A 57,671-nucleotide genomic window follows, 5' to 3' on the forward strand; every position below is an offset into this window, starting at 1 on the left:
GTTTAAGAGTTGAGTTTAAGAGTTGAGTTTAAGAGTTGAGTTTAAGAGTTGAGTTTAAGAGTTGAGTTTAAGAGTTGAGTTTAAGAGTTGAGTTTAACTTCTATTCAATCTCTTAGTAAACTCAAATTACATAAAGGCTAGTAGTACTCAGAAGTAGAAATCAGAAGTAGAAATCAGAAGTAGAAATCAGAAGTAGAAATCAGAAGTAGAAATCAGAAGGTAAGAGCGTATAATTTGAACTGATAGTTAATTTAACATAACGCAATTTTTGTGTGAGACAAATCCCTAAACCTTAATTTGGTTCTATTTTTATAAAAGCAGTTTAAATTATTAATTTAACAATATTTACAACAAAATTTCCTATACCTTCATCGAATTTAGAACAGATACCTGGCTATCTTTAACAAGTGAAGTTCAAAAGTTCATTTTTTTTTCTTTATGGAGACTTTATTTCATTACATTTTAATTGCTGACTTTGCATTGAATATTAAAAAGTATGATGTGTTCTTTAATTAATTGGATATTTAACTAATTTGTGCTTGAAGGAAAACGTCCTATACGTTAAGTTGCATTTTGAGGTAACTAATGAGGAATGAGATATGAAACCTTGGAGTCCAGACAGTTGGAGAGACTTTCCAATTGTTCAACAACCAGAATACCCGGATAAAGTTAAATTAAATAACATTGAGTCAGAATTAAACGCAGCTCCACCACTTGTTTTTGCTGAAGAGACTAGGAGCCTGTATAAAAGCCTTTCTGATGTTTGTGAAGGTAAAGCATTTCTCCTCCAAGGAGGTGACTGTGCAGAGTCTTTTTCTGATTTCAGCGCGACGAATATTAGAGACACATTCAAAACTTTGCTTCAAATGGCAGTTGTTTTAACGTATGGCGGGAAGTGTCCTGTTGTTAAGATTGCGCGAATGGCCGGCCAGTATGCAAAGCCGAGATCATCAGATTATGAAACCATCAACGGTGTATCATTACCTTCTTACCGTGGCGATATTATCAATAGCTTCGAGTTTACTGAAGACGCTCGAATACCAGATCCTGCACGTTTGATGAAAGCATATCATCATAGTGCATCTACGCTAAACTTATTGCGCGCGTTTGCCCAAGGTGGCTTGGCTGATTTACACCAGGTGAGCCGTTGGAACATGAGTTTCGTTGCAGCGAACCCACTCAGAGATAAGTTCCAACAAATGGCAAATCGTATTCAAGATGCCCTGGAGTTTATGGAAGTTTGTGGCATTGATGCTACAGTGGCACCTAGCTTAAAAGAGACTCATCTATATACTTCTCACGAAGCACTGCTTCTGGGTTATGAGCAAGCATTAACGAGAAGAGACCATTTAACAGGTGACTGGTATGATTGTTCAGCTCATTTTGTTTGGATAGGTGAAAGGACAAGACAGTTAGATCATGCTCATATTGAGTTTTTTAGAGGTATTAAAAACCCAATTGGAGTTAAAGTAGGTCCAGGCATGCAACCTGACGACTTAATTAGACTCATTGATGCGCTTAACCCAGATAATATCCCTGGTCGTTTGACTTTAATTACAAGAATGGGTGCGGATGTATTACCTGAGAAACTGCCTGCGCTAGTTCAGAAAGTGAAAAGCGAAGGCCGCAATGTGGTTTGGACATCTGACCCAATGCACGGCAATACCGAAAAAGCGAGTACTGGATACAAGACCCGTAGCTTCAATAATATATTGCGTGAGATTAGTCAGTTCTTTGCCGTACACAAAGCTGAAGGTTCATACCCTGGTGGTGTACATCTTGAAATGACTGGTCAACACGTAACAGAATGTATTGGCGGTGCTTACGGCCTCTCAGACGAAGACTTAGCGCAGCGATACAGAACACAGTGTGATCCAAGGCTTAACGCTGACCAAGTACTTGAGCTTGGTTTCTTAGTTGCTGATTTGTTGAAAGATGCACGAGATAGAGTGTAACAAAACATAGAGGCCGCTTTCGCGGCCTTTTTAATATTTATGCCTAGATAATCCAGCTTCTGCGATTATTTTCGCAGAAATCTCTTCTACAGAAAACTTTGTTGAGTTCAGATAAGGTGTACGATGTTTTTTAAATAACATCTCGACTTCTCTGACTTCAATACGACATTGCCTGATAGATGCATATTTTGAGTTTGCCATTCGCTCTTGCCTAATAGATGCAAGCCTTTCAGGGTCAATGGTCAACCCAAAAAGCTTACTTTTGTGTTCTATTAGAAATTTGGGTAAATTTCCTTTTTCTAAATCATCTTCTGTAATGGGGTAGTTTGCAGCCTTGATACCATACTGCAACGCTAAGTATAAGCTTGTAGGGGTTTTGCCACTACGACTAACGCCAACCAAAATGATGTCAGCTTCATCATAGTCTTTAATATTCGCTCCATCATCGTTTGCGAGTGCGTAGTTAACTGCTGATATCCTAAAGTCATAAGTCTTCTCATGAATGCTATGCGTTCTGTGAACCTTAGGTACAGGTTTAACTTTTAATTCTCGCTTTACTATCTCGCTGGCGTATGACAAAAAGTCGTAACATACGCCTTTCGAAGATGAAATAATATCGGACAATTCTGGATTAACAAAAGTAAAGAACACAAGAGGTGGCTCTCCACTTTTTTCTGCAAGTTTATCAATCGTCGATTTTACAGCGTTTGCTTTCTCGACTGTTTCTATGAATGGCAATGTCTTATGGTCGAACTCTACAGGGAACATAGAGAGAGTAGCGTGGCCAAAAACCTCTGCTGTAATAGCGGTGCCATCTGAAATATAAAATGCTGTTCTCATTTTAACCTTTTCATTACTTTTTTAGTATTTTTTCAAGTCTTGGTTTACGCGGCTATACTTACCGTTGTAGAATGCCTTCGACCTAAAGGAAGGTCAAACAATCTCTCACATTTATTACAATTTGTTTTTGGAGACAGTTCCGTGCAAGACTACGTTCTCTGGTATCAAGAATTGGGTATGCATGACGTACCTCGAGTTGGTGGTAAAAACGCTTCTCTTGGTGAAATGATATCTAACCTTGCTAACGCTGGTGTACAAGTGCCAGGTGGATTCGCAACTACCGCTGACGCGTTCAATGAGTTTCTTGAGCAATCAGGACTTAATGAAAAAATCCACACCATTTTAGACACCCTAGATGTTGACGACGTCAACGAGCTGGCAAAAGTAGGAAGCCAGATCAGACAGTGGGTAATCGACACTCCTTTCCAACCAGAATTAGATAAAGCCATTCGTGAAGCGTACCAATCCCTCCACGGCGAAGATAGCAACGACGTTTCATTCGCAGTACGCTCGTCTGCAACAGCAGAAGACATGCCAGATGCATCATTTGCAGGCCAGCAAGAAACTTTCCTGAATGTTCGTGGTGTCGATGCCGTAATGGTTGCGATAAAACATGTGTTTGCATCCCTGTTCAATGACCGTGCAATTTCATATCGTGTACACCAAGGTTATGATCATCGCGGCGTGGCACTTTCTGCCGGTATTCAAAGAATGGTTCGTTCAGATAAAGCGTCTTCTGGTGTTATGTTCTCTATCGATACAGAATCAGGATTTGAAGATGTTGTGTTCGTAACTTCAAGTTACGGACTTGGTGAAATGGTTGTTCAAGGTGCCGTGAATCCTGATGAGTTTTACGTGCATAAGCCTACGCTAGCGAAAGGCAACCCTGCCGTAGTTAGAAGAAATATTGGCTCAAAAGCAATTCAAATGATTTATTCAAGTGATGAATCACATGGCAAGCAAGTTGAAATTGTTGACATGGATCCAGCACTATCAAATAAATTCTCAATTTCAGATGAAGAAGTTCAAGAGTTAGCAAAACAAGCTGTCATTATTGAAAAACACTACGGACGTCCAATGGACATCGAGTGGGCAAAAGATGGTAATGACGGAAAGCTCTATATTGTACAGGCCAGACCTGAGACAGTGAGATCGAATGAAGATGCTAATGTCATGGAGCGCTTCCAACTGCAAGAAAAATCAAACGTGGTTTGTGAAGGCAGAGCGATTGGCCATAAGATTGGCACTGGCGTAGTCCGTGTTCTAACTTCGATTGATGAAATGGACAAAGTACAACAAGGCGATGTACTTGTTACTGATATGACAGACCCAGATTGGGAGCCTATTATGAAAAGGGCTTCTGCTATCGTTACTAACCGTGGTGGAAGAACTTGTCACGCTGCCATTATTGCACGTGAACTGGGTATTCCTGCAGTAGTTGGGTGTGGTAATGCAACAGACACTATCAAGCATGGTGATGCAGTGACTGTATCTTGTGCTGAAGGTGACACGGGTTATATATATAGTGGAGAACTTAAGTTCGAAGTGATTTCTTCACGTATTGATTCTATGCCAGACTTACCATTAAAAATCATGATGAACGTTGGTAACCCTGATAGAGCTTTTGACTTTGCAAAACTACCACATGCAGGTATTGGACTAGCGAGACTGGAATTTATCATCAATAGAATGATTGGTGTACATCCAAAAGCGCTTATCAATTTTGATACGCAATCTGAAGATCTTAAAGCTGAAATAAACGACATTATAGCTGGGTATGACTCACCGGTTGAGTTTTATATCGCTAAATTAGTTGAAGGAATTTCGACTCTAGGCGCAGCTTTCGCCCCTGAAAAGGTAATTGTTCGTATGTCTGACTTCAAGTCAAATGAATACGCAAACTTGATAGGCGGTCAGCAGTACGAACCGGAAGAAGAAAATCCAATGATTGGTTTCCGTGGTGCGTCTCGCTATATTTCTGAAGACTTCAGAGAATGCTTCGCTCTTGAATGTGAGGCAATTAAGCGCGTCAGAAATGAAATGGGTCTTACTAACGTAGAAATTATGATTCCGTTTGTAAGAACATTGGAAGAAGCAGCTAAAGTAATTGAACTGCTTGAAGAACACGGATTAAAGCGTGGTGAAAATGGGCTACGTGTCATTATGATGTGTGAGCTTCCATCAAATGCATTGTTAGCAGATGAGTTCTTAGAATACTTTGACGGCTTTTCAATCGGTTCAAATGATTTAACTCAACTTACACTTGGCTTGGATCGTGACTCTGGTCTCATTGCCCATTTGTTCGATGAAAGAAACCCTGCAATCAAGAAGTTATTATCGATGGCAATTAAAACGGCCAAAGAAAAAGGTAAGTATGTTGGTATTTGTGGTCAAGGCCCATCAGATCATGAAGACTTTGCAGCTTGGCTTGTAGAGCAGGGGATTGACACTGTTTCATTGAACCCTGACACAGTACTTGAAACGTGGCTATACTTGGCTGAGAAATTCAAGCACTAATTTAAAGTTAGCTAGCGTCAGGTTTTGCTTGACGCTACTATTTAATTTAGCAGTTTCACTTAGCAGTTTCACTTAGCAGTTTCACTTAGCAGTTTCACTTAGCAGTTTCACTTAGCAGTTTCACTTAGCAGTTTCACTTAGCAGTCCTGTTAAACACGCATTAAAACCCTTTTTAACATAATTAGACTATTCATAAAATCCAAACAGTATGATGTGTTCTTTCATCTAGAAAGGAGAGTCATGCGTAGTGATAACTCTAAGCGTTGTATTTTAATTATCTACAATCATAATTCTAAAAGGGTTAGGGCGCTGGGATTCCAATTGCTGAAGTTTTGATATAGAACTTTCAGACAATACATGTCCCTTTGGTAGCAACATTATACCCTGGGCACTATGCATTGCTAGACCAAGCTCCATACCTGGCTTAAGTTGTTGTGCAGTAAGAATACTCATGCTGCCAACTTTATCTGTTTCAACTTGCTCTTTAGACAAAACAGATAACAAAGCTTCGACTATTTTGGGATGATAAAAGCTTCCACCGTACATTTTTATAATTTCGAGTGCATTCTCTTTGCGTTCAGACATCGGCCTTTGGCTTTGATACAGATGGTCAATATAGTCTCGAGCAACTGCCAAAATTTGGGCACCAATTGGTATATCTTTGCCTTTAAGGCCCTTAGGTACACCTTGTCCATTGTATTTTTCAAACTGACTATAAATGGCTTCTGCCACATCGCTCAAATGCTGCGCTGGCATTAGCATCAACTGTGCAGTTGATGGGTGAGTTAAAAATACTTTTTTCTTTTCAGGGTCTAATTCATGAAATGGTTTAGAATACAAAGTTGGGTCCATCGCTAGTAACCCAACTTGAGAGAGGTAGCCAGCCATTCTCGTCATGTCAGCAACCTCAGAACTAAGGGATAAGGCCTTTGCTAGTTGAAAACACACCTTAGCAATATTTTTTGCTTTATCAGCATCAAGATACGGATTTGCATTAATAAAGTTATAAAGAAGTTCAACTGTACTTTTGTGCTCTTTTTTCTCATTTTCATTTGCTGCTTCTAACTGTTTTAGCACTTGTCTAATTTGAGTTGTACGCTTTTCAACAAGTGATTCAAGGTTAGTATTAAGCTCTTTAAGTTCTGTATTTTGAGCTTGTACTTTTTTCTGTAATTCATCATTCTGTTTTTTTAGTTTACTAAGTTCTGCAGCTTTGTTTACTTCCGTGATTAAGTGCTCATTCTTCCATGGTTTTTGAATGTAACCATGGATTCCACCGCCATTGATCGCGCTAATTGTATCTTCGATATCTGAGTAACCGGTTAAAAGAATTCTCCGAGAATCAGGTGAAATAGCCTTCACGCTTGTAAGAAACTCTGCGCCATCCATATTTGGCATTCTCATGTCAGAAATAATGACGTCAAAAGGAATTTCTCGAACTCGTTCTAGCGCTTCAACTCCTGATTCGAACAACTCCGCTTTGATGCCGTTTTGCCTGAGTAATCGACCAAGCGATTTCAACACACTTTGCTCATCATCAAGGCACAGAACTAATATCGGATCTTCACTCATAAACTTTTACAGCTCCGTCTAAAAATAGTTTTGTTTATAGTCTTAAAATTAGACTAAACTTTAATAAGAAACAACAAAATAGGTTCAATATAGATGATTGAGAAGGAAGTTAAGATTTTAATTATTGATGACGACAAACTCATGTTACGTGCATTGTCGAAAGCAGTAACGAGGGTTCTGTCTGTGTCTGAAATTGTAACCCTTAATGATCCTCTCCTTGTAGAAACTTATCTCTCTGAAGACAACGCAAATTTCGACTTAATAATAAGTGATTATCAAATGCCCAACTTGAATGGTAAAGAAGTGTTGACCATAGCGAGGCATCTCAGCCCAAAGTCTGTCCGAATTCTAATGTCAGGTGATGTCGGCGACATATCTTTCTCTGGGCAAGACATACCGACAAACCACTTAATGGAAAAACCTTTTAACAAAGACGAACTCGTTTTATTAAAAGAACTTATGAAAAGAGGGCAAAAGGTCGTTTTGAGTGAAGAGGAATCTGTTAACTTTGGATTGCTTCCATACTTCCCAACACCGAGTTACGAAATCTATTCAGCTCTCAACGACATAACTAACGCCAACGACCCACAACTTAAACTCCAACTCGACAAAGCTCGTGATATATTAACCAATGAAAACCAGTCTTATCATGCGAATCTATCATGCGACATGATGCATTGCGTTGCCATAGCATACTACTTGTCTTTGGAGTTAATCCACATAGTCGGTATTACACGTCAAAACGATGCGTTAACAAGCTATTTAACTTGGTCCAGTCAAGCGTATAGCGTGGCGAGTAGCAAAGGGCTCTCAAAAGAAATATGTGAGAACATATTTATGACTGTGTTTATCGGCTATATTCATTTTTTAATTAAGGAATATTTTTTAGTTAAGTCAGCGAATGACAAAGTTTTTGAACTTAATCTAAGTGACAAGTTTTTATTAATGTGGGGCATAAGTGAGCACTTAATTAACGAGCGAAACCGTATTCAAACTCAGTCAAGCAGTTGTATACAGGATACAATAACTCAGCTATTTTTAGCCCTAAGCCCAAACGTTAAAACACTTACATTAAGCTCACTGATCCGCGCCCAATCAAAAACGCCGCATTTAAATGTGATCGTAAAAGAAATGAAGGCAAAAAACCTAGTCTTGGAGGAGGTACAATGAAAGGCATAATCTTTAGATGTCTTGAGGAATTGGTTATCAATACAAAAGGCATGGATATTTGGGAGCAGTTATTAGAAGCACATTGCCCAGAAGACAGAGTGTATGTGAGTGCTCGATCATATCCTGATGAAGAGCTTGTCGGGTTAGCGACTAGTGTAGCTGAAGTATTGAACCTCTCCATGCCAGACACTTTAAAAGCTTTTGGCACATATTTATTTGGTTTTCTAGCCAAACGACACACCTCTATTGTCGAGGAGTTCAGTAGTTTTGAGCAATTGATCGTTTCAATAGACGACGTGATTCATAGCGAAGTAAAAAAATTATATGATGAACCAAATTTACCAACCATTGAAGCAGCGACGTATGATGAACACACTATCCATTTAACTTATCGTTCACCCCGAATGCTATGCTTTTGTGCTGAGGGGCTGATATATGGTTGTGCTGAACATTTCAATAAGAACATAAACATAGCGCACCCGAAATGTATGCACCATGGTGATAACGAGTGCCTTTTAATAATAACACATTCATAATATGCAAAATTACTACAAAGCTTATCTAAGAGAAAAAGCGGCAAGGGATGAAGTTGAGCTTCTTTTAGAAGAAAAGACCAGTAAACTTTATGCGCTTAACGTAGAGTTGGAAAAAAAACTTAACATCTTACAGCAACAACAGTTAGCCGTCGTTCAATCAGAAAAAATGGCAACATTGGGCACATTGTCGGCAGGAGTAGCACATGAAATAAATAACCCTCTGGCATATCTCACCTGCAATTTAGAAACACTCGCTCATTATAAAGACGATATCAACAGTTATTTGAGCCTTATGGTTAACTTCAGTGAGGGCGAAGTTACAGAACAACAACTTATAGCACAGCTTACTTCATTAAATGAAAAAGTGGATACACAAGAGCTCATTGAGGATTTGGCTGACATAGCAAACGACTGCCAGGAAGGTTGCGGAAGAATATCCGAGATTATCAAAAATCTATTAGATTTTGCTAAGCCAAAGCAAAGTGATGAAGCCATATTCGAAATAGGCGAAGTGCTACAGCACACGACAAAACTTTTAGAAAATAAACTGAAGCAAGTAACTATCAACATTTTATGTGCTGACGAGCTCATGATCAATGGCAGTAAATCAAGCATTACTCAAGCTTTCATAAATATTTTTGTCAACGCTGTACATGCATGTGACGAAGCGAAAGAGAAAGGTATCATCGATCACAGCAAATTAACGGTGACCGTTGAAGATTCAGGTCATGAATACGCCATCCTTTTCAAGGACAATGGAGTAGGCATACCAGAAAACGCGATTGAACATGTTTTTGAACCTTTTTATTCGACCAAACCCCTAGGAGAAGGGACGGGCATGGGGCTTGCGGTGGTGTATGGAATTTTGACCAATCATCATGGCAGCATTTCTCTTTCGAATAATGCTGACGGGGGTGTTACTACCCAAGTAATTCTGCCAAAAGCCAAGCTTTAACTTACCACCAAGAAGGCCTGGCGTATCCTTACGTTATACTTTAGTCTAAGCTCTGTACCCCTCAAATTTATATTCAAATTAGTTCCTTACTGATTCAAGTCAATGTTAGAAAAAATTTATTGATTAAATTATATAGCCATTAATTATATCTTATAACCACAATAAGTTTACGTGCGCGTCAACTTTCGGATAAGTTTAATTTATGTGAAAGTTTACATTTAGAACTAACTCAGGTACGAACTAGCACTAACCAACTGTTATATATGCAATAGTACGTTAATTTACCTATCAAAGAGATGAATTCGATTCATATATAGCCCGTAGGGTTAAATATAAATTTATTTCATTTCCACCTTGCAAAAGCACAACTTTAGTATTGGAAAGCACCAATCTATGTTTAAATTTTAAACAGAGACACATTGACGTGTTTAATTTCTATGTTAGGTTTATTTAACAAATGTTAATCACAATTAATGTAAAGGTTGGTGATAAGATGAAAATGAGAAATCATATTAAAAATGTGCTCAAGTTAAGTACGCTTGCAATTGCAATTAGCACAACGTATTCACACGCATATGACTGTACTGGATTGCCAGAATGGCAAGCGGGCAGTACCTATGTAGGTGGTAATAAAGTACAACAAACAAACGTTGCGTATGAAGCAAAGTGGTGGAACCGCTCAGAACCTGCAACGAATTCAGGTCCAAACCAGGAGTGGAAGAAGCTAGGTGATTGCGCCGGTGTAGGAACAAACAACCCACCAAGTATCAGTCAGTTAACACCACTTGAAGGTTCTCAATTTGACGAAAATGACAGCGTTGCCATTAGTGCAAAAGCGGTTGACGTTGACGGAAACGTAAGCAAAGTGGAATTCTTTGTTGACAATACATTAATCGCAACTGATACGACTGGCGTGGCAGATATGTTTGACGCCGTTTGGACTGCTGGTCAGCCTGGTGTCTATCAGTTAAGTGCAAAAGCATATGATGACAAAAATGAAGCTTCTCAAACAATTTCAAGTTCAATTACTGTTAGAACAGGAACACCCGTAAACGAAGCACCGACAGCCACGTTAAACATAAAATCGAAGCCTGTTGAGCTGATTATTGGTAGCAGTGTTGTGTTCTCATTATCCGGAAGTGATACTGATGGCTCGGTCTCTAAGCTAAGTTTTGCCGTAAACGGCGTTGAGGTTGTATCTACCAACGGCACAGCAACAGAGCATACTTGGGTCGCAGAGGCAGATGGCAATTACACATTTACGCTAACAGCGACAGACGATAAGAATGCGAGTACAAGCGTCAGCACGCAACTTACAGTAGGCGCACAAGTTCCTGGTGATAGAGATGCATGTAAACCTGCGGGGCTTTACCAAACACCGGGGGTCAACACACCTTATTGCACAATATACGATGCAAATGGTCGCGAAGAAATGGGCGCAGATCATCCAAGACGAGTGATTGGTTACTTTACAAGTTGGAGAAATGGTGCCAATGGCCAGCCGTCATACTTAGTTAATGACATTCCTTGGGATAAAATCACCCACATCAATTACGCTTTTGCACATGTTGACGCTGGAAATAAAGTATCTATTGGCGATCCAAACGCAGTTGGTAACCCAGCGACAAATATGGAGTGGCCTGGTGTTGCTGGTGCTGAACTTGACCCGACCTTACCGTACAAAGGGCACTTCAACTTACTCAACAAGTATAAAAAGCAATATCCTGATGTTAAAACATTAATCAGTGTTGGAGGCTGGGCTGAGACTGGTGGATTCTTCGGACCTGATGGTTCACGAGTCAACAGCGGTGGTTTCTACACAATGACCACAAACGCAGATGGGTCGATCAATAACGCTGGTATCGAAACGTTTGTCGCCAGCTCGGTTGACTTCATCAGAAAATATGGGTTCGACGGCGTTGACATTGACTATGAATACCCATCTTCGATGAAAGATTCTGGTCACCCAGATGACTTCCCTATCTCGAATGCGAGAAGAGCTGGACTTAACGCTTCTTACCAAGTGTTAATGAAACGATTACGTGAAGAATTGGACAAAGCAGGTGAGCTAGATGGGCAACATTATATGCTCACAATCGCGTCTCCTTCGTCAGGCTATCTACTGCGCGGTATGGAAACATTCCAAGTCACTGAATATCTTGATTACGTAAATATCATGTCTTACGACTTACATGGTGCATGGAACTCGCACGTTGGTCACAATGCCGCACTGTATGACACAGGAGAAGATTCAGAATTAAAAGCATGGAACGTTTATGGCACCAAAGAGTTTGAGGGCATCGGTTACCTTAACACAGACTGGGCGGTTAAATATTTCCAAGGTGGACTGTCTGCTGGGCGAATCAATATTGGTATTCCTTACTACACCCGAGGATTTAGAGATGTACAAGGCGGTACAAACGGCCTTTGGGGACAAGCACCACTGCCAAACCAAGCTGACTGCCCACCGGGAACTGGTTCTGGTGAGAAAAACAAATGTGGGAATGGCGCTGTAGGTATCGATAACCTTTGGCACGACAAAAATGATGTCGGATTAGAAGTACCTGCTGGTTCAAACCCATTATGGCATGCTAAAAACTTACAAAATGGTGTGTTACCGAGCTACCTTGCAGATTACGGACTGACACCAGATACAGATCCAGCTGATCAGCTAACAGGCATATATGCACGAAACTATGACTCGGTCGCTGTTGCACCTTGGTTATGGAACGCGCAAAAAAATGTGTTCATCTCAATTGAAGATGAAGAGTCCATGGGCACTAAAGTTGATTACGTAATCAACAAAGGACTTGGCGGGATCATGTTCTGGGAACTAGCAGGTGACTTCGATTACGATGCAGCCAAAGGTGAGTACTTTATGGGCTCCAGTATGACAACGCTGGCATACAACAAGTTCAAGCAATCTGGCGCACAATATGACGTACATCGTGGTGATGTTTCTTTCCAAGTACCAACGGAACAAGTGGATGTAACTTTCGCAGCGAAGAGCTTCCCGGTAGGAGATGATAACTACCCAATAGCACCAACGTTTGCATTTACAAATAATTCGAACATTGATTTATCTGGCGCAAAAATTTCATTTGATGTACCAGTGTCAACATCAGCAATATTTAAGTCTAATTGGAATGCACAAGAAAAGCTTGGCATGGCTGTAGATGTCAACAATTCTAACGCAGCAGGCAATAACATTGGTGGCTTTGACAATGATTTCCACAGATTCTCCATTACATTAAAAAATGAATGGGGTAACACACCAAAATCATTCGCACCAGGCGAAACAGTCAATGCACAAGTAATGTACTACATGCCTGTAACAGGTCCAGTTAACTTTACAGCCGAGAAAGATGGCAAACGCTACGCGTTTAAGTTCGAGTACCCTACGCTACCTGCAGCAACGCCGGGAGATGGTAATGGTGGTCCAGTTACACACTGTGAAGGCACACCGATTGCCGATATCTCAGTTTACCCGACATTCCCACGTGGCACTCATGCGGGTGCTGGTGACTTAATCATTGATGGTCAAGGTGTATACAAAGCCAAATGGTGGAGTAACAAACAGCCTTCAACCAGCGCTGATTACCAGAAAGTCTGTAGTTTATAAAACCCAACTAAGCGGGGATTAACCCCCGCTTGTATCTGACAAGCAGAAGTAGTCACTAAATAACGCAAAAAAGCACAAGAGGCGAACGCGATGAACGTTCTACAAGGAAAATATTTAACTGCTCTATCAATTGCATGTACTGCATTCGTATCAACATATGCACCTTACTCTAACGCTCATGGATTCATGGAGTTTCCAAAAGCTAGACAATCAATCTGTGAGGCACAGGGTGGCTATTGGTGGCCAGACGATGGTTCTAATATTCCAAATTTGGCATGTAGAGCAGCATTCTTAGAATCTGGGTATGTTCAGTTTGTTCAAGAACACGAATTCGCATCACTGATTGCTGACTACAATAATCAAGCCGCAGTGGAAGCTGCGATACCCAATGGAACTCTTTGTGCAGCTGGGTCGAATGAAAAGCGAGGAATGAACCTGCCACATTCTGAATGGCAAACCACAGATGTTAAGCCGAGTGCAAATGGAGATTTAGCAATTAGATTTAGGGCAACAACACCACATAATCCAAGCTTTTGGAAGTTCTATTTAACAAAACCGACATTTAATGCAACGACTGACGTTTTAAGTTGGGCGGATTTAGATTTAATTACGGAAGTTGGCAATGTTAACTTTGTAACCGACCCTGATGGCAAAAAGTTTTACGAAATGACTTTGAACATACCTTCAGATAGAAGCGGAAGAGCCGTTCTATATACTCGCTGGCAAAGAAATGACGTCGCAGGTGAAGGCTTTTACAACTGTTCAGACATTAATATTGTTACGGACTCGACGCCAACTGATTGGCACTCAACTGGGTACTACTTAAAACAAGGTCAAGATGCCAAAGTTACAGATACTGTTTGGGCTCGCGTGTTTGACGCAAATGGACAAGAAATTATTAAGCAGTCGCTTAAAATTACGGATGTTAACTTGAGCAATTGGCAAGTAGAACTCGCCACCATATTGAACACGAATTATGCCGCAGACGTTAAAGTCGGAGTGAAAGACGCTGCAGGAAACATTGTGTTTGACGAGCTAAACCTGTTGAGTAATGAAGTTTTTGTGCCTAATCCTGCTAATACATATAACCTGACGATTCAAGTTCAGCAACCAAATACACCTCCAACAGTACACAAGCCAGACCCAATCGTCATGAATGAGGTTTCAGAGGCTCAACTTCATGTTCATGCTTTTGACGATTATACGATGGACCTCGTTTACACCTGGAGCGTCCCAACAGGTTTAACCTATACCGGTACTGGCGCAACGATCACTTTGAAAGCGGGAACGGTAGACAAAGATACCAATCACACTGTAACGGTGTCTGTCTCTGATGGTGAATTATCTAGCAGTACTAATGTACAAGTTACCGTAAAAAACTTGGCAAATACACCAGCACCTTGGAAAGCAAACGCAACCTATGTAGCTGGTGACACCGTCTCTCACAATAGCAAAATATACGAAGCTAAGTGGTGGAATAGGGGTGAAGAGCCCGGCACTACTCAAGTTTGGAAAGAAGTTAAATAAGATGTAAAGGTCACTCCAATTCTTTGGGGTTTGGATATAACATGTAAAATAAGGTTGAGATAGTAATGAAAATTAATAATTTAACTGCTGCTATAGGACTAGCACTGATATCAGCGGGTGCAATCGCAGCACCTTCAGCTCCGCAAATTAGCTGGGAGCCACAGACTTATTCTTTTGTTGATGTGAATCTAGAAGGCAATGGGTCATACAAGCAAATCGTGCAAGCGAAAGATGTCGTAACAGTTAATATAAAATGGAACTCATGGAGCGGTACTGGCGGTGACAGTTATAAAGTGTACTTTGATAACCAAGTTGTAAATCAAGGTCCTTTGGCAGCTGGCACAAAAGGCGGCACTGTTAGCTTCCCTTACACGAAATCAGGCAGACATACACTTTACCTAGAAATTTGTGACTCAACTGGTTGTGCAAAAAGTGCCGGCAAGCCAATCGTCATCGCCGATACTGACGGTGGTCACTTACAGCCATTGACTATGGATGTTGACCCTCGTAACAAGAACAATGGCACGATCCCGGGTATGGTAACTGGTGCCTATTTTGTCGAGTGGGGCATCTACGGTCGAGATTTTGACGTATCAAACATTCCAGCTCAAAACTTAACACACCTGCTTTATGGCTTTATACCAATTTGTGGTGCCAACGAATCGCTCAAAGAAATTGAAAATGGAAACAGTTGGAGAGCGCTACAAAAAGCCTGTGCTGATTCTCAAGATTATGAAGTTGTAATACATGATCCATGGGCAGCAGTTCAAAAGACACTACCAGGTACTGATAACAACGATCCAATACGAGGCACATATGCGCAATTAATGGCGCTTAAACAACGTTACCCAGACCTTAAAATCTTACCTTCAGTGGGTGGCTGGACGCTATCAGACCCGTTCCACGGTTTCACTACTAAAGCGAATCGTGACACATTTGTGGCTTCAATGAAGCAGTTCTTGAAAACTTGGAAGTTTTACGATGGTGTCGACATTGACTGGGAATTCCCAGGAGGCGATGGTCCTAACCCAGGCCTTGGCGACCCAATTAATGATGGCCCAGCATACATCGCATTAATGAAAGAACTTCGTGTCATGTTGGACGAGCTAGAACTTGAAACAGGACGTAAGTATGAGCTGACTTCAGCCATTGGCTCTGGTTACGACAAGATCGAAGATGTAGATTACCAAGTTGCTCAGCAATATATGGATTACATCTTTGCCATGACTTATGATTTCTATGGCGGCTGGAACAATGTAACTGGTCACCAAACTGGTATTTACTGTGGTTCACACTTGAGTCAAGGTGAATGTGATGGAACTGGTCTAGACGACAATGGCGAACCACGTAAAGGTCCTGCTTATACATTGGACAACGCGGTTAAAGCGCTACTTGCTCAAGGTGTTAATCCTAAAAAGCTTGTTGTAGGTGCAGCTATGTATGGTCGTGGCTGGGAAGGCGTATTTGATTCAAATACGACTATTCCAGGTAACCCAATGACGGCGCCTGGTAATGGTAAGTATGCGGGTTCAACAAGCGAAGGGGTTTGGGAACCTGGTATCATGGATTACAAAGCCATCGCAAAGAATCTAGTTGGCTCAAATGGAAGTGGCATCAACGGATTCACCGCTGGCTATGACGATCAGGCTGAGGCTGCTTGGGTATGGAACCCGACAAGCGGTAAACTACTGACTTACGATAGCCCTCGTTCAGTCTATGCCAAAGGTCAATACGTAAACCTTCACGATTTGGGGGGGCTTTTTGCTTGGGAAATCGATGCAGATAATGGCGATATCTTAAATGCAATGTACGACGGTTTAACAGGTGGTGTACCGACAAACAGAGCACCAATTGTGTCTGTAGATTCAAGCTTAACGTTAGAATCTGGTAAAGCCGGTGCGCTTACAGTGACTGCGAGCGATCCTGAAGGTGCTGCTGTTACCTATGCATGGACATCACAAGGTTTAACTTTGACAAATGCAAATACTGCGACTGTTGGCATCACTGCACCTAACGTCACAGTAGATACAACGTTCTCGTTAAAAATTGCAGTTACTGACGATAAAAATGCAACGACGGAAAAAACAGTGTCTGTCCTTGTTAAAGCAGAAGTTCCGGCTGGTGCACCGGTTGTTCAACCAATTGCAAATGTGTCTGTAGAAGAGAACAAATCTGTGAACGTATCTGTCGTCGCAACTGATCCAAACAACGACCCATTAACGTACACATGGAATGTACCAACGGGGCTGACTGCCTCAGGTTCAGGTGCGAACGTAACTTTATCAGCAGGTGAGGTTGCTCAAGACACAACATATACTGTGACCGTTGACGTTTCTGATGGCAGCGCAACAACATCGGCATCCTTTGATGTAACGGTAACAGATGCAGCATCAAGTGTCGCACCGTGGGATGCAAGTAAAGTCTATGTTGGTGGTGATTTAGCTTCACACAATGGTAAAGTGTATCGCGCAAAATGGTGGACTAGAGGTGAAGAACCAGGTAAAGCGATGGTTTGGCAAGCTCTATAAGTAATTTTGGGTTGATATTCAGAAACCTTTCTGAATTGACAGAAGGATAGGCCAACCCGCTCTATAAAACAAAGGTGCTCTGCACCTTTGTTTTTTTTTATAAATATTTCATACTTAGTAGATGCCTTATAAACGTATAGTAATGTGAAATTCCTTTTACTGATTATTTTTTTAATCCCTTTTTACACACACTCAAACGAACGATGCTCATCTGAAAAAAAGATCGGTATTGGCAGTAGCTGGCCGCCGTACGTTATGTACAAAGGCGATACACCTTATGGTTTAGATATCGAAATAACAAAGCTTATATTTAACAAAGCAAATGTGTGTTTTAAGTTTATACGACTACCAACTTCAGCCAGAGGACTCGCCGAGCTCTATAAAGGGTTTGTCGATGTACTTCCTTCGGCAAGTTTTAATATTGATAGAGCCAATAATGCACACTTTAGCAACCCATACAGGCGAGAACGGATGCGGCTGTTTACCCGCTTAGAATTACCACCCGTAAAAAGCCTAACCGAACTATTTGCTGACGAATACACCTTTGTAACCAACCCAGGTGCTTATTATGGTGAAGAGTTACGGCAGATTTTGCAGATCAGTTGGTATCAGCAAAGGCTTGTCGAAGTTGCCAGTGTTTCCAGACGAATAGAGTTGGTCAATAAAAAACGCATAGACTTTCTTATTGAAGATGAACACACTGGTTTCTTCTATATAAATCAATTAGGATATAAACGATTAAGGCTACACTCATATATTGTAAACGATAATGCAATCCACTTTATGCTGAGCCGAATGACTTTTAAAGCGTCTGAAATTGACGCGATAAATAACGCAATCGAACAATCTCAGCCAGAAATTGAAGCCATTTTGAGCCGAAGAGCGGGTCTAGCCGCGAAGTAAATTGTGGAGTAAACATTGAAAACACTATTCGTGCCAGTGCTGTTACTGTCTAGCATCGCAAATGCAACCATTGAAAAGCCATTTACCATAGATAATACACAAATCTACACTGACTATTCGCTATTTTATAATGAAAAAGACATGCGACCGGTGGTCAGTGACTTCAAGATTACCAGCGCAATAACGATGTCAAACGAGCATGGACAAAGGGCAGCGCTTTTAAATATTAAAAACCTTTCATCTGGCAGTAGAACACTTGAGCCCCACCATTTAATGGTAACCTATGCTGACGGAAGCTCAAAAGTGCTTACGAGTTTACCTAACAAGTTGAGGTTTAAAGGAGATGAAACGATCAATCTCACCGTCAATTTAGGTAAAAATTTATACCCTGTCATCTCGGTGCTAACCAGTAATAACATGTAATCTGAACTATGAATCCATACATACACGCTCTTCATTCTATCGCAAAAAAGCCAACACGTATTATTCTTGGGCTAATGAGTGGCACATCATTAGATGGTCTAGACTTAGCCTTGTGCAAAATTTCTGGTAGTGGTAAAAACACTCGTTGTGAAGTACTTAAATTTAATACCATTGCATATCAACAGGATTGTAAAGATAAGATCATGAGTGTGTTCGCAAAGGACACCGTAAACTTGCAGTATCTAACTCTGCTCAACCCTTGGATTGGAGAATTGCACGCAAGTATGATTAATCAGCAATTGGTAGAGTGGGGCGTGGATAAAACGGCTGTTGATCTCATTGCAAGTCACGGCCAAACGATTTATCACTCTCCTAAACACTTTCACAATTATCCAGAATTCAATAATGCAACTTTACAATTGGGAGATGGTGATCACATCGCTGTTAATACTGGCATTATTACGATATCGGACTTTAGACAAAAGCATATTGCAGCGGGGTTTGAAGGTGCGCCCTTGGCACAGTACGGTGATTTCTTTCTGTTCTCTAGTAAATCCAGAAACACTGTATTACTAAATATTGGGGGGATTGCCAATTTCACTTATATGAAAAAGGGGGCGACGATCAATGAGATAGTATGTTCAGATATAGGACCAGGCAATACTATGATGGATCAGTATGTCAAAAAGTACTTTGACAAAAACTTTGATCAAGATGGCAATATCGCAGCAAAGGGTAAAGTCGTTAAGCCCTTACTTGACACTTTATTAGGGAATGACTTTATCGCTCAACCACTTCCTAAGACTACGGGTCCCGAGTTATTCAATTTAGCGCTATTAGAACACTGCATTGACTCTTGCTCAGAATTGGTCGCTATAAATCATTCAGATATAATGGCAACTCTGAATCAGTTTACAGCAGAAGTCATAGCTCAGCACATAAAGCAACTTAAAGTAGAAGATAATTTACATATTTTTGTGAGTGGCGGAGGTGCGCACAACACAACCTTATTAAATAATCTTTCTAATCTGCTTTATGACACTGTAGAAATAGAGACATTAGATATGAATGGTATCAACGCAGATTCAAAGGAAGCAGTATTATTTGCGGTGCTGGCCAACGAGTGCATCGCTGCGGACAAACCAAAACACAATGAAAGTGGATTAACACTAGGAAAACTAAGTTTGCCTTTATAAAGATCACCACAAATTGGTCATAACTCGACCAATGTATATGACTAGACTAATAACAGCTTCCCTTGAACCTTGAAAATTTCCCAAACGGGGAGCAGGCACATATATCAGCGATTACATTCATTAGCTTGACAACTAATGTCATGTGCCCAAATGCAAGATTAAATTGTCAGGCTTTGTTATCTAAACCTTTTTATTCTATTTCTTTTTTAGTTCCCGGAGTTTCATTGAAGATGCAATACAAAACAGCACTTCTATCTTTTTCATGGCCACAATCAATAAATGGGAGTTAAACAATGTGAACGTAAAGCGTTTTAAAGTAATAGAAAATCAGAAAGTTAATTAGAGAAAACAGCTAAAAGAAGTTACTTTTTTTGAGTTGCCAACGTATATAAATACGATAGCAGTGTAAAAGTGAAGGCTTAGGATTTAAAAACTAGTTCGGCGCAAGATATCTCCAAGGCTGGAAAACACCCTCTTGGCATAAAGAGGATACGTTTGTTTTTTTAGCAAGAAGTGTTTGATATCAGATTTAATCAGACAATGGTAATTTATTCAGACCGTTTAAATACGGAACACACTACGCCATGAGCAAATCTGACTTCCAAGCTTTAAGTTTAGACATGATCAAATTGAATGAGCTTTGTTTTTTATAATACGTGTTTTCATTTAATTCAGAATTAAAGATCGCGTGTTCTAGCTCTACCTGAGCATCTACAAGGTTCTTAACGCCACCAGTAAGTCCAGTTAAACTCAGTTGTGTCATATACATGCCCGCTTGGCCATAACCAGTTAATATAAGTTCAATTACACCTTTGTTTAAGTCATGCTCGGTTAAAATATAACTTCCGCTGAAACTTACATCTCTTTCAAGCTCATGCGTTGCAGTCACTTGAATAACGTTACCTACTGCCGCGTCGTGCGGTAATAAACAATCAAGTACCAACTCAGCGCCTTGCGTTTCAAATCGTATTTCGTCAATTGCAGAAACACGCCCAGTAGAAAACATAGGATCACTGTGAGTATAAAGTTCAAATTGAATTGTTCGTGTGTTTGCCATGTTTAAGAACTAAATTAATAATTAACAGTATTATAGTGCACAAAATTTATTGCATATATATGAACAAACCCCAGAAAACTTTATTAAGCTCTCTGGGGCTTATCAGAAAGAATGATGATTAGCGAACTGCTAGCATTATTAATCCTGGTACGACAAAGAATGAGCCAAGTACGTATCCGAATGCGGCTGTTTTATTTCTAGCACCAACTTCCGCAAGTTTCTCAGCACACTTGATTGGAATTTCGCGTAGAAGTGGTAACCCATAAATAAGACCCACAGCAAATACATTGAACATGACGTGTACTAGTGCAACTGTTAGCGCTACTTCACCGGCAGGACCTGTGATTGAAGTGGCAGCCAAAAGCGCTGTGATAGTCGTACCAATGTTTGCGCCTAATGTGAATGGATAAATCTGGCGAGTTGTGAATACACCGCTCCCTGCTAGAGGAATCATTAAGCTTGTTGTAGTTGAAGATGACTGAACCATCACAGTCACAACCGCACCTGAGCTGATACCTGCAACTGGGCCACGACCGATTGCACCATGAAGAAGATCTTTCGCTTTACCAACCAGAGCTTGTTTAAGCAACTTACCAAGCGTCGTCACTGCAAATAGAATCATTGCAATACCGATTACTACCATTGCAACGCCTGCTGCCGTGCCTTCTAAGAAGCTTACACCATCTTTTACAATACCTACTGCCGGCTTAACAAGTGGTTTAACGAAGTTGTAACTCTTAAGAGAGAGATCTGCATCACCCACGAATAGATGCGCTAAGCTTGCTGAGAATTTTTCTAACAAACCAAACATGATTTCTAGTGGAAGGAAGATAGCAACGGCAAATAAATTAAAGAAGTCATGTACCGTAGAAGCGGCAAATGCACGCTGGAATTCTTCTTTCGAACGAATATGGCCAATTGATACAAGCGTATTTGTAATTGTAGTACCAATGTTTGCACCCATAATCATTGGAATTGCGATTTGTAGTGGAAGACCACCAGCCACAAGGCCAACAATAACAGAGGTCACTGTTGAAGAAGATTGTACAAGTGCAGTCGCAAGTGCACCTAATAGAAGCGCTACAAATGGATTAGTAGCAAAAGCGAAGATTTCTTTGGCTCCCTCGGAACCACCTGAAGCAAGTTTAAAACCACCGCTCACTGTACCTACGGCTACAAGAACCAAATAAACTAGAAATGCAATTGCACCCCAGGTTAGTAATTTAGATGGAAATGACTTTTCGCTATATTCACTCATTGATTTATCTCGTTGTGTCTATGCCTAAACTATATGGCATTTTGATGACGTTTTTATTTCAGGGCGCATTTAACCAAAGAAATATGACAGAAATATTTCAATTAGAAGATTACCGTATTTCTATATCAACATTAGCAAAGAGCGTTGTTAATTAATGAACATTTTTCTGCTCAATAAAACATCACACCACTGTTTTTATTGATATTTTTATACAAATTTGATTATTACAATCCTTTACAAAACATACCCAAGTAAACAACAATCATTCTCAACCTCCATATTCTCTACATGATTCAAGGTTAAAATTTGAAAAAAATAAATAAGAGAGCGGGTAATGCGTAGTTTGTTACTGATACTGATTGGTTTTTTTCTGTTTCCAGCTTATGCTGATATGTCTCCAAATATCCAACCAGCAAGTGTCAATAAAGATACGCAATTTGTGTCAATCAATAAGTCGGCACTGTTCTACTTTGATTACAATGATGAGTTTCGCAGCGTATTTAACTTTCCTGACTTCTCACAACAATTTAGGCCACTTAACGACCTACACAAAAAACCAAAGAAAGAGATCTATTCTAAATGGGCTTATTTCAAAGTGAATAGAAACACAGAAGTAAGTGACTGGATTTTATCCTTTGGATTTCCTAGATTGGCAAAGCTGTCTGTATATCAAAAGACCCATTATGGCTGGCTAGACGTTATAAATCTTACAGAAGCAGATCCATTCAGTAAAAGACCGATACAAGACCCTCAATTTTATATCCCGTTAAAACTCAATGCTGGTGAAAATATCTTTTTAGTGGAGTACCAAACATTTGCCAACGCACCGGCAAACCTAAGACTGCATTCGCAAGATAATTTCTTAGCTGAGTCACATAAAAGTTTAATCACCAATGCAAGTTTGGCGGGTGTCATTGCTGCGATATTGCTGATTGTTTTGGTAAACTTATTCTTCAATAGAAACAGTACCAATGTCTATTATGCGACTTGGACATTCTTATTCTTCTTAATCGTGATCGACACTGCTGGATTTACGTTTCAGTACTTTTGGCCTGAACACAATCGCTTTTCAGGGCAGTTTTCTATATTCCTAATGGCGACGGTGCCGCTTTTTCACTTACTCTTTGTTCGAGGGTTCTTACAATTAAAGCATTACCATCCTTTACTCAATAAAGTTTACTGTACGTTCATAGCTATTTATGCGTCATTAGTCCCTATCGCACTTCTTGTAGATAGCGTGTACTTCAATTTACTTTTAAGTACGCTTGTTATACCTGTATTCATCTACACCTGCTCTTGGAGTATCAAACAAAAAGGGCCGGGAATGAGAACATTTACTTTTAGCTTGATAAACCATCTCGTATTTTTGAATATCTTTACAATAGTTGGTGCAAGTTACGGCAACTTAATTGATGTTTTTGATATTACCTCATTTATTAAGATCGGTTATCTTATTGAAGTACTGCTTTTCACCGTAGCATTGGCGCTACAGCACAAATCTCTACAGTCTAGATTATTGCATCAACTTCAACATCAAGTTCATGCACTCAATCAAACTGTGAATTCTAAGCATCAGGAAGTGAACGATAAAGAAGTGCTATTGAAAGCAAAAGAAGACAAGTTGTTTACCGACTTGTCCCATGAATTGCGCACACCGCTTACCGTTATGAAAATCCAAGTAGAGTCGTTGCAATATAATATCGTCGATAACGTACAGGACTCGTATAACAAGCTAATGAGTAAAATTGACGAATTGAATGCATTTATAGACCAGTTAATGCTCGTAACTGATGACAAAGACATCGCAGCGCTGTTGAATAAAGAAACATTAGGCGCGAAGGTATACCTAAACGAAGTTTTTCAAACATGCATTCAAGAGGGTGACCCTAAGCATTCAAAGTTTAGCATTGCTAATACATTAGACGAGCAGCTAAATATCAACATCGATAGGCAAACGATGCAAAATGCCATTCTTGAAGTTGTGAAAAATGCGTTAAGATTTGGAGGAGACAAGGTTGAAATCTCTCTAACAGCCCTTCAAGACAATCAGAATTTAATCATTAAGATTGAAGACTCTGGCATGCCACTTTCCTATGAAGCACATCAACAGCTATTTCAACCGCTATTTAGAGACGAAGTATCAAGAAGCGCAATGCTTGGCGGGAAAGGAATGGGGCTCGCAGTGTGTAAGAAAATAATTGAGTCTCACGAGGGCAGAATTGACTCCCACAATAGTTTGTTAGGTGGACTTTGCATTGAAATATCGTTGCCAATAGAAAATGAAATCGTCGATAGACAATATGAAGCAATAGGCTAACTATAAGCTTTGCGCTATAACTATTGTTACAGTAAAATCCGTCGTTCGATATTTTGGGCGTTAGATATGAGTAGTGTAGAGTTTTGGGAATCCAAGTCATTAGCAGAAATGACAAACGCAGAGTGGGAATCAATATGTGATGGCTGCGGAAAATGTTGCTTACATTCATTTATCGATTCTGAAGACGAACATTTCGAGAGTACGGATGTTTTAAGGGACGGCGAAGAGCTGCTATACACTGATGTAATTTGCCAATATAGTGAAGTGACAACGGGCGGCTGCACAAGATATAGCGAAAGGCGAAAATTAGTACCAAGTTGTGTGCAACTTACAAAAGAAAACCTAAAAGACATCTTTTTTATGCCTCAATCCTGTAGCTACCGTCGACTACATGAGGGCAGGGGACTGGCTGCTTGGCACCCTTTAAAGCATGAGGGTTCAAAAGAAGCAATGCATCAAGCCGGGATAAGCATAAAAGATAAAGTGGTCTTAGAAACAAAAGTAGATTTAGAAGAAGACTTCGAAGAGCATATCGTAATCTGGCCTGAGTACGATATCGACTAAACCATGTAACCAATGTAAAAAGGTAGCCCTAAGGCTACCTTTTTACATTTACTTGCTCTCATCATCAGGCAATGTGACATTTAGCTCTAAAACTGCTAAATCATCTTCATTCTGTTCAAACTGCACATTTACTGCGTTTGAATCAACTTTCACATATTTACTGATCACTTCAAGAATATCTTGTTTTAGCTGAGGTAAGTAATCTGGCGTTCCTCTTTTAGAACGCTCATGAGCAACAATTATCTGTAACCTTTCTTTAGCTAAAGAGGCACTGCTTTTTTTCTCTGAACGGAAATAATCTAATAAAGACAAATTAGCCTCCGAATATTCTTTTTAGTAAACCTTTCTTCTCGACATTTAAAAACCTAAAGTCGATAATCTCGCCTAGCAAACGCTCAATGGCGTCGCTGTATGCTTGCCCAGCATCTGAATCAGAGTCGAGGATGACAGGCTGACCAGAGTTAGACGCGTTCAAAACGGCCGTTGACTCAGGAATAACACCAAGTAGGTCAATTGCCAGTATCTCTTGCACGTCCTCTACCGACAACATTTCTCCTGTTGCCACACGCTCTGGATTATAACGAGTTAATAACAAGTGCTCTTTAACTGGCGACAAACCTTCTTCAGCTCTTTTAGACTTACTCTGTAGAATACCCAGAATTCTGTCCGAATCACGAACTGATGAAACTTCAGGGTTAGTCGTCACAATCGCTTCGTCCGCAAAGTAAAGCGCCATCATTGCGCCAGCTTCAATACCCGCTGGAGAGTCACAAATGATAAAATCAAAGTCTTCTTTTAATTCATTGAGCACTTTTTCGACGCCCTCACGTGTAAGCGCGTCTTTATCTCTTGTCTGCGAAGCTGGAAGAATAAAAAGTTTTTCTACTCGTTTATCTTTAATCAGTGCTTGATTGAGATTCGCTTCACCATTGATGACATTCACAAAATCATATACTACGCGTCGTTCACAACCCATAATAAGATCAAGATTTCGAAGGCCAATATCAAAATCGATAATGGCTGTTTTATACCCTTTAAGTGCAAGCCCAGTACCGAGCGCTGCACTTGATGTAGTTTTACCTACTCCACCTTTACCGGAAGTTACGACAATAATTTTTGCCATTAGATTTATCCTTTGACCAAAGCTGTTAATTCTAAAGATTCGTTCGATTGGGTAATTTGACAAGGATTACCCCAAAACTCTCCTTGCAGAGAGTCGCTGATCCAGTAACTGCCGTTAACAGATACTAGCTCAGCTTCTAATTTTTGACAGAAAATACTCGCACTTTCATTGCCCTGAGCACCTGCAATAGCTCTGCCGCGCAAAGTACCGTAAATATGAATATTGCCGTCTGCGATGACTTCTGCACCGTGGCTAACCGCACCAATCACAATCAAGTCTCGATCTTTTGCATAGATTTGCTGACCAGAACGAACTGTGCCATTAACAACCTGAGCTGGAACATAAACTTGTTTTTCAATTATTTCTGTTGTGGTTTGAGTCTTTACAACGGGTGCGACGTCTTTCGTGTAGTTTAGTACCGACATTCCAAGCGTTTTTGCCGTGTCGTTATGCGCTTCGCTGCCATTACAAATACCAACAGGGTTTAAAGATAAATCACTGAGGATTGACTTAAGATCAGATAAACCTAAAGGTTCATCTTTGATTTCTGCAAGGTTTATTACGATGGGTGCGCCTTTGAAAAACTTAGGCGCTTGAGATATTTTCTCACTCAATTGCTCTTTTACAACGTTTAAATCAGCGTCTAATAGTTGCAACACTGATAAAGTAAAAAGGTTACCCTTTAATTCAAAAGATTGTGTAGACATAAGCGCTCAAATATAACTGCGTACTCTTTATTAAATCTTATTTTGACCCCGTACTGTGTACGTTTGAGAGCAGCAAAACTTTCCAATTATTATATATGTCATGGTATAGTGCTGCTCTAAGATAAGCAAGAATTTATAGGGTTATAATGCTAAGTGCAGTTTATAAAAGTAGTAAAAAAGCCGATACCTACCTTTTTATTGAAAAAAGAGACGATTTCAGCAAAGTTCCAGCGCCTCTAATGAGCACTTTTGGCACCCCCATATATGTAATGTTAGTTGATCTTGCGAAAAGAGAAAGACTTGGGGTAGCAGATTTAGCTCTGGTTAAGGAAAAATTAATCGAACAGGGTTTTTACTTACAAATACCCCCTCCACAAGACAACCTTTTGGATGAATTTAAAAAACTAAATGGAGCAAAGAGTGACTAAGACTCTAAAAGTATTACTTACTTCTCTGTGTTTTTCAGCTTCAGTAAGTGCATCAACACAAGCAGAATTTGACCTTTATCTCGATAAATTGAAAGCCGAAGCATTGCAGAAAGGTTATACACAATCGCTTGTAGACTCTGCTTTTGCAACTGCAAAATTTAAGAAGAAAGTCATTAAAGCAGATAAAACACAACCGGAAATTGTCGAAACACTAGAAACCTATCTGCCTAAGCGCGTACCAGATTGGAAAATTAAACGCGCTAGAGCGTTATACAAAGAAAACAAAGTATTATTAGATAAGATCGAGGCTGAATTTGGTGTTCAAGGCCGTTTTATTATCGCACTTTGGGGCCTAGAAAGTAGTTTTGGCCGTGTCCAAGGCGGCTACCCTGTGATCAGCTCTTTGGTAACATTGGCCTTCGATGGTCGCAGAGAAGCTTTGTATAAACGTCAACTATGGGCTGCACTGGACATTTTACGTGATGGGCATGTTGAATTAGACAGTTTTAAGGGTTCATGGGCCGGTGCGATGGGGCAAACCCAGTTTATGCCCACGTCTTTCAAGTCTTATGCTGTTGATTATAACAAAGACGGTCGCAAAGATATTTGGACAACTAAAGAAGATGCATTTGCGTCCATCGCAAACTATTTAAAAAGTGTTGGATGGAATAATAACTTAACTTGGGGTCGCCAAGTTAAGTTGCCTGCAGGGTTCTCTGAAAGCCACGTACTCAAAAGAGGAACGCGCAACCATAGTCAATGGCTTGAGTTCTTTGGTAATTCGGAGCGTTCATTAGAAGATTGGCAATCCCTAGGGGTTCGTCGAGCTGATGGCACTGACTTACCAAATGTTAATATTACAGCAGCTCTTGTCATGCCTGATGATATGAATGGCCGTATGTATTTGGCATATGACAATTACAAAGCCTTAATGAACTGGAACCGCAGCTATTACTTTGTAACAAGTGTTGGTTATTTATCCGATAGAATCGGATATCCTAAAATCTAACGAGCGCCAAGCGCAACAATAAAAAAGGCAGCTTAACAACGCTGCCTTTTTGTTGGGCTAATGCGTGAAACTAGTAATAGGTAAGTGCTTGGGTTTTCCCCCAGAAAACTCGATAAGAAAATATGGTGTACCCTATGATGGCTGGTACCACCAAAACAACGCCATAAAGCATAAATGTCAGTGCGCTTGGGTCTGCCAATGACTCATAAATCGTCAATTCATTTGGTACGACGTAAGGGAAAAAGCTGTATACCAACCCTAAGAAGCACAACAAAAATACAGCGACACTTATCGCGAAAGGACGCCAACTTTCTTGCTTAGGAGCGCAACTAATAAAGTTTGCAAGTACACGGTCCTGAAAGATAAATAACGCGATACACGCAAAAGGGATAGGTAACAACAGAATAGATAGCTCTGTACCAAACCATTTTTTCGCGACAAACTCATTAATGAGGGGGTTTACCAGTGATACCGCTATTACCCCTATTAAAGACACCCAATTAAAACGACGACACCAATGCAATGCCCGAGTGTAAACATCACCATTCGTTTTCATGACCAGCCAAGCAGAACCAATTAAACCATATGCAGCCACCACACCAATGCCGCTCAAAGCTGCAAATGTATAGCTTTGCAGGCTCGTATCAAATGACATAACGTATAAACCAAGCATAAAGCCCTGTGAGAATGCCGTTATTATACTTCCCGCTTTAAAACTTATATCCCACGCATCTCTGTATTTGGTCTTCGCCTTTGCTCTAAAATCAAAAGCGACGCCACGTAAAATCAAACCTAAAAGCATGACAGCGACGGGTAAATACAGTGCTTGCAAAATCATTGAATGCGCAGCGGGGAAAGCTATAAGTGCTAATCCGACAGCTAACACGAGCCACGTTTCGTTGGCGTCCCAAAAAGGACCAATAGAGGCAATCATCGTGTCAGCTTGCTGCTTATCATCTGTTGGCAAGAGAATCCCTACACCAAGGTCATAGCCATCCAAAATTGCATATACAAGGATAGCGAGAGCCATTAGCCCACCGTAGAACTGTGCCAGAAATTCTATACTAAGCATACTGGCCACCTCTTACAGATGCATTCATTTCATATTCTTCAACTTCAACCGCCTTGTCAGCTGTATAAAACAGCGTTTTAATATAAGCTGTCAGCAATAAAGAATATAGGCATAGATATCCGATCAACGTATATAACACGTGTTCTGCGGGGACTTGGGTAACAACTTCGTCGATTCTTAGTAACCCTTGTACCATGTAGGGCTGTCTTCCAATTTCGGTAACATACCACCCCGCCAAAGTGGCAACCCAGCCAGAAAAGGTCATGGCGACCAAAACCCTTAACAGCCAAACAGGTAACCTATCTTTTTTATACAAAACGACTCGCGTTGTGAACGCAACGAGTATCATCAATAAACCTAGGCCCACCATCACTCGAAACCCAAAAAATACGGGCTTAACAGGTGGGTGTGCGTCTTTGAATTCATTTAACCCCTTAATTTCTCCATCCAATTCATGTGTAAGGATAAGGCTTGCTAAGTTAGGGATTGCAATTTCAAATTCATTTTTTCTAGTTTCTTCATTGGGTACCGCGAATAAGAGCAGTGGCGCGCCTTTCTCTGTATCCCATACACCTTCCATTGCAGCAACTTTTTGAGGTTGATACTTAAATGTATTTAACCCATGCAAATCGCCGACAAATGCTTGCATAGGCGTTAATATAACTGCAACGGTGAGCGCGACCTTTAGCGTTAATTTAGGGGCGTGCTTATGATCATCTTTTAATAACCTGTAAGCGCTAATTCCTGCAACCAAGAATGAAGCTGTGATGCCGGATGCAAGCAGCATGTGACTCAGACGATACCCAAATGAAGGGTTAAAGATAATTTCTAGCCAATTTTTTGGGTAAAAAACGCCATCAATGATTTCATGCCCAGTCGGCGTATGCATCCAACTGTTGAGTGATAAAATCCAAAAGGCCGATATGGTGGTACCGATTGCGACAATCACAGTAGAAAAGGTGTGTACCCTTGGACTAACACGCTTCATGCCAAATAACATTATTCCCAGAAAGGTCGCTTCCATAAAGAAAGCAGTCAGAACTTCATATCCAAGCAATGGGCCTGCAATATTACCTACGCGTTCCATAAAACCGGGCCAATTTGTACCAAATTGGAATGACATCGTGATGCCACTAACAACCCCTAGAGCGAAGGTCAACGCAAATATTTTGACCCAGAATCTATATGCCCGGAGCCAAACGGGCTGATTCGTTTGAACATATCTGACTTTAAAAAATACCAAAAACCATGCGAGTGCGATGGATATGGTCGGGAAAAGTATATGGAAACTTATATTGGTCGCGAATTGGATCCGCGACAGCAATAAGGTATCAAGCATGACACACCTCTGTTATTTACGACTTTTTCAATAACTTGTCCTTGAGGTCGATAACCTTACTAACTGATGAGCCAAGCTTCATCAATGATTGCAATTGTTCAGGTGTCAACCTTTGCAATTCAGCTGACCATTTAGTCACAGTTTCTAACAGGTCATGAATGGATTGCATCTGCTCCTGAGCGTACTTTTCTTCTGGTGTATTTGCCGAGTCTAAAATTTGATCTCTAAGCAAAGTCAGCGTAGGGTCAATTTCTCGCTTACGCCGCTCTTCAAAGACTTTGTTAGCAAGGTCCCATATAGTACCGTTCGGAGCATAGTATTCTTTTCTGTCGCCGGGAATATGATGCACCTTAACAAGTTGCCATGATTGCAACTCTTTAATGCCCATACTTACGTTGCCTCGAGAAATTTTTAAGGCTTCGGCAATTTGATTAGCAGTAAGTGGATGCTCGTTAATCACAAGCAGCCCAACCATCTGCCCAATCGTTCTATTAAATCCCCAACGACTGCCCATTTCACCGCAATGGAGCACGAAGTTTTCGATCTTTGGTGATAAAGTCATAATTCTAAACGTTCAGTAATTATTGAAAGTTAAATATATAGAGGTAATTGACTCAGATCAACTGAATTTTCAGTTTTTTTTGAAAGTTCAACAAATCTATTGTGTAATGAACTTACACAATTGAGTTAGTACCTAAACCCAATGTGTAATCTAGTCGCTTTTACATTATTTGTATATTGCGAATCACACAACTTTTACATCTTTTGGTAAATATTGAAAATAATGACCGATAAATAATCAATTGAGAGGAGACTTAAACTTGAGGCTGGCGCTAGACACGCTTTAGGTAAAGTTTTTGAGCGCGAAAATTGAAGCGTTAATTTCAAGTTGTTTATGAAGTTGAGAAGCCAATCACAATGTTACAATATATACATCAAGCGTTGAATGCCAATCCATCAACATAAAGTTGCGTTTTAAGCTATAGGTCAAAACGTGACAGAAAATGGACTGAGTTACAAAACGTACGCTTTGCTTTCGAATTAGCGCTTTATGCATGAACTTAACTCTGGGTTGAGGTAAAGATCATATGAATTTAAATTACCTTTCTGATTTTACGTCACTTATAATCTAGATGCCCATGATATAACTAAAAGAAGGTCAATGAGTACTTTAAATAACAAAGATACGTTCAGTATAGCGCAGCTCGGACACCCAATATTAAAAGAACACGCTCAGGCCGTTACCGATATTCAGTCTGAAGCATGTAAAGATCTCATCTCGGACATGATGAGTACGGTAGAAAAAGCTGGTGGGGTAGGTATTGCTGCACCACAAATTTATAAAAGTGTACGAATCTTTATTATGTGTTCAAAACCAAATGCACGTTATCCAAACGCACCATTGATGAAACCAACAGCAATTATTAACCCAGATATCATCGCAACCAGTACACAAGTAGAAAAAGGATGGGAAGGGTGTTTAAGTGTTCCAAGCATGCGTGGGTTTGTGCCGAGGCATACAGAAATCGAAGTCAAGTATTATGATTATCAGGGCCAACAGCAACATGCGGTATTCACCAATTTTATAGCACGGGTTTTTCAGCATGAAATGGACCACTTAAACGGTCTAACTTTTGTAGATAGGTTAGAGTCTATGAATGACTTAGTCAGCGAAAGTTATTGGTATGAGCATATTGCGCAACACGCCTGAGGACGCGCGCAGCAGAAAAACCTCAGACTTTCTCATAAACCAAACATAATGTATTCTTTTTATCGCATCTTATAACACAAAGATGAACTTGCAGAGTTGACCTATTAGGCTTGATCGCATACAGCCAATTGCGTTGCGTGGTTCCAATAAACATTCTAGAATGTAAATTCTATAATAGGTACACAAAACATCGTTGGTTCATATGAGCAAAAAACGTTACGTTGTCGCGTTAATTATGTCTGCTTTTTCATTTTCTACTATGTCACAAGATTTAAGCTTCATAGAAGGAAAATGGCGCTGCGAAGCAGAAGCTGACATTGGGCAGGAAACAACGTTAAAAGTCGTATCCATTGTAACAACTTCACTTGAATCATCAGTGTCTTCATCTCAAGTCACATACACAATGTATGAAAACACAACCCCCGACAAAACGTCTGTGCTTTATATTGAAACTTCAGACAATTTTGTCATCGATGCGGGGTTGGTTAAAAGTTATAACTATAAAAAACACAATTCAAAATTAATTAAAGATGACTTGAATAAGTTCACACCTGAAATTGTAGAGTGGTTCGCTAATGACCGTGGTGGCGAAACGTTTGTATCGAAAGTAACGAAGATTGATAACAATAACTTTATAGCAAACGCGGTACCCTACGATGGCACAGATATTCCCTGTACTCGGATTAAGTAACCGTAAAAACAACGCTACTAACAAGTTTTATCAAAGTATGGGGATTCATTTTGCATAACAGACAGATGTCTTCACCAAAATATAAAAAGGCTAACCCGGGCGAGTAAGCCTTTTGTTGTTGAGATGTAAAGGTAAATTATTGATGTTTTCCAACTTCCCAGTTGTTATTTTGTAATAAGGTCTCACCCGCATCGATCGCACCTGACTCAAGGGTCGTCCCCATAGAGTCATTCCAACGATTGAGATAGCCAAATAAAGAAATGACCCCCAAAATTTCAACAATTTCGCCGTCATCCCAGTGTTTTTTTAATTCAGCTTGTATCTCATTATCAACAGCATTTGGTACGCTAGACGCTGCTAAAGCAAATTCAAATGCCGCTTTTTCCGCATCGGTAAACACATTATTTTCTCTGAATTGCCATATTTGCGCGAGCCTTTCATCTGTCCCACCATAACGCTGAGCGGCTAAAATGGTATGTGCTTCACAGTACCGACAGCCAGTGTTTGCACTAGTAATATAACCAATAAAGCGTTTTAGTTCAGAAGTAACTCGACCATGGTTTTCCATAACCGCTTTATTTAAATTGATAAACGCTCGCGCAATTGCTGGGCGAATCTGCATTGTCAGCACGCTGTTAGGACAGAACCCCAATGTTTCGTTAAAAAATTTAGCAAGTTCTGTCACTTCTTGGTCGTGATCTTGTGAAAGGGGTGTCACTAGAGGCATAATCAGCTCCTGTTGAGTTTGTATTTTATGTTGCATATGCAACACAACATAACCTTGGAGAAGTAAATTGTCCAGCGATAATCTGTATAAAAAATCATTAAATAACCGGTTAAAGGCTTTTGAGTTATCTGGATCAGAGCAAAGCCAACTTGCTTTGGATAAACATATTCCTTTCCAAGTTGCGGTAGTTAGCAACCTACTGTCGATCTCTCGAGACCCTATCATCCGTACGTTAACTGACTTAGATACCAGAGAATTACGTATACTTGTCAACATCGGCTCTTATGGTCCTATCGCCGCGGCAGACATTGCTTATCAGTCTCGACTTGACCCATATTCTATAAATCGCGCAATTGCGGCTTTGGCCAAAAAAGCGCTCATTGAATACCAAGAAGGTAACGCAAGAAGTAAACCCGTGCTGCTCACGGACCAAGGAAAATCTATCTACAGTAAAGTGGTTGCACATCTAAAAATGCGGGAGGAAAAGCTTTTAGAAACATTGAGCGATAGCGAAAAAAACACCTTAAGCGTACTACTTCAAAAATTAGAACTCAATGCTGAAACGGTGCTAGCGATGGAAGTCGCAGACTGTCATAAACAAGGTCTTAATGTGACACGCGACCATAAGGAATTAGAAAGGTGGCACAAAAGAACGAATAAATAAACGGGCCCATTTTGACATAAAATTAACACTTACATACTTTTTGCACTTTTCATTGCCACTCTTGAAACAATCACTGAAAGAGGGGCAATCAATGAATACGACCAAAAGAAGCATATATGGCGTATTGCTATACGCAGGTGTATTAAGTACATGTTTAGCGGCGAAACCAACACATCACGTTGACCACAACGGTAAAAAGCGAAACCGACATGTAGAGGTTGTCGGGCCGCAGTTCAGCGAAGAGGATCTGAAACTTCAACAAATAATCACTGACCAGAATCTTATGAGCACAGTGCCTGATGTGTCTGAGTTACCACACATTAGCCAGCCCCTTGCTCAACTTGGCATGAAACTGTTCTTTACTAAATCTCTCGGTGGCGAAAAAACGGTCGCTTGCGCAAGCTGCCATCACCCAAGGCTCGGGGGCGGTGATGGGCTTTCACTGCCAATCGGCACCAATGCACTTGCTCCAGATATTGTAGGCCCACTTAGACGCGTGAACGGTGATATTAATATTCCTCGCAACTCGCCCACCATTTTTAATTCTGGCTTGGCGCGTTCAAGCCTGTTTTGGGACGGCCGCGTTGAGCAAATAACAACCACAGATAGCGTCGGAAATGAGATAACGTTTATTAGCACACCTGACTCGGGTTTTGGGCAACCTGATGAACTCGCTGGGCCCGACCTTGTTTCGACCCTGTCTAGATTTCCAGTGACCTCGGTAGAAGAAATGCGCGGTGAAGCCTTTGAAAACGCAGTAGACAACGAGTCGGTGCGCCAACATTTGGCAGAACGATTGGGAAATTATGGCTCAGGCATCAATGACTTAGAAAAAAACACATGGTTACATGAATTTAGAAAAGCGTTTAACAGCAAACAACCTGCGGATTCACTGATAACGTTCGACAGTATTGCACTTGCACTCGGTCAATATCAAGCAGCCACAAAGCTGGTGAACACGCCTTGGCATCAATATCTGAAAGGTGACCTCAATGCGTTAAATGAACCTCAAAAACGAGGCGCCCAGCTGTTTTTCACGCAAATTTCGCAAGGTGGTGCAGGGTGCGTAAACTGTCATGGCGGTACCCGCTTTACTAATGACAGGTTTTTCAATCTTGCGTTCCCACAGTATGGAATTGGTCTAGATGACCAAAACACTGACACCGGTAGATTTGCCATTGATTCGTTACAACAACATATGTTCGCATTTAAAGTACCGAGTCTGTTAAATATCGAATTGACAGCACCTTACGGACATTCTGGTGCATATGAATCTCTTGAACAAGTGGTTGCGCATTATGTGGATCCCAGCAATGCAATCGAGCAGTTTTTCTCTCAAGGTGGGGCATGTGGCTTAGCTCAGTTTCGTAATGACGATAATTGCGAATTACTAAACAAGAATGCATTCGAAAACAGTCAAGCCGCATTAGCCCTTTTACAACTTTCACCATTTGTCGCGCCTCAATTGGACGAACAGCAGCAAAATGATTTGGTTGCGTTTTTAAAGTCCCTGACGGACAACTGTGCGAAATCTGCAAGGTGTATTCGCAGGTTTGAACCGGGTCCGCATACATTTGACCCTGATAATTTGAGGCTCAAAGTGAAAGACGCCATTTTAGGAAATAGTTAGAAAAAAGGTGGCAGAGCCACCTTTTTACTGCGACTATTTTGAAATTCGATAAGTCATTGTCACGTTGTGGTAAGGTAAAAATCCGCGAATACCAATATGCCATGTTCCTGGCTTAGCATTTTGAATAGAACAGGATTCTTGACTTCCCCATTTGTAAGGGCGACAATCATATCTAAAGAAGCGCGGCTTTTTATTATTTCGTAAATATAAATCAGCCTCGCCAAGTCCATCAATTGACACTTCAAGATTAGAATAGCCCTCGGGTACTTCAAGCGAAAAACGCTGCCACCAGAACCAACCGAATAAGCCTTCAATTTTACCCTCAATAACCGGTAAAGTGTCTTCTGTTTGTAGCTCAATGATGATTGGGTCATGATCTGATGAGCGATAACTATGCCCTGCATACAATGACTGTTGATGTTTTTCTGATTTATACTCAACGTTATAATCTAGGGCAACGGGTTCGTCTGCATTGATGTGCCAATTTGATACAGCAACCACTTTATTCGCCATTGCTTCACTTGCGAATGCATGATCCAAGCTCCCTAAACGTCCCTTGAATACATACGAATAGCCATTATTTTTTGTCGTTAAGAATTCTGCTAGGTTCCTATAGCCTAAACCCTCAACCGTTTTGATCGGATCTTCCAACGCATAAGCATTAAAGTCACCTAAGATAATAGTGTCCTCATCTTCCACCGTAGTTGGTGACGTTTCTAACCAGCTATTAAGTACATTCACCGCATTGATACGCGTCTGGTTCCAGCAACCCTGTCCATCGTTTTGGTCTTGATCTAGCCCCTCGGCACTGCTACAACTGCCTTTAGAACGAAGGTGATTGATAACAACATTAAATACATCACCCGTTGTAACGTCTTCAAAACTTTGCATCACAGGTGGACGGTTACCATAATCAAATGGAACAGCATCAGTAAATGCGGGTACGCCAACCTCTTTTACTTTATTCGATCTATAAACAATCGCAGACATAATTGCGTCTGTACCAATTTGATCAACCTGAAAATCTACATACGCGTAATTATTTTCTGGGTCATTGTCATTTAAAGCATCGGTCAATTGCGCCAGTGCACTCAACTGGGAAAACCCATCATTTTCCATTTCAAGTAGGCCAATTACATCTGCATCCATATCGATCATGGCGCTGACTAATTTCGCTTTTTGACGTTGATATTCTTCAGCAGAGTCTGCACCGCGTGACGTTGGAAAACCCGCGCCAGCGCCATCACCGTTAAAGAAATTTAACACATTTGTACTAGCAATACGTAGGTTGCCTTCAATAGCGACTATTGGCTTTTCATTTCTGGGGTTGGTCTGTGTGAACTGTGGGGTGTTAACGGGATGAATACGATATTGACTATAAGCATATCCTATTGGGCCCTCAATCGCGCTAACCTTATCGCCAAGCCTGATAGTATTGTATGCATCTAGTTCTGGGGTAGGGTACGGGATAATTTCAGGGTTTTGTAACGTAGAACCATCATCCAATGTGAGTTCTTTAAGCTGATTATTTGCCTCTACAGCGTTTGCTTCTGCGCCTGGGTTCGCAATTTGAGTCCCCTGGTAAAGGCGCTCTGTACCAAGTTTGATTTCACCATATCGCTTTAAACCATACGTGTCATTCACTACCATTTCATTAGTGATGCTAACTAACATGCCTTCGAATGGCTCAAGTCCATTTGGCGCAGGCAGTGTAACGTCTAAACTAACAACCGCACCATTTCCACAACGCGCTATTCCGCTGACATTGTTTAGTTGGGTTTGACCATACACTTCTTTGACAGTTCCGCTGACTTTAATGATCTCACCTACACTGACCGGCGTTGCAGCATAATTTACGAAAATCCCTTCTGATGTGAGGTTATTATCATCTTGTTCTGCAGCTTCTTCTTGAACAAAGAATCCTTTTAATTGACCATCTTGTTGTAATGAAGCAGTTACAACACCTTGAATTTGAACTTGCTCATCGACCATTGGACTTGAAGCTGATTCACCTTGAATTTGATGAATAAATACATTCGACTCATCACAGACAAGCGATGGAGGCTCAACAGGTCCGCCCGAACTGTGTTTTCCAATATCTGAAAAATCATCTTTGTCCAAAGCAGTCCATTGCACCGAAGGAATAAACTCATCATTTATAATTGTATCACCTTCAATTATTGTGCTCGCCCTCAGTAAACTTTTGTCTTTTGTCGACACCCCCTGATCGCTCCATGCCGAACCTGGGTCATAACCGACTTGGCCCAAACTGTCGATAACAACGCCATTATGCTCTAACGTGACAGCATCATCACCGTTAAACCAACTACCATCCTTTTGTTGCTGTGCCTTCAGTCGCAATGCTTCACTCGCTCTTGCATGTACTACAACGTGTGTTGAGTCAGGGGCCAGGCTACCTTCAAGCGCGATTGTCATACCGGATGTGGTTTTGCCATTGAAGTAAAACTTCAAAGTATACTCACTTAAATCAAGCGCTGATTCAGACGTGTTAAAGAGCTCAATTGCTTTGTTGTAACTACTTCCTTCGACATATTCAGATACAATCAGTGAGGCATGTACTGGTGCCATCATACTCGCAATGGCCGTAGCCAATAGTGTTTTTTTTAACATAGTTATTTTCCATTTGCTCAAATTAGGCATAAATAAATTAATTTCCCAAACCAGACACTCTATATGAAAAATATTTCATTTGTAATATTTATGTACAATTTTTGGCAATAAATTCTAATGGAAGATTTGTTTTAACTTGAGTGTTTTTCTAGACTTTTATGTGATTTTACCTACATGATATGGTCAATAAAACTAAAGAAATCGCCTTAAATTAAGACTCTCGCGTTGAAAAAAGAGGGTAATGTAAATTTTTTGAAATATATTATAACAACTTTGCACACCCACATTGCGTTTATATTTTGACCAGCTATACCATCTAAGTTAATGTTTATATGTCAATTAATTTGACTAATTGATATACAGACTGAACTCAGGCAGCTGTCTGTATTTTGTTTAGGCGTTATGCCTGTAGAGAATGAAGTAACGCCTAAGTAATGCTGGCGCCACTTGCCAGCTTAACAACATGTAAAATCTACACATTAAAAGGAATATTTAATGAAAACACCAAAAACGTTGAAGTTAGGTGTGGTTGCCACCTGTCTGTATTGTAGCGGGGTTACTGCCCACATACCTCAAGTCCAAACTGACATTCACACTACTCACCAAGATCTCAATAAAACCATAAAAATGGCAGTGTACTGTACAGATAACCCAAACGCATTAAGACACGCTTTAAACAGAAGATATGCTGCAGAGAATGTTAAATTGGTAATTTCTGGGGAGTGCCAAGGCCCGCTCGAAATAACTCGAGACGGTATATCAATCGTCAACGACAGGGGTAGGTCAGGTTCATTACGCATCTTGCCAGATAGTGACGATGTAACCAGTGCTATTTTGGTTAAGACTAGCTCAGCGACACTAGAGAATTTTAATATTGATGTACCAGCCGGCGTTGTCGCTGTGACAGCACAAGCAAATGCGACCGTCGAACTTAAACATATAACGACCAACGCAAAAGCACTCGACGAGACCCCTTTTTACCAATTTGTCATAACAGACAACAGTACAGCATACTTATCACAACAATCGGGAAGCTCAGTAGGCGTATATAACAGCTCATACACGAGTTTTGTTGAAGACTGTGATCAAATAACGTTGGAAGTATACGACACCTCTTCGGGCTACTCTAAAAGTGAAAACCACTTTAAATCCGTGCAAGTTTCAGGAAACGGATATTTTTTGGGAGATGATGAAAGCCGTATCAATACATTAAAAATTTGGAGTAAAGGAGCAGCTGAGATTAATGATGAAAGTAGGGTGGGTGAGTTGCAAATGGGTGGCCAAAGCCTCTTTGCAGCATACAAACAGTCCGTAATATCAGGTCCATACTATTTATGGGGCAATGTGGTATTTGAACTTGAACACTCCAGTGCATACAACTGGGTAGCAGTGACTAAGCCGAATTCGATCATTCAAGGTCATAATGCCACGGTGAATGGTGAATTGTATCCTGATTGGAGTTGGGTGGGTCAGGCGAAAAAGCAGCCCTAAAAGAGTGAATAAAAGAGCCTAAAGGCTCTTTTATGTTGTATGACTAACCAAGGTAATCAATGTAAATACAGATTTTTGTACAGTGTTCGCTAAAAATTGGTGACGCTGTTATGACTGCGTTGTGTTCTTGTTCAAGCCAATCTTTACCTTTAAATAGAGCAATATCGCCATCGCACAATGTATTTACGTCTTGTTCATTGGGCTGCAAAATGGTCGGTGATATTTGATTTTTTTCTAACGGCGCATATTTAATAAACTGCTTTTCCACCCAACGCTCACCACTGCCACCCAATGTCGATACCATTTTGAGAATCCCTTTTTGCTCGTGAAAGGCTGGGCTCAAAGAGTAAAAGCATGGTAGTACCCTCAGGCCAATTTCATTTGGTTCAACCAGTGCCTGGAACATATCTAGCATTAACGCAACATGTTGATATAACAGATCACCATGAGACGTACTTTTGAACAAGCGTTCAACCTCTTCTAATAACGCCTCGTTAATTGGACCTTGATATTGAAATCCAGCTTCATTCGCTTTTTTAACATAACTTTGCGCGGCTTGCGTTGTTGCCCAACTAGAGGGAGCGCAATAACAAGTTAAAGCCGTATATGGATCATAAATATTTGAAAAAACACCTGCGACGTCATCAATGAGATATTTAGGACCATGTAACGACTCAATGGTCTGAGAAGTGTCAAACATAATAAGTATACTGTTATGTGATAATGTTGCAACAGTATCATTTAATTGCTCTTTACGGAAGGTTGCAGCGCAAATTTATTACGAATAAGAATTAATTGTATTTATAGAGGCGTAGTTTGCGCAATATTAACGCCCACACCATTTAGTGTGGGCATTAACGCAGTTAATCTATTTTAAAGTTATCCATCGTTCTTTGTAAGGTATCACTATTCAACTTCATATCTTCAAAAAGCTTTTTCAGTGCAATGGATGTTTCTAGCTCATCATTTGCGGCTTCTAACACTGAAGTTGTGCTGTTCGAAATATCCTGAGCAACTGTCGACTGTTGCTGTGCCGCGGTTGCAACAGACGTCGTCAGCTGTTCGACATTATTGCTGTGCTCACTGACTTGCATTGAAACCCCGCGTGTTTCTTCCACTTCTTTCATAATTTCATCAGCCAATTCAGTATTCGTTTTTATTGCATTGACGACACTTTGGCTAATGTCATTAAGATCACTCAGTAACGAGGAAATTTGTTCCGATGAATCTTTACTGTTGTTGGCAAGCCCGCGTACCTCATCGGCTACGACCGCAAAGCCTCGACCATGTTCGCCAGCTCTTGCTGCCTCAATAGCTGCGTTTAACGCTAATAAATTAGTTTGATCAGCCACACTGCGAATCGAATCTAGTATGGTGTTAATTTCACTGACCTGTTTTTCCATGTTGGCCGCCAACTGGTTTACATCGGCCATACTGCCTGAAAGCGTATTCATTGCATCCAAATTTCTTTGGTTATCCTCAAGTAACTTTTTGGACTCGTGATTTAATTGGTCACTCGCATTAAGAGTATCTGACGCTGACCGAGCAATTTCTTCACTGGTTGCAGCCATTTCCTCTATGGCAGTCGCGATACTAGATGCCATACTTTGAGTTCGCTGAGCATCCTCATTAACATGACTTGCTGCTTTATCCATTTGTTCACCTAAATGCGTGCCTACATTGATGGATTTGGACAAGCCCAACAGTAAATCTTTAAAGGCATATACGGTATTATGAATTGACTCCGAGATCTGCCCAAGTTCGTCACTGGTTTTGAGCCGAACATCTAGCGTTAAGTCGCCTTCACTGGCCACTTTTTCTAGTATGCCTGTTAAGTGATTCAACTCGTGTTTGAGCGATGTAACCAAATGCATATTAATCAAGACGATAATAGTCATTGCTACAAAAAACGTAACCGTTATAAACACACTTTGATTTGTTAAGTCTTGTTTCACTGCTGTGCTGTGCTTAACGGTTAAATCCCATTGGTTATCAAGTACTTTTTTTACCGCTACAATCTGTTGTGTCGCCTTAGGGAACCATTGGTCACTGTTAATTAGCGATTCGAAATTTGGGTTGTCTTCGTTTATGAGATAGTTGATAGTGCTATCTAACGCTTTGGCACGACTGTCAGACATGGCCTCTTTGTATAACCTCAACTGGTCCCCCTCAAGCGCAGCTTCTAGCTGTTCTTTTAAAACACCAAGTTGAGTTTGAAAATACGTCAATTCTCCCCGCACTTTAGGAGTAAGCTTCTTCTTGGCCAGTACGCCATTGACTTTACCTCGTAGCTGACCTTTACGCTCTTTACTCTTTGCCAAAAGGAACGCGAGTGATAATTTAGACGCCAGATCTCGATTGCTGATGTAAGCTTGCATTCTCGTTGCTGTGTCAATGGCCACCTGATTTAAGTGACTGTAGTATTTAAAGGCGTGTTGACCATTTTGTTGGTCTACCTCGCGCCGCAATGCCGCTTTCCCTTGCAGTTCGTTAAATAAAAAAGGTAGCCATTTTTTGACCTTTTCGTCATCAGCAAACTGACTATTTACCATATCCCTAACGTTCCTTTCGGATCGATCTGCCTTAATACGCTGCGCATCTACAAGCTGCTTCTTTTGAGTTGTTGGGCTGCCTAGATAACCAGCCGTTAAGCCACGCTCTATTGCGTGATGATGGGCTACTTTTTCTATCGCATCCAACAGTTTGATGTACTCTATATCCTGATTCGTAGAATTGAAGTCAGTCCAGTATTGTGTTGCTACCTTGGCAAGCAAAATAAAAATGAAAATAATCAGAGCGAGAGAGCTAATAATGGTAAGCTGCAAAATTGATAAGCGCTTAAGAAGGTGCATTTATTTCTCCTGGGCGTTAACCATAATGCACATGAATACAGCGATGTGCTGATAATTTTTCCTTCATTAAAAGATAGTCAAAATTTTCATTACTTTTTCATTTCTGTAGAAATTCTTATTCATTATTCTAAATAAAGAGTAGTCAATGAGTATAATTCTCAGGTGTTTAGCCCATGAGCACAAGTTTGTAAGATCGCGCACCAAACTTTGTTGTATAAAAGATACAATGCGATTTAATACTACAAATTGCATACAAGAAGTTCAGCAAGATATCGTCATGGCATTTTTCTTATCGCGATGAAATGGTAAATTACCAACTGGCCACGCTGAAATACGTGATCATGGCGTTGCGAAATTAGATTATTGAGCGTTTTAACTCAGCGCGTATATCAGTGTCACTTGCATTGTACGCAACACCAGAATTTATTCTTTATATTGTCGACAGTGACTTTTTACACCATTTTTCAGCTACGTCAGATGACGTACTAGTCTTGATTACAATCACAAGGCACAAGGGATATTGTCTGAACTTGACACTGACCTTGACCAATTTAATCAGTGATATTCCTAAGTAATTTTGATATATTGATGGCAAATAATAACATCAATTTTTACTGATGCTCATCAAGTTACTGTTTTGCGTATTTTGTCTAACTGCGCTGTCAACGCATGCACAGCCGCTTCAAGTGTCAGACGTCCAATTTATTGAAAATAAGCGGCATCTGCGACAAATACTGATTACCTTTAATCAGCCAATTGCACGTCATGGCGAGGTACCGACTCCACGTCAAATTGCCGCCATTAAACTAAACAAATCTATAAAAAAACACTGTCATTGGCGATACCATGACCTCAATAGGCTTAGTTGTGACTCCTACATACAAGCACCGTCGTATATCCCATTGCCTCTAACAATCACCACTCACTTTCATGGTGTCCATAAACAGTTAGGGGAGGAGTTTCAAAAAGTATGGACTAAAAGGCAATTTGATTTTGAACACGCAACGGTTGAGAAGCACACTTTTTCTGTTGTTGTTAACGCTTTTCATGAAGCCGACCAAAATGTTGCCCGAGCAATGCTTGGCAAGATGCTCTTTACATCTAACGGCGAGAAAATAGCACCGATCACCACTGAGCTGAACAATATGAGTAATGGACTCGCCAAGCTCAATTTTACTTTTGCTAACACCGTTGAATTTAATGAATTTAAAGCCTCACTCCCTAAGGGATTCAAAGCAACTGAACAGCACGTTACGACGACCGCGCCCATCGTCGTGTTCAACCAGCCAAGTATTTCTAACTCAGCAAAATTCTTAGGTCTATTCTGTCAGACAACATCACAGCAATACAAACGAATTAATAAGGGGTCATTTAAGACATGTGCGCCCGAACAGCTGGCGCTTGGTTTTTCCCATCCGCTAAAAAATAGGCGAGACCTGTCGACCATCGCTACTGATACACACGAAACCCATCCAGTAACTGTGAAACATGTAGTGACTGAACAAGCACTGTATTTTTATCATATCGCTTTGCGTGGGAATACGACGTATCAACTTGATTTATCACGCTTAACGACGGAGGCGGGCATACATTTCGACAATACGGGCTCACTCCTTAACTATCAAACAGACAAAGCCACCGCCCACTGGCGTATACAAAGTTATCTTGGAAAACAATTTGCTTCATCCGAAAAGGCACAGCTTACCCTTTACCACAAAAATGCATCAGATTTAGTAGTTCAGTATTTCGATGTCAACAACAGCCAAGGTTTACTCAGTTGGCTAAATAGCCCAGACAAATCAAATCTTCACAAACCATTGTCCGTTAATGTGAGTGATGACAATAAGCTACATATCACGCAGCTGCCTTCATCAACACTGTTAAATGACGAAAGTGGCATTGTGTTTTATGATCTGTCTGGTAACAGTGCGAGCACCCAATACAGTGCAGATTTGAACTACAAACACGCCACACCAGTGTCTACGGTATCTGATTTTGGTTTAAAGGTATTTATTAGCTCAGGTCTTGTCGTAACAGCATCGGATTTTAACACCCATTTCCCGATACGCGCTACGGTCAGCCTCATTTGTAAAAACATGGATAGCCCTGTATTTGTTGGAGAAACCGACGAGAAAGGTCATCTCTATATACCGCCAAAGGATTGGACTCGCATCGTAGATAACTATAGAGACAATTGTTGGTTGTGGGCGCAAAATGAACATAAAAAAGCAATGGTTGAAATTGACACACATAAGCCTAAGAAAACCAAAGGGGTTGTTGTTTTTAGTCAACCTATATACAAACCTAATAGCCCCATTGACTTTAGTTTACTCATTAAAAAACATACTGTGCAAGGCCTCATTACCGTGACTGATGACGTCCAGCTCTCGTTACATAAAGTTTCGGATAAAGCATTTGAACCGATAAAACTCAAAGCGAAGTCAGTGTCAAAGTTCGGTTTGCACCAGTTCAGTTTGCCAAGCGGGTTATCAGATGAAGGTGATTATTGGATTCAAGCCAAAAATGACACTGACGAAATCACAATAAGTGAATACATTAAGGTATCTGAGTTCATTCCACCTGAGTTGGTATTCTCATGGCGCCACCCACCTAGCGTCTCACAGTCACAATCGCTTGAAGTGATAGTGTCTGGCAAGACTTATAATGGCTTTCCAATTAAACAGTTTAACGGTGCATTAAAGTACAGTTATCAGAGTATGTATTCAACCCCTGAAGGTTGGCCATGGAGTTTCAATTATAATGATAGTAGCGAGCTTTCAGGCTTATCGAGAAGCGCGCGTACCGCAGAGTTATCTCTTTCAAATGGTAAAGGTACTTTCGAATTTGAGTTAGCACAGAACCTGCCACTCGTTACCGTGAATATGCACGGCACCGTCACATCGGAGTCAGGAGAAAGTACGTTCTACCGGGCGAGTATTCCCTATTTTTCAAGGGATCATTACATAGGTACCAAAGAAAAAAACCAAAGTTTGCGTGTTATCGCGTTAGACGAAACGGGTGAACAAGTTAATGAAAACACGGTAGTATATGTCGTATTAGAAGAACAAGAAAAACAAATGCTTTGTACTGGTGTAACGCCATACGATTGTAAAATTCCGCCACAATACACGGGGCGCTTAACATTCGAGGTTCAGAGTGTTGATTTCGACTATCGCTGGACTCGTACACATTATGTTTTCGCCGATGAACCGGACGAATCGCCAAGCTCATCGCCCTTTGTCATTAACGGAGATGACAATACCCAAGTAGGGGAGACGTATAAACTCGCGATTCAAGCGGGTCAAGCAGGTAGCGCCACAATCTTTATCAACGCAGGTGAATATCAGCAAGTTATCCAGACTGAGTTGAATCAAGGGCACAACACCATAGACATTGATGTCTCCCAAGAGCTGTTACCCGGTTTTAATGTCCACGTGTTTATGCCATTTGACACTCAACAGCAAGAAACAATAAAAAAACAGCACACAAAAGAAATGCACGAGATTTTTGAACGGCTTAAATCTCAATTCCAACATTTTCCAGCTAGCATTAATTACTTAGGTTTACCCAAAAAGCTTAGCCTCTTCGGTTCAATCGTAAGCAAAAGCATCTCTGTTTTGCCGTCAACTTCACTTGAGTTATCTGTATCTCATGACGATACAGTCAAACCAAATAGTGCTCTTTCCATCACCCTTAAAAGCAACCAAAATGCAGAGGTACAGATGTGGTTGGTTAATGACGCTTTATTTGATATTGCATACATACGACCACACGATATCAGCTTCCAAGCGCTCTATAATAGTCAATCATATGCATTGCCCTTTAATTCCTATTACAACCTAAAAGACTGGTCAGTGGACATGGATGGGCAATTGGATTCAACATTATTAAAAACATTTAATCTGGATGCACATTCTCATAACACGCATTTTCGTCACCGTGCGATGCCACCGTTACAACGCAATGCACAAACCAAAATGGCGCAGTCAATATGGTTGGATACGCTTGCCGTAAAACAAGGACAAGCAACAACCATCAACGTCTCTATGCCTCAATTAATTGGTCGATGGAGGTTATTTGCACTGGCAGTGAATGAAACAGGCAACACACGATACGAAGCGCAAATCACGACCTCATCAGATATTGAATATGCCTTATATGTACCAAAAAAGGTGTTTGATCGCGATAACGCAAAAGCTAGGCTGATAGTAACGAATCGCAGTAAAGCAGCAGTTTACGACAAAATAAACATCAAAATAAATGACGAACAAGTGGCCGTTCACACCATCAACTTGAACGAAGGTGAGCGCACCACCTTGGAAATACCCTTAAAAGACTTGTCTGCCACACAACATCATATCTTAGTCGAAAGTGAAATTGATCCCAGTCGAAGCCAGACTTCACGATTTGAAGTCATAGAAAGCAGCTACCGCTTTAAACGGACTTTTAAAATTGACCAACAATCTGCTCGGACAGTGTTTTTACCCAATGGTGAGCACATCAATCAAGGCCAAGTTATATCAACCAATAAAATGGCGCCAGACTGGCATGGGCTACTGGATTACCACAAAAGTTACCCCCATCACTGCTGGGAGCAAACGCTATCTAGAACACTGAGTGTGACGAGCAACCCAGTGAGCGATAGCGTCGATATGTCCTTAAAAAGCATGCTTAATGTTGGAAGTACTATCAATAGCACAAACCTAGGCTACCGTTATTTCGCAAGTTCCAGCGAGGACCCATTCTTAACAGCATATACCTTGTTGTCTCAACATTGGCTCAAAGACACAGATTATCATTTTGAAATAAAGGACACTTTGGTAACCGCATTAAAACACACCCTGATAGATTCTTGGGAGTACAAAATAAACCTCAGCTCATCTATGCACGTTCATGCAAACGATTGGTTGTTATGGGCTTTGGCTGAGCGTGGGCACCTAAGCCTGACAGAAGTCCGTAACATCAGAGATCGGGGCATGATAGATACCAAAAGTAATGTACTTCAGTTATTAGCCTTGAAAGCAGCAGGAGAAAAGCAGCTGCATATTGAACACGCACTAGAGCGGATAATAGGCGCTCAATACCGTGACAACAGTTACGCAGCTATCGGCTCAACTGAATCTAAGTGTCTTACGCTGTTATTGACAGAAAACTCGAAACTACAAAACGAGATTGCAAGGCAAGTAGTTGAGCGACAACTTGTAACCGGGCATTTTGGCAATACTTTAAATGATGCATTATGCACAAGAGCACTGCAAAACAGACCTTTCTCAGAACCGCTTTCAGCAACATTTGACCCGATTCATCGCAATGAATTTGTGACCGAGTATCGAATCAATACACAGGTAGAAGATGACTTTTATCTTCGTATTGAAACGAACAAACCCTTTGAAGATGACAAACGCCAATTCTCCGGGCTCGGCGTGACTAAAACGTATCAAGTTTTAAACGGAAGCGAATGGGTAGATGCAAAGGTAAGTGAAATCAAAGTCGGGCAACTGATTAAAGTAAGACTGTCCATATTTAGCCCAATAAACAGAGAACATGTGATGTTAAGCGACCGCCTTGCAAAAGGGCTCGTCGCTCTAAACCCTGCACATCGACAAAAGCAATACAGACAATGGCTAGGAAATATGGCTGAATCAGATCGTCCTATGATAAAAGAGATGGAAAAAATAACGTGGCATAGATACAAACTAAACGCGGGTAGGACAGTTTTCGAGTACCTAGCTGAAGCACGATTCAATGGTACATATATCTCGCCTGCTGCTAAGGTCGAGTTAATGTATGCACCTGAAATATTCGGTAGTTCAGGTGCTGATATATTGTCTTTGCATTAAACATGCGAACAAATTTACGTTTTAGTGTCGTCTTTGCGTTTATTTTTTTTACGCGTGTTTTCTAACTTGGCTCTCTGCGCTTTGCCGAATAAAAAAAGTAAGCAAATAACCAATATAACGAGCACAAGTGAAAAGCTTGCACTGTATGTCACATCTGCCATCTCAGCACGCCCTTTAAATTATGTCATTAAAAGATAGTGGTTCAAATAGCAAAAAGCGCGCGCTTTTTGCTATTTCTGCGTAGAAAAAGTTTACGCTTTTCCTGTCATTCTGTTGAGCGTATCGTCCTTATCTATAAAGTGATGCTTTAATGCGCCGGCTATATGCAAGAAAATAGCCGCACCCAAACAATAGCCGATCACCCAATGCGCGGTTTTCGCAATCACAAACACAGACTCGTTATAAGACACAATGTCATCATCGACAATATTTTCGCTGATTAAAGATATCCCAAAGACATCAAGGCCATAGCCACCAAAGCCGGAGTAAAGCATGCCGGTAACTGGCATCAATATCGTACCAATAAGGAGCACCCAGTGAATAATGTGTGACACTTTTTGTTCCCACACTTTATGGGCTTCATTTGTCGATGGAAACCCTTTAACCAAACGATAAATTACTCTTGGTAGTATCAGCAAAATAGCCAAAACGCCAAAACTTTTGTGGAGATCATACAACGCCCAAATTTCAAACGTCGCCATCACAAAACCAACAATAAGTAGACTCAACATCGTCAAGCCTACAAGCCAATGCAAACCTCGGGTCGCCAAAGTATATGTGTTATTTTTCATAGTTTATACCTGTATATATCCTTGGAATCTAATTTAAACTGAGTATATGGCAGTGTGAAGTAGTTAGGGACAAATGGATTAAATTTGGGCTGTATTGACAGACTCCTCCATTCGTCACAATGCTTAGCTATTGATTTATTTATGTATATTTTAGTTATTAAAATTAACTTAATAAATTCTAAGCTAAACTAACTTATCCACTTTGCCAATTCTTCCGGGCGGTAGATTGCCATTTTGTAAACTATGTGTAAAGTAAAATAAGGAGGGTTGGCCATTACAACATGGTCGAATGTCTGTTCAAGCAACGAAGAAATTCGCGGCGAGCACAGAGGGTATCATTCTATACATGCTCGCATTTTGCTGCGCTTGCTTTTACTTACCGGCACGGCTTCACCACTAGTCAAACGTACTTCCCCGTGTCCAGAACGGTAATTCTTAAGTGATTCAACTTTGTTTAAGTTTACTAAATAAGAACGATGGCACCTTAAGAAACGAACGTCGTCCAACATTGATTCAAGTTCTTTCAAAGTAAGCCTCACAAGGTGCACGGTAGTTGCGGTTTGTATTTCGAGATAGTTCCCACAGGCTTGAACAAAGTGGATGTCTTCTTGAGATATCTCTAGATTCGGATTCTTAAAGGATAGATTGTCACTTTTTTTCTCGGGCGATGAACAACTAATGTGACTTTTTTCTGTATTGTCGCTCACCATTAGATCTCGATGGGCCCCATTGTCCAGTTCTACTTGAACACAAGTTGAAGCACTCGACTCTGATTCCATTTTCAACTTCATTTTCCAGACAGTGGCGATAGCAAAAAATGCAATTACATGTTTATGCCAATTGAAGAAGAGGCTTTCCTGCCAGTGAATTTCCTCTAGGAAAACATCCATAGAGGTATTAATGAGTAAAGCTATCCCAATTGCATACAATCCGAAAACAACAAAATGCGGCAAGGGGTTTACACGTGAGCGCGATGTATTAAATGCATAACAAAGCGCGGGCGTCATTACGAGCCAAACGCCAAACTCTTTTAAAGACCAGCTAATTGAGGACAGCAAATCGACGCTTTCTTCGGCGATAAACACACTATGCACGGTGCAATTCAAGCAAATAGTAAAAATCACCACCAGCCAACCAAGTAAAATCAACTGATAGTCTTCCAAACGTTTCAGATTGTTAAAAATCGATTGCACCTTATTTTGCCCCTGCGTTAAAGCGCTACATCCAATAGCAATTATTTGCACAGGCCACAGTGTACATATTCATCGCATAGTTGCAATAATATTCATGGAATAAACTCAGACAAAAACGCTTACTGAGAAGACATAGAGTAAGCAAAAATATTGAGGTAACCACGCTTAGACACATCATGGTTACCACTATTTTAGGGATGGCTAAACAAAAAGGTTAGGCGCCTGACCAAATTTGCTCAAATTCGGAAACACTGTGTTTAATGCATTCTCATCCAATCCTAACCAACTACCAAGAGAGGCAGCATATTGGTCCACTGCCATGGTTGGGATAAGCCGACCGCTGCCAGCGTCTAATTCATGGTTGAACTCTGCTTGTGGTATGTCTCCAAAAATTGTACCACCATTAATTGCACCACCCATAACAAAGTGATGCGCTCCCCAGCCATGATCAGTACCGTCTCCATTAATGGCCAGTGTCCGACCGAAATCAGAGGCTGTAAAAAGCGTTACATTCTTACTTAAGCCCATACTCTCCATCGCTGTATTAAAAGCTGTCAACGCGCCATCGAGCGCTGTTTGCAGCCTTGGCAAGCTTCTTACTTGTTCTGAATGCGTGTCAAATCCCCCCATCGCAACGACAAAAATCTGTCTTTTAGTTTGAAGTTGATCCCGTATCGCAATTGCCTTAGTCACAGACTCTAACTGTCGTCCTAGCGGCGTTTTTGGAAAAGTCGGAATAGTCAGTGTTTGACCCGAGATCGCGCGATTGTACATGTCGTTGGCATCAAATGATTGACTCGTTTTGGTACTTACATCCTGTTGCAAAACATGATTCGTTTGGTGACCAAGTGCGCTGAAATGTGCTTGAACCTCATCATTGTCGGCAAACTGCTCAAGAACGTCGATGGTTGCGGCTTTACCATCTGTGACGTGATAGGGCGTCGTATTAGTGCCTGTTACTAACAGTCCAGCACTGGATGTGGTGACCGCTGAGAACGTATTTGCTTGCTGTGCGCCCGAACTAATCAATGCGTCATTGAGACGCCCGGCCCAGCCATACTGTGCTCCCTCTGCTTTGCCTGACATCCAGGTGCTTTGCTGATCATTATGTGAAAACAGCCTTGAGGGGAGCTTAGCAGTATCGGCTTTGATAGCACTCGCGGTAACAGGTTCTAGTAACGGCCCAACATTGCCGACAATGGATAATTTACCTGTTTGATACAAATTAGCGATACCAGCCATTTCTGGCGGCAGCGCAAACCGCCTAGTTAAAAATCTATCTGGCGTATTAATTGGAACCAACCCCGTCAAATCTCTTTTAGTTTGATACTGGCTTAAAAGGGGCTGTCTAATTTGAGCCCATTTATTATAACTGTCCGTATCATATGGAATGATGGTGTCATGATTATCCATTCCGCCGTATAGAAAAACACATACTAATGCTCGATACTCTTCGCTTTCGACTTGTGTATTTGCTAACACTTCGCCCATGTTTAAAATAGAAGAAGCAACAACACTAGCACTGGCTGATTTTAAGAATTTGCGTCTATTCATAGTATTAGGTCCTACTTTTGAACAAGGTAATCTGGCGAAGACATCACCATCAAGATGGCTAAATGTACGCGTGGTAGATAGCCATCTTCTTCGTCACTTGGAATTTGTGATAGGGCCGCACGTATATTTGCTTTCGTTTGCGTGCTCATTTGGTTTGCACACAGTAACAAGTCAAGATAATCCACCAATTTATCAGGTGTCTGCGCAATGTCTAATAGCGCCTGATAGTTTGGTTTAAAGCTCTGCAGTGCTTTTTGGAAATCGAAGTCGACACCAATTTCGTCAAATTCCTCTTTTAACTCGTCAATATCAGCTTCTTGTTGCTGTCCCATGACAAAGTACGTCATGAAATTGATGTAACCCGGAATAGAGCTCGCATTCATGATCTGTAGCTCTGGTGCGACAAGTCCTAGCTGTGCACTAGCAGTACCAGGCGCTTTGTATCCAGGTCGAAAATAATTAAACACGCTTGGTGAACGATAGGGGTGTTGGCCCAACGCGGCACTGGCACCTGTTTCCCATAACTGAGAAATATATTTAGGCTCGATGTTCTCTACGTTAAAGGCCCGCGCCCAATGGGTAAAGCGCAGTATGGGTTCTCTCACTTTTCCCCCAGTGGTTGGCGCCAACTGTCTCGCTTCTTGGTCAAACAAAATCGCTGCTAGAGTAGCCGCTAAATCACCTCTTTGCTGCTGTCCTACTGACGTTCCATCTGGCAATGTGTATCGCCCAGTCTCGAAAGCTGCAACAGTCCTAGATACATAATCGGCGCTTGGATTGGATGTGACCAGACGTTGTATTAATTGCTTGGTAACAAATGGCGCAAGATTAGCGTGGTTAAAGATATGATCTAACGCTTGTGTAATTGAAGCCTGCGCATCAGTCCCAGGAGCGATAGTGTTGCCTAAAAATGTTTTTTCTTTTTCAGAGTGAGACTCTGGAAAAATCTGCATTGGCATTGTGAATCGCGTATTGATAAGCTCTTCTGGATCATCTTCATTGAGATTCAATCCAGTAAACACACGCGCGAGACCGGTAATATCACTGTTATCATAGAGTTCTACAATGTCTCCTTCTGTATTTTGAACGACAGTACCGTCATGATTTAACGCGACCACACCAAGTGTGAACAATTGCAGAAGCTCACGGGCATAATTTTCGTCAGGCATCCTACCTGTTTGTTCATTGCCTTTTTCGTTGCCCATATATGTCAAGTAGTGTCCCATGGCGGGCGAGTAAGTGATGAGTTCTAATAGCGTACGGTAATTGCCAAATGCATTGGTGATCAATAAATCCTGATACGCCGCAACCGCTTCTGGAATATCCGTAAGCACTTCGCCCCCCGCATTCGATACCACCAGCAATTCTGACAGCGCAAATGCCATTCTTTGTCTTAACTGGTCTTCTCCTGCAATACTGTTGCGCCAAAAAGCCAAAGAAGTTTGTTCAATATGAAACAAGTTAAATTCATCGTCGGGATCATTGGGCGCTGCGGCAACAACAGCTGGTAACACCAAGCTCGCCGGCAGTGCCAACTGGTTTTTAAACCACTCAGATGCACTTGTTCCGTGTAGATTGACTATTTGCTGTGGAGTCACGCCAAAAGTCGCTTGTTGAACAAATCTCGATACGCGTTCAGGAGAGGAAAATGTATCATCGACCTGTGTTGGGCCATCAGAATCATCATTGTCGGCGTCCGGTTCGCCTTGATCTGAATCGCTGTTGTCAGTTTGACTGTTGTTATTGGCATTATCCTGACCTGAATGAGAGCTCTGATCAGCTGTATTATTGTTGTTAGCGAGATTACTATTGGCTTGTTCTCCACCCCCGTTTCCTCCACAACCCACTAAAAAGCTGAAGAATAAAGCAAAGACGTAGTGTTTATTCATACCATTTAATGTCATGATTTGGCCCCTTGGTTATTGTTTTCATTACAATAAGTGTAGAGCCAAATAGGCGGTTTGTGTTTTACACTTCCCATACAGAAACCATACAAAATTGTATGGTGAAACATGGTTATTTAGAAATTGGCACTTCGATGTTAAAAACCGCACCAGTTTGATTTGTGAGTAAGGTTAAATTTGCGCCATGCACCTGACAAATTGCTTGAACAATACTTAGCCCAAGCCCATTTCCTGGGCGACCCCTGCTAATATCGCCACGATAGAATCGGTCGAATACGTGAGGCTGATCAACCTCAGGTATACCTGGGCCATCGTCTCCAATTTGCAAAAGTGCTGAACCAGTGTGACTTTGTAGTCTCACCCAAACTTGCGCACCTGTGTCACTGTACTCAAGGGCGTTTTCGAGCAAATTACAGATCAGCTGGCTAATTAGGTCAGGATCACCAACACAGTAAACTTCGCTCACAGTAGATCGCACTAATGTACGGCCCGAGTCTTCAAAAACAGGCTCATAACTTTGCGCTAAGTCATCAATAAGATCCGATAAATTTATTTTGATAAACCGATCTTTATGTTGCCCCGATTCAATGCTATTGAGACGTACTAAATTATTAAAAGTTGAAATAACAGAATTTAAGTCACTGCTTGCATGCGTTAAGTGTGTTTCTATTAAACTCGGATCTGAAATGTCATGCTGCATACTTTGCAAACGGTTAGCAACTCGTGACAGGGGGGTTTTTAAATCATGTGCTATTCCCACAGACATTGTTTTCATCGTGCCATGCAGATCTGTGATGTCATCAAGCATCATATTAATACTGTTCGCAATATCATTTTCACGAGACTGTTTTTTTGATACGGGCAATCGCTTAGAATCTGGTGATTTTGCAATTTGTAAAAGGGTTGATTTAATTTGTGCTGTTTGTTTTTGTTGTTGAAAAATGCGAATTAATACGAGTGTAAATAGTCCGCCTAGCAACGGCAGCGAAACAAAAGCATACCACTGCAAAAAAGCACTCGAAACAAGAGTGGCTTCATAGCTTCTGGGTTGCAAGATAGTAACAAAAAGTGCGTCATCTAGATCGACACGCAGCGTCAGCAATTCAAACTCTTGATCACTACCAAGACTCAGCGTTTGCCATGTGGCGACATCGTCAGCATCAAATATCAATTCACTACCAAGCAACAAAACACCTGATTGCACAACTTTAAATAGGTTATCATGCTCATCTAAGCGCACCAAGCTTTCCGCTCTATTCCAAACTGGTCGCTGATCTAGTTCTAAGTCATCAAGTAGCCAGTCTAAACCATGTTCCTGGAACTGTTCCTTAATTTCGGTTGAGAATGCGTTGAGCTCTTCAACCTGAGATTGGCTGATAGAGTGAACTACAAAGCCGGCGCCTAGCGCAAAGAGTGAACTACTCAGGATAAACAACACACCCGTTATCACTAGTGCATTTACAAAATCATAGGGTTTTAAGTGTTTAATCATGATCTGACAGAATATATCCACAACCACGAATGGTTTTAATTAACTCAATGGTGAAGGGCTTATCAACTTTATTACGCAGACGGCTTACATGTGTCTGAACGAGGCTAGTTCTTGGATCAAAGTTAAACCCCCAGACTTTCTCTAACAACATCGTTTTCGTTACTAGCTGGCCTGGGTTCAGCATCAAGTATTCTAAAATTTGATACTCTTTTGGATTAAGATCCAATACTTGCCCTGACCGAGTTACTTTCCTGGCAGTGCGTTCGAGCACAAGGTCACCCACACTCAATGATAACGCTTCTTGCTTTAGGGGCGTTCTGCGTGTTAGTGCTTTTAAACGTGCGTAGAGTTCAGAAAAATCAAAAGGTTTAACTAAATAATCGTCCGCACCTGCATCAAGCCCGGCAACTCGATCGGTGGTTTCACCTAACGCCGTTAACATGATGATAGGCGTGGTTATGTTACTGCCTCGCAAAATTCGGACCGCGTCGATACCATCCATATTGGGCAATAACCTATCAAATATAATAACGTCAAATTCACTCGATGAAGCTTGCAACATTCCTTTTTGCGCTGATGTCACATGGTGTGCAATCTCACCATGTTGTTCCAAACCGCGCTTAATAAAGTCAGCTGTATCTACATCGTCTTCAACTATCAATACTTTCATTTCATCTTGAATCAGTGTTTTTATACAGTGTAACTGATAACAGCCTGAAACTGAGATACAATTTTGTATGAATTAACCAAACGAATAAGGCTAGCACGCCGCTAGCCTTTAGACACTTTAACTATACCGTTTACAATTTACTTGTATCGACTTTAAGTGAAAACAAGTGTGCTTTGATACTCGCATCAACACTGTTAGACTTTTTACCGCCTAAATGTTTGGCAAAAAAAGCTTCCATTGCAACGACTGTCGCCACTTTGTTGTTATGTTTTTTGAAACCATGACCTTCATCTTTAGCTAAAATATACTCAACATTTCGCCCCGTTCTGTGTAACTCTCTGGCGATATTATCTGACTCTATCTGAGTTACTCTTGGGTCATTCGCACCTTGAATAAGCATCAATGGCGTTTTTATTCTATCAACAAAATTGATAGGTGAGCGCGAGGCCATATCCTGTCTGTCCGACTCAATCAGAGGGTCACCTACCGCTTTAAACCAAGTGCCTAGGTAAGGGCGATAAACTTCAGGCCAAGACTCAACTAATGTGATTAAACTAGAAGGGCCAACATAGGAGATTGCAGCTTGGTATAAATCGGGTGTAAAGGTGGTGCCAGCTAATGCCGCATACCCCCCATAGGAAGCGCCCAAAATTCCCACTCGATCACCGTCTGCAATCCCTTTTTCTACCAAGTACTGCACACCATCGGTTAAATCCTGTTGCATCACACCCGTTCCCCAATTGCGCTCTCCTTGCATAGTAAAGCGTTTACCGAAACCCAAAGACCCTCTAAAGTTTGGTTGCAAAACGGCATATCCACGGTTTGCAAAAAAATGCGCAAATGGAACAAAGTAGTCGCTACTATACCCCCAATGATCTCTTGCCCAAGGACCACCATGCGGTAAAACAATTAAAGGTAAGTTGGTTTGCGTTTTGCGCGGCATCGTCAAGTAAGCTTGTATCAGCTGTCCATCTTTTGCCGTGTATGTGATACTCGTTCTGTCGCCCAATAGACTCGGATCGACTTTTGGTTTTTGGTTCAGTAAATCTATTAATGTCTTACTATCGGCTGCGTATACAAACTTGCGCTTAGGCCGATCAGGAGATGAAACTGAAATATGCCATTGGTTTTTCTCATGATCAATTTTGTTTACCAAGACATCTGCTTGATCATCAAAATTGCCATTTATATCCTCTAATATTGCTTTAGCCG

The 57,671-nt window shown here is 40.9% G+C and carries 42 protein-coding genes (1 of these 42 running past the window's edge); 21 read left to right on the forward strand and 21 right to left on the reverse strand.

Annotation, left to right across the window (positions count from 1 at the left end; all coding sequences use genetic code 11):
- Positions 1-599: 599 nt before the first annotated feature.
- Positions 600-1,955: a class II 3-deoxy-7-phosphoheptulonate synthase gene (locus tag L1286_RS00005; protein WP_235404837.1), complete on the forward strand. Its 1,356-nt coding sequence runs from the start codon at positions 600-602 to the stop codon at positions 1,953-1,955.
- Positions 1,956-1,985: 30 nt separating this feature from the next.
- Here the strand turns inward: L1286_RS00005 and ppsR are convergent, their stop codons facing one another.
- Positions 1,986-2,795, reverse strand: a complete 810-nt coding sequence (gene ppsR, locus L1286_RS00010) for a posphoenolpyruvate synthetase regulatory kinase/phosphorylase PpsR (RefSeq protein ID WP_235404838.1) — start codon at positions 2,793-2,795, stop codon at positions 1,986-1,988.
- Positions 2,796-2,936: 141 nt separating this feature from the next.
- On the opposite strand from ppsR, the gene ppsA reads away from it, so the two are divergent.
- Positions 2,937-5,312 (forward strand): phosphoenolpyruvate synthase, encoded by a 2,376-nt coding sequence (gene ppsA, locus L1286_RS00015; protein ID WP_235404839.1) that lies wholly within the window; start codon positions 2,937-2,939, stop codon positions 5,310-5,312.
- A 270-nt stretch (positions 5,313-5,582) separates the two neighbouring features.
- Here ppsA and L1286_RS00020 read toward each other — a convergent pair whose 3' ends face one another.
- Positions 5,583-6,884, reverse strand: coding sequence for an HD domain-containing phosphohydrolase (locus L1286_RS00020; protein ID WP_235404840.1), 1,302 nt, complete (start codon positions 6,882-6,884; stop codon positions 5,583-5,585).
- Between the two features lie 93 nt (positions 6,885-6,977).
- On the opposite strand from L1286_RS00020, the gene L1286_RS00025 reads away from it, so the two are divergent.
- The 9 genes from L1286_RS00025 to L1286_RS00065 all read left to right on the forward strand — a co-directional run bounded on the left by L1286_RS00025 (position 6,978) and on the right by L1286_RS00065 (position 19,744).
- Positions 6,978-8,054 carry a response regulator gene (locus L1286_RS00025; RefSeq protein WP_235404841.1) on the forward strand — a complete coding sequence of 359 codons (1,077 nt, stop codon included), beginning with the start codon at positions 6,978-6,980 and terminating at the stop codon, positions 8,052-8,054.
- Positions 8,051-8,590, forward strand: coding sequence for a heme NO-binding domain-containing protein (locus L1286_RS00030; RefSeq protein ID WP_235404842.1), 540 nt, complete (start codon positions 8,051-8,053; stop codon positions 8,588-8,590). The genes L1286_RS00025 and L1286_RS00030 overlap by 4 nt, the downstream gene beginning before the upstream one ends.
- Before the next feature lies 1 nt (position 8,591).
- Positions 8,592-9,545 carry a sensor histidine kinase gene (locus L1286_RS00035; protein WP_235404843.1) on the forward strand — a complete coding sequence of 318 codons (954 nt, stop codon included), beginning with the start codon at positions 8,592-8,594 and terminating at the stop codon, positions 9,543-9,545.
- Between the two features lie 493 nt (positions 9,546-10,038).
- Positions 10,039-13,167: a glycosyl hydrolase family 18 protein gene (locus L1286_RS00040; RefSeq protein ID WP_235404844.1), complete on the forward strand. Its 3,129-nt coding sequence runs from the start codon at positions 10,039-10,041 to the stop codon at positions 13,165-13,167.
- A gap of 90 nt (positions 13,168-13,257) precedes the next feature.
- Positions 13,258-14,694 carry a lytic polysaccharide monooxygenase gene (locus L1286_RS00045; RefSeq protein WP_235404845.1) on the forward strand — a complete coding sequence of 479 codons (1,437 nt, stop codon included), beginning with the start codon at positions 13,258-13,260 and terminating at the stop codon, positions 14,692-14,694.
- Between the two features lie 65 nt (positions 14,695-14,759).
- The gene (locus L1286_RS00050) at positions 14,760-17,222 is read left to right on the forward strand and encodes a glycosyl hydrolase family 18 protein (protein WP_235404846.1); all 2,463 of its coding nucleotides are present in this window, start codon (positions 14,760-14,762) and stop codon (positions 17,220-17,222) included.
- A 144-nt stretch (positions 17,223-17,366) separates the two neighbouring features.
- Complete coding sequence (locus tag L1286_RS00055; RefSeq protein WP_235404847.1) at positions 17,367-18,125, forward strand: substrate-binding periplasmic protein; 759 nt, start codon at positions 17,367-17,369, stop codon at positions 18,123-18,125.
- Between the two features lie 15 nt (positions 18,126-18,140).
- On the forward strand, positions 18,141-18,548 hold the full coding sequence (locus L1286_RS00060; RefSeq protein WP_235404848.1) for a hypothetical protein: 408 nt from the start codon (positions 18,141-18,143) through the stop codon (positions 18,546-18,548).
- An 8-nt stretch (positions 18,549-18,556) separates the two neighbouring features.
- Positions 18,557-19,744, forward strand: coding sequence for an anhydro-N-acetylmuramic acid kinase (locus tag L1286_RS00065; protein WP_235404849.1), 1,188 nt, complete (start codon positions 18,557-18,559; stop codon positions 19,742-19,744).
- A gap of 577 nt (positions 19,745-20,321) precedes the next feature.
- On the opposite strand, the gene L1286_RS00070 is transcribed toward L1286_RS00065, so the two are convergent.
- Positions 20,322-20,801, reverse strand: coding sequence for a hypothetical protein (locus L1286_RS00070; protein ID WP_235404850.1), 480 nt, complete (start codon positions 20,799-20,801; stop codon positions 20,322-20,324).
- A gap of 118 nt (positions 20,802-20,919) precedes the next feature.
- On the reverse strand, positions 20,920-22,059 hold the full coding sequence (locus L1286_RS00075) for a Na/Pi symporter (protein ID WP_063370938.1): 1,140 nt from the start codon (positions 22,057-22,059) through the stop codon (positions 20,920-20,922).
- A 334-nt stretch (positions 22,060-22,393) separates the two neighbouring features.
- Between L1286_RS00075 and L1286_RS00080 the strand changes: the two genes are divergently transcribed.
- Together L1286_RS00080 and L1286_RS00085 are read left to right on the forward strand one after the other, a co-directional pair.
- Positions 22,394-24,376, forward strand: a complete 1,983-nt coding sequence (locus L1286_RS00080; protein WP_235404851.1) for a sensor histidine kinase — start codon at positions 22,394-22,396, stop codon at positions 24,374-24,376.
- A gap of 66 nt (positions 24,377-24,442) precedes the next feature.
- Positions 24,443-24,940 carry a YcgN family cysteine cluster protein gene (locus tag L1286_RS00085; protein ID WP_235404852.1) on the forward strand — a complete coding sequence of 166 codons (498 nt, stop codon included), beginning with the start codon at positions 24,443-24,445 and terminating at the stop codon, positions 24,938-24,940.
- A gap of 48 nt (positions 24,941-24,988) precedes the next feature.
- Here L1286_RS00085 and minE read toward each other — a convergent pair whose 3' ends face one another.
- Genes minE through minC form a run of 3 tightly spaced genes read right to left on the reverse strand, consistent with a single transcriptional unit; the run spans position 24,989 to position 26,770 of the window.
- A complete protein-coding gene (gene minE / locus L1286_RS00090) occupies positions 24,989-25,252 on the reverse strand; it encodes a cell division topological specificity factor MinE (protein ID WP_063358211.1) in 264 nt (87 codons plus the stop codon).
- Position 25,253: 1 nt separating this feature from the next.
- On the reverse strand, positions 25,254-26,063 hold the full coding sequence (gene minD, locus L1286_RS00095) for a septum site-determining protein MinD (protein WP_235404853.1): 810 nt from the start codon (positions 26,061-26,063) through the stop codon (positions 25,254-25,256).
- A 5-nt stretch (positions 26,064-26,068) separates the two neighbouring features.
- Positions 26,069-26,770: a septum site-determining protein MinC gene (gene minC, locus L1286_RS00100; RefSeq protein WP_235404854.1), complete on the reverse strand. Its 702-nt coding sequence runs from the start codon at positions 26,768-26,770 to the stop codon at positions 26,069-26,071.
- A gap of 146 nt (positions 26,771-26,916) precedes the next feature.
- Here minC and L1286_RS00105 point away from each other — a divergent pair, with 146 nt between their 5' ends.
- Together L1286_RS00105 and L1286_RS00110 are read left to right on the forward strand one after the other, a co-directional pair.
- Entirely contained in the window at positions 26,917-27,198 is a 282-nt protein-coding gene (locus L1286_RS00105; RefSeq protein WP_235404855.1) for a YcgL domain-containing protein, read from the forward strand.
- Positions 27,191-28,207, forward strand: coding sequence for a lytic murein transglycosylase (locus L1286_RS00110; RefSeq protein ID WP_235404856.1), 1,017 nt, complete (start codon positions 27,191-27,193; stop codon positions 28,205-28,207). Before L1286_RS00105 ends, L1286_RS00110 begins: the two co-directional genes overlap by 8 nt.
- 70 nt (positions 28,208-28,277) lie before the next feature.
- Here the strand turns inward: L1286_RS00110 and cydB are convergent, their stop codons facing one another.
- The 3 genes from cydB to L1286_RS00125 are packed head-to-tail and all read right to left on the reverse strand — an operon-like array spanning position 28,278 to position 31,180.
- Positions 28,278-29,279 (reverse strand): cytochrome d ubiquinol oxidase subunit II, encoded by a 1,002-nt coding sequence (cydB, locus tag L1286_RS00115; RefSeq protein WP_235404857.1) that lies wholly within the window; start codon positions 29,277-29,279, stop codon positions 28,278-28,280.
- Positions 29,272-30,618 (reverse strand): cytochrome ubiquinol oxidase subunit I, encoded by a 1,347-nt coding sequence (locus L1286_RS00120; protein WP_235404858.1) that lies wholly within the window; start codon positions 30,616-30,618, stop codon positions 29,272-29,274. Before L1286_RS00120 ends, cydB begins: the two co-directional genes overlap by 8 nt.
- A gap of 16 nt (positions 30,619-30,634) precedes the next feature.
- The gene (locus L1286_RS00125) at positions 30,635-31,180 is read right to left on the reverse strand and encodes a GbsR/MarR family transcriptional regulator (RefSeq protein WP_235404859.1); all 546 of its coding nucleotides are present in this window, start codon (positions 31,178-31,180) and stop codon (positions 30,635-30,637) included.
- Between the two features lie 600 nt (positions 31,181-31,780).
- On the opposite strand from L1286_RS00125, the gene def reads away from it, so the two are divergent.
- Positions 31,781-32,329 carry a peptide deformylase gene (gene def, locus L1286_RS00130; protein ID WP_235404860.1) on the forward strand — a complete coding sequence of 183 codons (549 nt, stop codon included), beginning with the start codon at positions 31,781-31,783 and terminating at the stop codon, positions 32,327-32,329.
- Between the two features lie 202 nt (positions 32,330-32,531).
- The gene (locus L1286_RS00135; RefSeq protein WP_235404861.1) at positions 32,532-33,020 is read left to right on the forward strand and encodes a hypothetical protein; all 489 of its coding nucleotides are present in this window, start codon (positions 32,532-32,534) and stop codon (positions 33,018-33,020) included.
- A gap of 136 nt (positions 33,021-33,156) precedes the next feature.
- Here the strand turns inward: L1286_RS00135 and L1286_RS00140 are convergent, their stop codons facing one another.
- Entirely contained in the window at positions 33,157-33,747 is a 591-nt protein-coding gene (locus L1286_RS00140) for a carboxymuconolactone decarboxylase family protein (RefSeq protein ID WP_235404862.1), read from the reverse strand.
- Between the two features lie 67 nt (positions 33,748-33,814).
- Between L1286_RS00140 and L1286_RS00145 the strand changes: the two genes are divergently transcribed.
- Together L1286_RS00145 and L1286_RS00150 are read left to right on the forward strand one after the other, a co-directional pair.
- The gene (locus tag L1286_RS00145; protein ID WP_235404863.1) at positions 33,815-34,411 is read left to right on the forward strand and encodes a MarR family winged helix-turn-helix transcriptional regulator; all 597 of its coding nucleotides are present in this window, start codon (positions 33,815-33,817) and stop codon (positions 34,409-34,411) included.
- Between the two features lie 91 nt (positions 34,412-34,502).
- Entirely contained in the window at positions 34,503-36,041 is a 1,539-nt protein-coding gene (locus L1286_RS00150) for a cytochrome-c peroxidase (protein ID WP_235404864.1), read from the forward strand.
- 33 nt (positions 36,042-36,074) lie between these two features.
- On the opposite strand, the gene L1286_RS00155 is transcribed toward L1286_RS00150, so the two are convergent.
- Entirely contained in the window at positions 36,075-38,672 is a 2,598-nt protein-coding gene (locus tag L1286_RS00155; RefSeq protein ID WP_235404865.1) for an ExeM/NucH family extracellular endonuclease, read from the reverse strand.
- Between the two features lie 495 nt (positions 38,673-39,167).
- Here L1286_RS00155 and L1286_RS00160 point away from each other — a divergent pair, with 495 nt between their 5' ends.
- Positions 39,168-40,163, forward strand: a complete 996-nt coding sequence (locus L1286_RS00160; protein WP_235404866.1) for a hypothetical protein — start codon at positions 39,168-39,170, stop codon at positions 40,161-40,163.
- A 43-nt stretch (positions 40,164-40,206) separates the two neighbouring features.
- Here L1286_RS00160 and L1286_RS00165 read toward each other — a convergent pair whose 3' ends face one another.
- Both L1286_RS00165 and L1286_RS00170 read right to left on the reverse strand, forming a co-directional pair.
- Positions 40,207-40,863 carry a DUF1826 domain-containing protein gene (locus L1286_RS00165; protein WP_235404867.1) on the reverse strand — a complete coding sequence of 219 codons (657 nt, stop codon included), beginning with the start codon at positions 40,861-40,863 and terminating at the stop codon, positions 40,207-40,209.
- A gap of 163 nt (positions 40,864-41,026) precedes the next feature.
- Positions 41,027-43,015, reverse strand: coding sequence for a methyl-accepting chemotaxis protein (locus L1286_RS00170; RefSeq protein ID WP_235404868.1), 1,989 nt, complete (start codon positions 43,013-43,015; stop codon positions 41,027-41,029).
- 686 nt (positions 43,016-43,701) lie between these two features.
- Here L1286_RS00170 and L1286_RS24190 point away from each other — a divergent pair.
- Complete coding sequence (locus tag L1286_RS24190; RefSeq protein WP_235404869.1) at positions 43,702-48,855, forward strand: alpha-2-macroglobulin family protein; 5,154 nt, start codon at positions 43,702-43,704, stop codon at positions 48,853-48,855.
- A 251-nt stretch (positions 48,856-49,106) separates the two neighbouring features.
- Here L1286_RS24190 and L1286_RS00180 read toward each other — a convergent pair whose 3' ends face one another.
- The 7 genes from L1286_RS00180 to L1286_RS00210 all read right to left on the reverse strand — a co-directional run.
- Positions 49,107-49,646 (reverse strand): cytochrome b, encoded by a 540-nt coding sequence (locus L1286_RS00180; RefSeq protein WP_235404870.1) that lies wholly within the window; start codon positions 49,644-49,646, stop codon positions 49,107-49,109.
- Between the two features lie 335 nt (positions 49,647-49,981).
- The gene (locus L1286_RS24195; RefSeq protein ID WP_235404871.1) at positions 49,982-50,839 is read right to left on the reverse strand and encodes a LytTR family DNA-binding domain-containing protein; all 858 of its coding nucleotides are present in this window, start codon (positions 50,837-50,839) and stop codon (positions 49,982-49,984) included.
- A 201-nt stretch (positions 50,840-51,040) separates the two neighbouring features.
- Complete coding sequence (locus tag L1286_RS00190) at positions 51,041-52,393, reverse strand: DUF1501 domain-containing protein (protein ID WP_235404872.1); 1,353 nt, start codon at positions 52,391-52,393, stop codon at positions 51,041-51,043.
- Between the two features lie 11 nt (positions 52,394-52,404).
- Complete coding sequence (locus tag L1286_RS00195) at positions 52,405-54,297, reverse strand: DUF1800 domain-containing protein (RefSeq protein WP_235404873.1); 1,893 nt, start codon at positions 54,295-54,297, stop codon at positions 52,405-52,407.
- Between the two features lie 112 nt (positions 54,298-54,409).
- A complete protein-coding gene (locus tag L1286_RS00200; protein WP_235404874.1) occupies positions 54,410-55,789 on the reverse strand; it encodes a sensor histidine kinase in 1,380 nt (459 codons plus the stop codon).
- Entirely contained in the window at positions 55,782-56,459 is a 678-nt protein-coding gene (locus L1286_RS00205) for a response regulator transcription factor (RefSeq protein ID WP_235404875.1), read from the reverse strand. Before L1286_RS00205 ends, L1286_RS00200 begins: the two co-directional genes overlap by 8 nt.
- A 130-nt stretch (positions 56,460-56,589) precedes the next feature.
- On the reverse strand, positions 56,590-57,671 hold the 3' portion of the coding sequence (locus L1286_RS00210; RefSeq protein WP_235404876.1) for a S9 family peptidase. Its footprint extends 979 nt past the window's final position; only the last 1,082 of its 2,061 coding nucleotides appear in the window; its start codon lies beyond the right edge, outside the window; it ends in the stop codon at positions 56,590-56,592.

Source organism: Pseudoalteromonas sp. SMS1, from assembly GCF_021530565.1.
Taxonomy (GTDB): domain Bacteria; phylum Pseudomonadota; class Gammaproteobacteria; order Enterobacterales; family Alteromonadaceae; genus Pseudoalteromonas.

Coding starts and splice junctions, on each gene's coding strand:
- L1286_RS00005 (WP_235404837.1), top strand. CDS start 600: ATGAAACCTTGGAGTCCAGACAGTTGGAGAGACTTTCCAATTGTTCAA.
- ppsR (WP_235404838.1), bottom strand. CDS start 2,795: ATGAGAACAGCATTTTATATTTCAGATGGCACCGCTATTACAGCAGAG.
- L1286_RS00020 (WP_235404840.1), bottom strand. CDS start 6,884: ATGAGTGAAGATCCGATATTAGTTCTGTGCCTTGATGATGAGCAAAGT.
- L1286_RS00025 (WP_235404841.1), top strand. CDS start 6,978: ATGATTGAGAAGGAAGTTAAGATTTTAATTATTGATGACGACAAACTC.
- L1286_RS00030 (WP_235404842.1), top strand. CDS start 8,051: ATGAAAGGCATAATCTTTAGATGTCTTGAGGAATTGGTTATCAATACA.
- L1286_RS00035 (WP_235404843.1), top strand. CDS start 8,592: ATGCAAAATTACTACAAAGCTTATCTAAGAGAAAAAGCGGCAAGGGAT.
- L1286_RS00040 (WP_235404844.1), top strand. CDS start 10,039: ATGAAAATGAGAAATCATATTAAAAATGTGCTCAAGTTAAGTACGCTT.
- L1286_RS00045 (WP_235404845.1), top strand. CDS start 13,258: ATGAACGTTCTACAAGGAAAATATTTAACTGCTCTATCAATTGCATGT.
- L1286_RS00050 (WP_235404846.1), top strand. CDS start 14,760: ATGAAAATTAATAATTTAACTGCTGCTATAGGACTAGCACTGATATCA.
- L1286_RS00065 (WP_235404849.1), top strand. CDS start 18,557: ATGAATCCATACATACACGCTCTTCATTCTATCGCAAAAAAGCCAACA.
- L1286_RS00070 (WP_235404850.1), bottom strand. CDS start 20,801: ATGGCAAACACACGAACAATTCAATTTGAACTTTATACTCACAGTGAT.
- L1286_RS00075 (WP_063370938.1), bottom strand. CDS start 22,059: ATGAGTGAATATAGCGAAAAGTCATTTCCATCTAAATTACTAACCTGG.
- L1286_RS00080 (WP_235404851.1), top strand. CDS start 22,394: ATGCGTAGTTTGTTACTGATACTGATTGGTTTTTTTCTGTTTCCAGCT.
- L1286_RS00085 (WP_235404852.1), top strand. CDS start 24,443: ATGAGTAGTGTAGAGTTTTGGGAATCCAAGTCATTAGCAGAAATGACA.
- minD (WP_235404853.1), bottom strand. CDS start 26,063: ATGGCAAAAATTATTGTCGTAACTTCCGGTAAAGGTGGAGTAGGTAAA.
- minC (WP_235404854.1), bottom strand. CDS start 26,770: ATGTCTACACAATCTTTTGAATTAAAGGGTAACCTTTTTACTTTATCA.
- L1286_RS00105 (WP_235404855.1), top strand. CDS start 26,917: ATGCTAAGTGCAGTTTATAAAAGTAGTAAAAAAGCCGATACCTACCTT.
- cydB (WP_235404857.1), bottom strand. CDS start 29,279: ATGCTTAGTATAGAATTTCTGGCACAGTTCTACGGTGGGCTAATGGCT.
- L1286_RS00120 (WP_235404858.1), bottom strand. CDS start 30,618: ATGCTTGATACCTTATTGCTGTCGCGGATCCAATTCGCGACCAATATA.
- L1286_RS00125 (WP_235404859.1), bottom strand. CDS start 31,180: ATGACTTTATCACCAAAGATCGAAAACTTCGTGCTCCATTGCGGTGAA.
- def (WP_235404860.1), top strand. CDS start 31,781: ATGAGTACTTTAAATAACAAAGATACGTTCAGTATAGCGCAGCTCGGA.
- L1286_RS00135 (WP_235404861.1), top strand. CDS start 32,532: ATGAGCAAAAAACGTTACGTTGTCGCGTTAATTATGTCTGCTTTTTCA.
- L1286_RS00140 (WP_235404862.1), bottom strand. CDS start 33,747: ATGCCTCTAGTGACACCCCTTTCACAAGATCACGACCAAGAAGTGACA.
- L1286_RS00150 (WP_235404864.1), top strand. CDS start 34,503: ATGAATACGACCAAAAGAAGCATATATGGCGTATTGCTATACGCAGGT.
- L1286_RS00155 (WP_235404865.1), bottom strand. CDS start 38,672: ATGTTAAAAAAAACACTATTGGCTACGGCCATTGCGAGTATGATGGCA.
- L1286_RS00160 (WP_235404866.1), top strand. CDS start 39,168: ATGAAAACACCAAAAACGTTGAAGTTAGGTGTGGTTGCCACCTGTCTG.
- L1286_RS00165 (WP_235404867.1), bottom strand. CDS start 40,863: ATGTTTGACACTTCTCAGACCATTGAGTCGTTACATGGTCCTAAATAT.
- L1286_RS00170 (WP_235404868.1), bottom strand. CDS start 43,015: ATGCACCTTCTTAAGCGCTTATCAATTTTGCAGCTTACCATTATTAGC.
- L1286_RS00180 (WP_235404870.1), bottom strand. CDS start 49,646: ATGAAAAATAACACATATACTTTGGCGACCCGAGGTTTGCATTGGCTT.
- L1286_RS00190 (WP_235404872.1), bottom strand. CDS start 52,393: ATGAATAGACGCAAATTCTTAAAATCAGCCAGTGCTAGTGTTGTTGCT.
- L1286_RS00195 (WP_235404873.1), bottom strand. CDS start 54,297: ATGACATTAAATGGTATGAATAAACACTACGTCTTTGCTTTATTCTTC.
- L1286_RS00200 (WP_235404874.1), bottom strand. CDS start 55,789: ATGATTAAACACTTAAAACCCTATGATTTTGTAAATGCACTAGTGATA.
- L1286_RS00205 (WP_235404875.1), bottom strand. CDS start 56,459: ATGAAAGTATTGATAGTTGAAGACGATGTAGATACAGCTGACTTTATT.